Raw genomic sequence first — 56,372 nt, 5'->3', positions numbered from 1 at the left:
AGCACGTCGACCCGGGTGCGTTCGGGCAGCAGCTTCAGCGCTTCGGCGGCCTGGTCGTTTTCCAGGTGCGACATGACGATGGCGATGATCTGCGGGTGTTCGTTGCGCACCAGGTCGGCGACCGCGCGCGGGTCCATCCACTTCAGCGTGTCCAGGCCGGTGGTGTTGCGGCCCAGCAGGATGCGGTCGATCAGGTTGTTGGCCTTCTCGTTGCCCAGCGCCTGCACCAGCATGTTGCGGATGTAGTCGTCCGAGCCGACGCTGAGCGAGGTCTTGTTGCCGAGTTCGCTGCTGAACTCGTCCATGACCTGCTGCACCTGCTCGCGGCTGACGTCGGTCAGGGTGGCCATGGCGATGCCGATCTTCTGCACCTCCTTGGGCTCCATGTGGCGCAGCACCTCGGCCGCGTCGGCTTCGCCCAGCGAGAGCAGCAGCACCGCGGCGCGCTGCACGCCATTCATGGGAACGACGGACTCAGTCATTGGCCACCCATCCCTTCACCACCTGGGCGACGCGCTTGGAATCGGAGCGCACCGCCTCGCGCGCCATGCGCAGGCGTTCCTCGTAGGCGTCCAGCGGCAACGCCAGCGGCGCGGCGCCCCCCAGCTGCAGGTGGTCGTTGGCCAGCCCGGGCAGGCCGTCGGCGTTGTCCACCAGGTGCACGTCGGCGCGCAGCGGATCCTCGTCCGGGCCGGGCAACGCCTTGGGCGGGCCGGCGATCTGGCGCAGCGCCGGGCGCAGCACGCCGAACAGCAGTGCCAGCACCACGACCGCACCCAGCACCAGGCGCAGGCCGTCGCGGACCTGCGGCAGTTCCCACCACTTGATCGGTTCGTCCGGCGTGGTATCGCGCACGAACGGCGCGTTCATCACCGATACCGTGTCGCCGCGCGCGGTGTCGAAGCCGACCGCCTGCTTGACCAGCGCCTCGACCCGGGTCAACTCGGCGGCGCTGAGCGCCTGGTCGCTGATCTTGCCGTTGCTGCCGGCACGCGGCACGTGGTCGACCAGCACCGCTACCGACACCCGCTTGACCCGCCCGGCGGGCTGCCGGGTGTGCTGCAGGGTGCGGTCCAGCTCGTAGTTGCGGGTGGCGTTCTTGCTGCTTTCGCTCGGGGTGGCGGCGGTGGCCGGCGCGGCCTGGGGGCCGGGCGGGGTGTTGCTGGCCGCGCCGGGCACACCCTGCGGGCCCTGGGTGGTGGTGGTGTTCTCGCTGATCTGCTCGCTGCGCACCTTCTGCGGCTCGCCGTTGTACAGCTCGCGCGCTTCCTCGGTGACCGAGAAATCCATGTCCACGCTGACTTCCGGGTTGACCCGGCCGGGGCCGGTCATCGGCTCCAGCAGCTCGCGGATGCGCTGGTTGTAGGAGGTCTCCAGGCGCCGCACCTGGTCGAACTGCGCCGCGTTCAGGGCCGCATCGCTGTTGGGGTCGGCGATGGTCAGCATGCGCCCGCTCTGGTCGACCACGGTGACCCGCTCCGGGGCCAGGTCCGGGATGCTGGAGGCGACCATGTGCACGATCGCATCGACCTGGTTGCGCTCCAGCTGCTGGCCCGGACGCAGTTCCAGCACCACCGAGGCGCTGGCGACGTCGCGCTGGCGGGTGAATGCGCTGGGCTTGGGAATGGCCAGGTGCACGCGCGCGTCGCGCACCGGACGCAGGGTGGTGATGGTGCGCACCAGCTCGGTTTCCAGCGCGTGCTGGTAGCGCGCGTTTTCCATGAACTGGCTGACGCCGAAGCCGGGGTCGCGCTCCATCAGCTCGAAGCCGAGCCGGCCGCTGTCGGTCAGGCCGGAGCCGGCCAGCTTGAGCCGGGCGTCGTGGATGTTCTTTTCCGGCACGCTGATGGCGCCGGTGGCCGCGTCCAGCTCGAACGGGATCTGCGCGGCGCGCAGCAGGTCGGTCGCCTCGGCGGTCGCCTTCTGGTCCAGACCGGTGTACAGCGGCGCCATCGGCGGCTTCTGCGCCCAGAAGAACACGAACAGGCCGGCCGCCACGGCAATGGCGATCATCGCCATCAACCCCAGCCGGCGGGTGATCTGCAGGCTCTGCAGCCGGTCGAACCAGGCCCCGGCCTTTTCCGAATTGAGTGAATCCTTGGACAGCGCGAGTGCCATGGCGACCGGTTCCTTACAGCGGCATGTTCATCACGTCCTGGTAAGCCTGGACGAGACGGTTGCGGACTTCCACGGTGGCGCGGAACGCCAGCTGGGACTGCTGGGAGGCGACCATGACCTTGGCCAGGTCGGCGCCGGGTTCGCCGCGCTCGAACGCAGCGGCCAGCGCGCCGGAGACCTGCTGGGCGCGATTCACGTCGGCCAGCGCACCCTGCAGGGTGTCGGTGAAGCTGGCCACCGGGGCGGTGGCGGGCCGGACCCCGGCCAATCCGTCGATGGCGTTGCTGCGCGCGACGTCGGCGGCCGGCAACGACTGGCTCGCCTGGGTCTGGTAGCTGCGGATCTGGGAAAGGATGGAATTGACGGAGTGGGACATCGACAAGGTTCCGGGACAGGGGAGAACTGCCTGTTCATGTGCAAGTCGCGTGCCGGAACCGGAACGGCGGGAAAACCCGCGGGAAGCCTGTGACGGCGGGGCGGGCCGCGGCCCCGGCGACGGTTTTCCGTCGGTGACGCCGGGAATGGTGACGCTGGGCCAGGGGCCGGGGCGATGGCGGGCCCGGGGCGGCGGATGCCGCCACCGCGGGCCGCCCGTTGGCCGCTGCCGTCGAGGCGCGGGAGAGCCCGCCGGTGTGCCGCCCGGCGGCGGGCATCAGCAGCCGGGAAACCGGCGCCGGGCAGGGGGAATGCAGTTCAGGGCAGCCAGGCCGCCTGCCACTGCGCCAGCCCGGCATCGGCCAGCATCCAGTCGTGGTGCACCACCGCGCGCAGCGCGTCGCCGGCGGCGGCACGCGCGCCGGCGTCGGCCAGCTGCTCGCGGATCGCCCCGACCCAGTCGCGGTGGCGGTTGCGCACCCGGGTCACCGGCAGCGCGTCGTCGCGGTAGGGGCCGACGTCGCTGCACACCACCGGCACCGCGCAGGCGCCGTACTCCAGCAGGCGCAGGTTGCTCTTGCATTCGTTGAAGCGGTTCTGCTCGAGCGGCGCGATCGCCAGGTCCAGGTCGAGACGGGCCAGGTAGCGCGGGTAGGCCTGGATGTCGACGCCGGGATGGAACTCGGCCACGTGCGGACGCAGGCGTTCCGGGCACATGCCGAAGAACACCCAGTCCACCTCGCGTGCCAGTTCGGCCACCACGTCGGCGACCATCTCCAGGTCGCCGGTATGGCCCACGCCACCGGCCCAGCCCACCCGCGGACGCGGGCCGCTGCCGCGGCGCGGCGCCGGCAGTCCCCGCCACCAGCCCGGCGGCAGCCGGTTGCCGGCAATGCGGATGTCCGGGTGCAGGCCGGCCAGGGCCTCGGCCAGCGCCGGGGTGGAGACCACCACCCGGTCGACCCGCGCGAACGCCTGGCGCAGGGTGCGCAGGATGTCGCGCGGCATGTGTTCGCGGTGCGCGCTCTTGGCCGGCAGGTTCGGCAGGTAGTCGTCCAGTTCGTAGATCCTGAGCGCCTTCGAGAAGCGCGGCATGCGCCGCATCCGTTCCAGGTCCTCGTCGGAAATCCGGCGCTGCAGCACCACCACGTCGGGATCGATGCGGGCCTGTTCGACCGGGTCCAGCAACGTGGCGTAGAGCGCGCCCTCGGCATGGCCGGCGGCGCGCAGCGCCTCGAACGGCTGGATCACCCGGTACTGGCCGCTGCCCCAGGGATCGGCCGGGTGCGCGAGCACGCGCGGCATCGGCCGCCACGGCAGCGGTTGCCAGGAGAAGTCCGATTCGCCCAGGCGGAAGCCGCCGGCCACGTCCAGCCGCAGGCTGGGGTTGTAGGCCGGGTCGTGCGCGAGCGCCGGCAGCCAGCGTTCCAGCAGCGCATCGGTGGCGGTAGCCGGCAGCGGTGCGGCCGCCACCGAATGCAGCAGCAGCGCGTGCGGCGTCCATACCGTGAGGTAACCGCGCTGGCGCGCGCGCAGGCACAGGTCGACGTCGGCGCCTTCGTCGGCGAAGGCGGCATGGTCGAAACCGTCGAGTTCGGCGAACAGCGCGGTGCCGACCAGCAGGCAGCTGTCGGCGACCGCCGAATAGTCCTGCGCCACCTGCAGCCGGTGCATGTAGCCGGGTGCGTCCATCGGCGAACCGGCGAAGGCGCGGCCGCCACTGCACAGCAGCCCGGGCACCAGCCCGGCGTGGGTGACCGTGCCATCGGCGGAGATGGTCTTGCCGCCGACGATCCCCACTTCCGGACGCAGCCCGTGGTTGAGCAGCGCGTGCAGCCACTGCGGCTGCAGCGCCGCCACCTGCGGACGCAGGAACAGCAGGAACTCGCCGGCGGCCTGGCTGGCGGCCAGGTTGCAGGCCGCGGCATGGGCCAGTGGCGGATCGAAGGCGAACGCGCGCACCCGGCCGGCGGCCAGCGCCTCCACCTGCTGCATCCACTGGCGGACGTCGGCGCCGGCGCCGTTGTCGACCAGCAGCAGCTCGTAGTTCGGATACGCGGTCTTTTCCAGCAACGACACCACGCAGCGTTCCAGCGTGGCCAGCGCGGTGTCCGCCGCGACCGCCAGCACCATCGAAACCAGCGGTTGCCGGTCGTGGCCGTAGTCGATGTGGTACAGCCCGTCGCCGGCGCTTTCCAGCGTCGCGCCGGGATAGCCGCGCGCGTGCAGGTGGCGGCGGATGGCGCGCTGCTGCGCAAGCCGGTCCAGGCGCGGCGGCGCGCAGGTCAGCAGCGGCTCGGGCAGGTGGGCGATGCCGTCCAGGCCGCCGTGCTCGACCAGGCGCAGGATCAGGTTCAGTTCCGCGGCGTCGCCGGCCCCGGCGTCGAAACCGCCGGCGGCGAGCACCGCCTCGCGACGGAACACCCAGTGCCCGGCCAGCATCGCCGGGTTGCCGAGCAGCAGGTCGAGGTTGAGGTCGGGGCGCAGCGCCGGTGCCAGGTCGCCGCGTGCATCCTGGTGCCACTCGTCGGCGTAGAGGGCGCGCACCACCGCGTCGCTGCGCGCGAGTTCGACCAGCAGCCGGTCCAGTCCAAAGACATGGAACTCGGTGCCGGCATCCACGAACAGGACCCACTGGGCCGGACTGGTCCGCAGCACCTCGTCCACCGCCGTGTCCGCGGCAAGGTAGCGGGTGCCCACGCGACCCGCCGCCGCGGACGGCGGCGCGCCGATCACGCAGCCGCGGATCGCATCGTCGGCGGTGGCGTATCGGGCCACGCTGGCCTGCGTGCGCCGCAGGTCGGCGGCGGACTGGCCGCCGGCGCGGATGGCGATCTCCAGGCAGGGCCGGGGCAGGCTGCGCAGGCTGGCCTGCAGTGCCCGCCACTGCGCGGCGGTGAGCCGGCGCCGTGCCTGCCAGTCCAGCAGCGGCCAGCGCGCCTGGGCGATGGCCAGGGCCTGTTCCAGTGCCTGCGGCAGATCGACCTTCCGCGCGGGCTGGCTGCCGTCCAGCGGTGCCAGGGCCACCTGCCGGGTGTCGCCCCCGCGGTACCAGCCAAGCCGCCGCAGCGCCTGGCGGAACGTTTCGTGCCAGTCGTCGGCGATACCCGGCTGGTCACGCCCGCGCTGGCTGAACTGCTGGCGGGAAATGCGGAAGTCGACCAGCGGCCGGGCGCTGATCGCCACCGCGCCGTGCCGCAGCAGCTTGACGTACAGCGACAGGTCGGCGAGCCAGGCGATGCGGACGCCGTCGAGGACGGCCAGCTGGTCGCCCATCGCCAGCAGGGGCGCGCGCCGGCACAGGGCCACGCTGGGCTCGCCGAGGAAATTGAGGGTGTGGTCGGCGAAGAAATCGATCAGGTCGCGGCCGTCGATGCATACGTCATGGTCGGCCGGGAACGCCGTGGGCAGTTCATCGGGCAGCGGCATCCCGGCCTCGTCGACGAGCCGCCGGCGGGCGGTCGCCAGCGCCAGGCCGGGAACCTGCGCGAACGACTCCAGCAGGGTGGCGATGCAGTCCTCGTGCAGCACGTCGTCGTCGTGCAGGAACTTGATGTACTCACCCTCGGCCAGGCCGATCGCGCGCGCGGTGCTGCGCATTTCCCACAGCCGCTCGGGGTTGCGCGCGTAGCGCACCGGAAAGTCCGCGCGCGCGGCGAAGGCCTCCACCGCGGCCTGCACGTGGCCCGTTGCCGAATCGTCGCAGACCACGACCTCCAGCGGGCGATGGGTCTGCCGGCGCACGCTTTCCAGCGCCTGCGGCAGCCAGCGGGCCTTGTAGGCCGGTATCACCACGCTGACCAGCGGAGCAGTGGAAGGGGGTGGGTTCATGGGCATCAGGCGGGGTGGTTTGCGGCGACCGCGGCGTGGATCCGTTGCACCACGCGCCGCGAGTTGTCGGCGTCCAGGTGCTGGAAGAACAGGCGGCGGGCGGTGAGGTAGCGTTCGTCGGGGTGGTACTGCGGCTGCGCCAGCATGGCATCCAGCGCGGCCAGCAGCGCCGCGAAGCTCGTGGTCATCGGCCCCGGAAATGCCAGGTCAAGGTCATACAGCAGCCCATTCTGGCGGGTGCGGTAGTGCTCCAGGTCGTAGGCGAAGCCGAGTACCGGCAGGCCCAGGTAGAGCGCGTCGATGTAGACCGAGGAGTAGTCGGTGATGACCAGCGCGCTTTCGCGCAGCAGCGGCGCGATCTCCTGGAACTGCGCGTGGCCCAGGTCCAGCAGCACCTCGCCATCGAGGTGGCGCACCGGGTCCAGCGCCGCCGGGCCGTTGACCAGATAGTGGCTGCGCAGCCCCAATACCGCGCCATGGCGCTGCAGGACCTGGCGCAGCTGGACGACCTCGTCATCGCTGAAGCGGTAGCTGCGCTCGGCGGCGACGCTGGCATCGCGGTAAGTGGGAGCGTACAGCACCAGCCGGCGACGGCCGCGCAGCGCCCGCACGCGCGCGAGCTCGTCGCGCAGGCTGGCGGGGAGTGCGTCCTCGGCGATGCGCAGGAAATCGTTGCGCGGCAGCCCGGTAACCCAGACGTTGGTCGGGGGCAGCGGATGGAAGATCGCCGCCATCGCGTGCGCGTCGATGGTCGAGGACGCGACCAGCCCGGTGTAGAAGCGGCGTTCGCGGCGCCGGTGCCGGTCGCGGTCGCCATGCTGGCGCTGGTCCGGGTTGGCCAGCGCGAACAGCCGCTTCAGCGGAATGCCATGCCAGAGGTTGACGGTGACGCGCCGCCGGAGCCACGGCCGTGGCGCGGCGTAGCCGCCGTTGCGCCAGGCCAGCGACATGTCCAGCGCGGTGGAGTTGGTCAGCAGCAGCACGCCGCAGCGGGCGAGCGCCCACAGCCCCCGCGGCGAGTCCAGGCGGAGCACGCGCACGTGCGCGTGCTCGCTCACGTCCAGGGGCCGCTGGCCACCGCGCACGAACACCCGGCAGTGCACCCGCGGGTCGTCCTTTACCTGCTCGAAGACCGCGCGTGCGTTCTCGATGAACTGGCCCGGCTTGAGCGGATGGTCGAAGAACGCCCAATGGTCGCGGCGCTTGGGCACCAGCAGGTCCAGCAGCCGCCACGCCAGCAGCAGCGGCACCCCCAGCCACGCAGGCATCACGGCCGGCCTCGCATCACGCGGCGCGGACCCGCGCATGTGCGGTCAGCAGCTCGCAGATCCGGCCGACTTCGGCATCGGACAGGTCCGGGTGGATCGGCAGGCACAGCACCTGGCGGGCGGCGGCGTGCGCCACCGGCAGGTTGTCCGGCGCCGCGGACGCGAAGCCGCGGTACATCGGGAACTCGCTGATCAGCGGGTAGAAGTAGCGCCGCACTAGGATGTGTTCGGCGCGAAGCAGGTGGTAAAGCTCGTCGCGCTGCAACGGGTAGTCGTCGCCCACCAGCACCGGGAAGTAGGCGTGGTTGTGGCGCACGTCCGCGGGCCGTGCCAGGCACCGGATGCCGGCGATGCCCGCCAGGCGCTGGCGGTACAGCGCGTCGATCGCGGCGCGACGTTCCAGCGCACGGTCGATGTGCTTGAGCTGGAGCAGGCCGAACGCGGCGCTGACCTCGTTCATCTTGCCGTTGATGCCCGGCGCCACCACGGTGGTCTCGTTGACGAAGCCGAAGTTCTTCAGGTGGTCGATGCGCTGCTTGGTACGCGCGTCCGGGCAGATGATGGCGCCACCCTCGAAGGTGTTGAACACCTTGGTGGCATGGAAGCTGAGCACCGACAGGTCGCCGTGCCGCAGCACGCTGCCGCGGGTGTCGCCGACCGCGAAGGCATGCGCGGCGTCGTAGATCACCCGCAGGTTGTAGTTGTCGGCGATGCGGCCGATGGCGTCCACGTCGCAGGGCGTGCCATAGCAGTGCACCGGCATGATGGCCGTGGTCTGGGGCGTGATCGCGGCCTCGATCCGGGCCGGATCGAGGTTGAAGGTGACCGGGTCGACGTCCACGAACACCGGCTTGATGCCGTTCCACAGCAGCGAATGGGCGGTGGCCACGAACGAGTACGGCGTGGTGATCACCTCGCCGGTGATGCGCAGCGACTGCAGGGCGGTGACCAGCGCCAGCGTGCCATTGGCGAACAGCGCGATGTGCTCGACCCCGAGGTAGGCGCACAGCGCCTTCTCCAGCGCCTGGTGCATGCTGCCGCCGTTGGTCAGGATGCGGCTCTCCCAGATCCGCTCCAGGTAGGGCACGAACTCTTCCAGCGGGGGCAGCAGCGGGCTGGTGACCGGGGTCGGCTTCTTGGGGATCATCGCGGGCGGGCCGGGGGCATGGCGTCGGCGGAATGCCGGCGTGCGGGAACATGCAACTCCCGTGCCGGGGGCGGCGCCGGTCAGTTGACGGCCAGGCCCAGGCCGCCGGCCTCCGGCGAGAACATCAGGCTGCCCAGCGATGAGCGCAGCGGCAGCGAGGCGGGCCATCCGGGCGGGACCATCGCCGGACCGATGCGGTAGCGGCCGTGGATGCCGTCGCCTGTGCGATAGTGCAGGACCAGCCCGTACAGGCTGCCTGGCCTGCATTCGCGGCCCCGCAGGTCCAGCCGGTAGCGCCAGCGGTGCTCGCCGATCCGCCCTTCCGGCTGGAACTCCCAGCTGCCTTCGCCCTGGATCGAATGCAGCTCGAACCAGACCGCGCAGCCTTCCATGATGCGGTCATGAAGGTCCAGGGTCAGGTCCAGGCTGTCCTCGCCCAGGCAGATGTCGCGCAGGCGGAAGAAGCCGATGTTGGGGAACTCCAGGCGCATCGCGGCCCGCGGCAGCGGGACCTCCGGGTTGTCCAGGAACGGTTGCTTCCAGTAACAGGCGCCGTCGATTTCCGCGATCCAGCCCCGTTCACTGGTCACGCCGAGCAGGAAGCACAGGGCTTCGACCTCGCCGCGCCTGATCAGCTCCAGGTAAAGGCAGCGCCTGGCCCCCAGCGCCCGGCAGTCCAGCTCGCCATACAGTGCGAGCAGTGCCTGCATCTGCTCGATGAATACCTTGCGAAATGTCGGAGATGCCACGATGCCCGGCGCGGCGTGCAGCGCACGCTGCAGGTTGGCCACGGCGATCGCACGGCGGTAACCGGCCGCTGCGGGAACGTCGTCGAAGTCATGCCACTCCAGCTTCATCGAATGAATGCGATCAATGAAGTTGTCGGCCTGGCGGATGTTCTGCGAAATGGAGGCCGTGGCGCCTTCCGGGCGCCGCCGCCAGTGGTAGACAAGCTCGGGAATGATCACCGTGCGCCGGCTGTACCAGTAGGCGCGGTGCACGAACGGGCGGTCCGCATACAGCAGGCCCGGCACCATGCCGAGTCCGTGCTCCCGCAGGAACGCGGTGCGGAATACCTTGTTCCAGTAGAAGCAGTCGTGGATGACGTCGGGGAACTCGGTCACCGAATCGAAGCGGCGGCGCCGCGACCAGACATACGGCTCATACAGGAAGGCCACCGACGAGAGCCTGCCATCCTGCAGTCGTGCCGCACGGCCGATGACGATGTCGGCGTCGGCCTGCAGCGCATGTTCCATCAGCAGGCGGTAGCCATCGCGGGTGACCACGTCGTCGGAGTCGACCAGCGCCACGTAACGCCCGCGCGCCAGCGACACGCCGAGGTTGCCCGAAGCCGCGCCACCTTCGTTGTGCTTGCCGATGCAGCGGAAGTTCGGGTGGCGCGCCTGGTAGTCGCGGCAGATCGCCAGGCTGTCGTCGCTGCTGCCGTCGTCGATGGCGATGATCTCGATGTCGCGGTAGTCCTGCTGCAGCAGCGAGTCGAAGCACTCGGGCAGGTACGGTGCGGTGTTGTAGACCAGCACCACGATGGAAAGCAGGGGCGCCTGGTCGGCGTCGACGATGCGTTCCAGGCTCATGCGCGAAGCTCCCTCAACTGTTCCAGCGCATCCACATCGAATACCGGGATGCCGCGCGTGGACGCCACGTCGGTGCGTTCGCGGTAGGCATCGTCGATGAAGATGGCCGCTTCGCCGGGCGGGATCACGGCGCTCTTGGGCGAACCGTCGCGCAGGTGCACGATCCGCTCGAACAGGTCGGCGCAGATGCGGTGCCGCGCGAGCGTCTGCTCCGGTGCGGAGGCATGGCGGGTGACCAGTACCACCGGGATGCCGTGGGCGCTCCACTGGTACAGCAGCGCCATCACCTGCGGCTCCGGGGTGCCGCGCACCAGCAGGGTGTCGTCCAGGTCCAGATAGACCCGCTCGTAGGCCAGCTGCGCCCGCCAGCGGTTGCCCAGCGCGCGGTCCATGACCAACGGGTAGTGCTGGGGCAGCACGCTGAAGGGCTTTCCCAGGTAGGCGTAGATGCCCAGCAGGGGGTAGTTGATGCCGCGCATGCGGTTCAATGCCATGGACCCGGCGATGCGGGGGGCGACCTCCAGCAGCTTGGGCACGCCGTGGCGGTCGCGCCGGGCCTGGAAGAACCAGGCCCCCTTCAGGCGCAGTTCGGCGGCGATGGCCCGCGCCATCGCCTCCAGGCCGGGATCGGCCGCCGCCGGTTCGGTGCGTACGCTGATCCCGGACTTCACCCGGCCGCGGACGCGGGCGGCGGCGTGCAGCAGGGTGCCCTCGGCGCTGGAGATGCAGTCCACGGTGTACTCGGTACCGGGCAGGTATTCGCTGAAGACGTACTCGACGCCGCTGCCGGCCAGTTGCCGGTGGCGTGCTTCATCGTCCACCCGCTCGGCGCCCTGGCTGCCCTGGCCGACAGCCGGCTTGGCGAAGATCGGGTAGTCGGCGGTGCCCGGTTCGACGCCGCGCGGCACGATGCCCAGGTGCTGCAGTCGGGCGTAGGTCCGGTTCTTGTTGCGGCAGATGGCGGCGATGGCCGGGTCGGGCACCATCGCCGGGGCGTGCAGCTGCTGCTGGTTGTCGGCGAGTACCGGGATCACGCTGTCGTGCGCCGGCACCACCAGGTCGATGTCCCACGCATCGATCAGCGCGTTGAGCTGGGGCACCAGCTCGGCCGAACCGGCCTGCGCCGCGATCTGGCGGTAACGCGCATAGACGAACTCACCATGGTCCGATACCGAGGACGCGCCATGCAGGCAGATGTCCTTGGCATGGCGCAGGGCGGCATGGATCTCCAGGCCGATCTCCGACCCGCACGGAAACACCAGCACGTTCACCGTCATGGGCCTGCGTCCTCGCACGGCTGGGCCAGCAGGACGGCCTCCCAGCCCTGTGGCAGCTGCACCCATTTGAAGTTGAAGCGGTAGGGGATGCCGAGCCCGGCGATGAAGCGGGGGATGGTCAGCACGTCGTCCCACTTGTGGTACAGGCACAGCGCCAGCTTGGGGCGGAAGCGGCGGATGGTCTGCACGGCCCCGTGCAGGGCCGGGATCTCCGACCCCTCGATGTCCATCTTGATCAGGTCCACCCGCTGCAGCCCGTGCCGGGCGACATAGTCGTCAAGGGTGATGGTTGGAATGCGCTCGCCCGGCCCGTCGCCGGGCTCGACCGACGTCGCGCCCTGCAGCCTGGCCTGCTTGATCACCAGCGAACCCTGGCTGTGGTCGGACAGGGCCAGCTTGTTGAGCACGACGCGGTCGCTGATGCCGTTCAGCGCATTGTTGTAGCGGAACAGGGCGATGCTCTCGTCCAGCAGTTCGAATGCGTGCACCTGGCAGTCGCCGCCGGTCTTGGCGCAGAACAGTGCGGCGGTGTCGCCGATGAAGCCGCCGGCATCGATGATGACGTCGCCCGGCTGCACCCGGAAACCTTCGTCCTGGTACTGGTCGAACAGCACGTCATGGATGCTCAGCGCCCAGGCATAGGTGGCCAGGCGGAAATCATGGCCCTGCGGGCGCATGTCCTGCAGCACGTAGTGGCCGCCGTCGATCTCGACCGGGGGCCGCTCCGCCTGCCGGATGCGCTCCACCTCGGCGTTGTAGAACGCCATCTCGGCCGGGTCGATGCGATCAATGCCGGCCCAGCGCTTGAGGAACCACACCAGGAAACGCTGTTGCTCGGCCGGTTGCAGGCGTTCGTAGAGCAGCGTTGAGATCGCATCCGAATCAGCCAGGTAGCGCTGGATCAGGCGTTGCAGGCGGGCGTCGTCGTCCGCCGCGCCACCGATGCCCAGCGCCACCAGGTCGGTCATGAAGCGGTTTGTCGCAGGGAACGGACCGAAAAACGCTTCGACCACGCGCGCGGCGGCCCTGCCGTCGTTGAGCGCGCAGAAGCGCTGGCGGAACGTGGCATACCGTTCGGCGTGGGCGGCCTGGACCGCGGGCAGGTCGGCCAGCAGGGCGATCAGCGCGTCGGTGCTGCGCGCGATCGGGCCCGGCAGGTCCTGCTCCATGTCCAGGTAGAAGCCGCGGATCCGCTGCGCATATTGGTCGAGGTCGTAGCAGTAGAACAGGATCGGGCGGCCGCTGGTGGCGAAATCGAAGAAGATCGACGAATAGTCGGTCACCAGCACGTCGGCGATGACGCACAGGTCGGTCGCATCATCCACGTGCGACACATCGCGGACGTTGGCCGGCAGTGGCCGGTCCCCGAGGCCGCCGCTCACCAGGTGGTGCGCACGGACGAGCAGCATCTGGTCCGGCGCCAGTGCCGCGGCCACCCGGGCGACGTCCAGCCGCAGGTCGAGGTCGAACTGCCAGTGGCCGACCTGGCGGTCGTCGCGCCAGGTCGGGGCGTACAGCACGTAACGGCGATCGAGCGGGAGATCCAGGCGGCGGAGGACGTCCGTGCGTCCGCCGTCCGCGGCGGCCAGCGGGTCGGTCAGCGGATAGCCGGTTTCCAGCACGCCGCCATCGTAGCGGAAGGCACGGCGCAGCACGGCGCTGGAGTAGCTGTTGGCGCTCAGCAGATGGGTCCAGGCGCGCGACTCGCGGTACAGGTTGTCGCGGGCGTCGACCTCGGGACCGGCGACGTCGATGTCGTATCCCAGCCGCTTGAGCGGGGTGCCGTGCCAGGTCTGGAGGTAGCGGGTGTCCGGCTTGCGGCCATGCGCGGTGAACAGGATGTTGTTGACGCGGTACCTGGCCTGGGCAAGCAGCCGGTGGTAGGCGGCCGAGCCGCGGCGCACGCGCGCGGGATTGCCGGGGATGGGCGTGTCGCCGTTGTAGGCCCAGACGCAGCGCAGGTCCGGACGCATCCGCCGCAGCGCTTCATGGATATAGCGGGGATTGCCCGCGTATGCCTTGCCCAGGAAGCTCTCGAACAGGACCAGGTCCTCCTGCAGCGGCAGCTCCTCCAGCAGCATGGGGAACGCGGCACGCGTGTTCTCGGCGTCCACGGTGTAGGCGTGCTGCTGCGACGGCGCGGTGAACAGCGCCAGCGAACTGACGCTGTCGCTCAGGTAGGCCGAGATCCCGTGCTCACCGATCGCCTGCTGGAAGAAATGGCGGGGGATGGTCGTGCCGGTCGTGCCGATCAACGGCTCGAACACGCCGTTGCCGTCCAGCTCGGCCTGGACATCCCAGCGCAGCGGGCGATCTTCCAGCAGCGGCGCGACCGGCAGCTCCGCCCGGACCGTGTCGCCCTCGCGGTGGAAATGCAGGGGCAGGATCCGAGCACCGTCACGCGAACGCAGGCGCAGCCCGCTCATCCGCGGCGGGCCGGGCTGCAGCGAAAGCAGGAGCCCATGCTCCGCGTCTCCGGCCGCGGGGCGGATGTCGAACACCGGGCGCATCAGCGCGCACCGCCCAGCAGCGGACCGCCGATCCGCGGCGCCCCGGCGACGGCCGCCTCAGCGGGGTCGCGGCGGATCCTGGCCTTCAGCGAGGAACTGGAGATGTCCTCGGTGCGGGGCAGGTAGCGGACCTCGCAGTGGCACGACAGCGCGTCGAAATGCCCGGTCCAGTCCGAGCCCATCACCAGGATCGCCGCGCCATGGCGGCGGATGTCGGCGGCCTTCTGTTCCCAGCTGTCCTCGGGAAACACGTCGTCGACGTAGCGGATGGCGCGAAGCACCGCCTCACGGTCCGCATAGCATTGGGTGGCCGTCTTGTTCTTGATGGCGTTGAACCGGTCCGAGGACAGGCCGACCACGAGCCGGTCGCCCAATGCGCGGGCGCGACGCAGCAGATTGACGTGACCCACGTGCAGAAGGTCGAACGTGCCGTAGGTCAGAACAAGCGTCATGAGCGGGGAATCCAGGCAGCCATGGTCTGCCTGCATCAGGCAAGTTCCGTGCCGTTGCCGCTGCCGACCCGCGCGGACGGCGGCCTCAGTCCGCCGCCTGCTCGCGGTCGATCCCGTACTTGCGCAGTTTCTCCACCAGGGTGGTGCGGCGCAGGCCGAGCAGCTGCGCGGCGTGGGCGACCACGCCCTGGGTGCGCTCGAGGGCTTCGTTGATCAGCTTCAGCTCGATGCCGGCCATGTGGTCGCGCAGGTCCAGGCCGTCGTCGGGCAGTTGCACCGGCACCGGCGCGGCGGCCGCGGCGGGCGGCGATGCCGGCGCCGGGCTGGCGGTCAGGCTGGCCAGCGGCCGCTCGTCGTCCAGCGCCACCGGCGGCGGCGCCGCCTCGCTGCGGTAGCGCGCGGGCAGGTCCTGCACCCGCACCAGCCCGCCCGGGTGCAGCACCGCCAGGCGTTCGACCAGGTTGGTCAGTTCGCGCACGTTGCCCGGCCAGCGGTAGGCGGCCAGCGCCTGCAGCGCTTCGGCGGCGAAGCGGACCTCACCACGGCCGGTGCGCGCCAGCTGCGCGGCGATGGTTTCCACCAGCGCCGGGATGTCGGCGATGCGTTCGCGCAGCGCCGGCACGTCGATCGGGAACACGTTCAGGCGGTAGAACAGGTCCTCGCGGAACTTGCCTTCGGCGATGCGCGTTTCCAGGTTGCGGTGGGTCGCGGCGATCACCCGCACGTTGCAGCGGATGGTCTGGTTGCCGCCGACGCGCTCGAAGCTGCGCTCCTGCAGCACGCGCAGCAGCTTGACCTGCATCGGCAGGCTCATGTCGCCGATCTCGTCCAGCAGCAGGGTGCCGCCCTCGGCCATCTCGAAACGGCCCTTGCGCGCGCTCAGCGCACCGGTGAAGGCGCCCTTTTCGTGGCCGAACAGCTCGCTTTCCAGCAGGTCCGGCGGGATCGCGCCGCAGTTGATGGCCACGAACGGGCCGTCGCGCCGCGGCGAGCGCTGGTGGATGGCGCGCGACACCACTTCCTTGCCGGTGCCCGACTCACCCAGCACCAGCACGGTGGTGTCGAACCCGGCCACCTGCTCGATCAGCTGGCGCAGCTCGGTCACCGCCGGGCTGGTGCCGGTGGGGCCGGTGTCCTCGCCGCCGCCGGCATGGTGCTCGGCGTCCAGCCGCCTGAGGCTGGCGCGGCGCAGCAGCGCCTCCATCTGCGCGTGGCGCATCGGCTGCTCCAGCGGCCAGACGTTGGCCTCGTGCAGGGCGTAGTGGCGCGCGAACGCCAGCGGGTCGCCTTCGGCCAGCAGCACCGGCGGCATGCCGGTGCCGGCCAGCCAGTGGAAGAACGGCATGGCGCGCGCCGGGTCCTCGATGGTGCCCACCACCAGCGCCATCCAGTCGTTGACGCGGTGGCGGCTGGTATCGATGTCGCCCACGTCGGTGACCCAGCGCGGGTTGAGGTCCATGAACTCCAGCAGCGCCACCGTGCGTTCGGCGCGGACGCCCTCGCTGTCGATCACGAGGATGCGCGATTCACTCATGGCCCTGTTCCTGCCTGACGTGCTCCAGGATCGGCATGACCTCCTGGATGTAGGACAGCTTGCTGACGAAGTTGTCGGCGCCGGCACGCTGGGCGTGCTCGCGGTGCTCGGCGTCGTCGAAATGGCTGGCGATCACGATGTAGGGCGGCTCGTCCTGGGTCTTGATCAGGCGCGTGGCCTGCAGCCCGCCCATCTCCGGCATCGCCAGGTCCATCAGCACCACCTGCGGGCGCAGCGCCTCGGAGCGCTCGATCGCCTCCAGGCCATTGGCGGCGCTGCCGACCACCTGCAGCCAGTCGACCTTGCGGAAGTGGCGCATGGCCGCGTTGATGAAGCCTTCGTGGTCGTCGACCAGCAGAACGGTGAGCTTGCTCATGGATTTCCTCGGATCAGCCTGCGCGGGCCAGCAACGGACGCGCATTGTGCCGCTTCCGCTCGCGCGCGGGGGCGATGTCCAGCTGTTCGCGGTATTTGGCCACGGTGCGGCGGGCGATGTTGACCCCCTGCCGCGCCAGCAGTTCGGCGATGGCCTCGTCGGCCAGCGGGCGCGCCGGCGGTTCGGATTCGATCAGCCGCCGCACCATTGCCTTGACCGCCTGCCCGGAGATGCTGGCGCCGTCCAGGCGCACGGCGAAGAAGTGTTTCAGCTCGAAGGTGCCGCGCGGGGTCTGCATGAACTTGCCCGAGGTGATGCGCGAGACGGTGGATTCGTGCATGCCGATGGCGTCGGCCACTTCCTTCAGGGTCAGCGGCGCCATGGCTTCTTCGCCCTCGGCCAGGAACGCGGCCTGGCGCTCGACGATGACCCGCGCGGTGCGCAGCAGGGTGTCGTAGCGCATGGACAGGCCGCGGGTGAACCAGCGCGCCTCCTGCAGCAGTTCGCGCATCGGCTGGGCGGCGCTGCCTTCGCTGGCGCCCAGGGCGCGCTCGTAGACCGTGTTGAGGCTCACCCGCGGCGTGGTGGCCGGGTTCAGCGCCACCCGCCACTGGCCATCGGCGCGCCAGGCCACCACTTCCGGGATGACCGCGTCGTCGGCCTGCGGCTGCAGCGTGTCGCCGGGGCGGGGCTGTAGCGACAGCACCAGCCGGAACGCCTCCAGCACGTCGGCGTGTTCGGCGTCCAGGCCGGTGGCGATGGCGGCGTAGTCGTGGCTGGCGAGCAGGTTCAGGTCGCCGTCCAGCAGCCGCGCGGCCAGGTGCCGGGCAGGCACCGTGCCGGGCAGGGCGGCCAGCTGCGCCTGCAGGCACTCGCGCAGGTCGCGCGCGGCCATGCCGGCCGGCTCGCCCTGCAGCAGGCGCTGGCGGATGCGCTCGACGTGCGCGCCGTCGCGGTCGAAGCGGGCGCTGGCCAGCAGGGTCAGCTGCGCCAGCGGCGCCTGCAGGTAGCCGGCGTCGTCGCAATGCTCCAGCCAGAACCCGGCGATCGCCAGGTCGCCCTCGTCCAGGTCCAGCGACAGCGCCTGCAGGATGCGCAGGTGCGGGTCGCTGGATTCGCCCATCGCCAGGCGCGCGGTGCGGTCCTCGTCGGCGTCGTTCCAGCTGGCGCCGGGCACGTCCCACATCGAACTCTCCGGCAGCTCGTCGAACGCCGCGGTCTCCAGCTGCGGGTCGCCGGCGCCGGCGGTTTCGGCGGCGCTGGCGGAGGCCTCTTCCTCGATCTCCAGCAGCGGGTTGTTCTCCAGCACCTGGCGGATTTCCTGCTCCAGCTGCAGGCCGTTGAGCTGCAGCAGGCGGATGGACTGCAGCAGGGCGGGCGTGAGGTGGAGTTGCTGCCCGAGCTGGGTGGCGAGCGTGGCTTTCATGGCGTCTGGTCCCCGTGACCGCTGCGTGAAGCGACCGTGATGGAACACATCTTGCGTAGGGGGTGTCAGGGAATGAATAGGAGAAAACCCGGCGCCATCCGGGAGTCCCCTGAGTGGGTGTAGGGGTTTTTCCTACATTTCGCCATTAATCCGTCGCCGCGGCGGGGGCGGAGATTGGACTATCAATGACTTACGGAATTCTGACGCGCCACGCGACGGATTTCCGAATCTGTGACGCGTTGCCAACGTCGGTCCGCGGGCGGGGGCTCAGGCGAGCTCCTGCTGGTGGCGCACCGCCAGCAGCAGCAGGTCGTTGGCGCGGCGGCAGCCCAGCGCTTCCATCATGCGCGCGCGATGGGTCTCGACGGTTTTCACGCTGATGCCCAGTTCGGCGGCGATTTCCTTGGTGGTGCGGCCGTTGCCGAGCTGGCGCAGGATCTGCCGCTGGCGCGGCGACAGCGCGGCGATGCCGGTGGGGCGTTCGCGCCCGAGCATCGGCGCCAGCATGCGGGTGGAGATCTGCGGGCTCAGGAACACCTGCCCGGAATGCGCCGCGCGCAGCGCGATCTCCAGCTCCTGCGGGGCGGCATCCTTGACCACGAACCCGACCGCGCCGCGGTCCAGCGCATCGCGCACATGCGCGGTGTCGTCGTGCATGGACATCATCACCACGCGCGCCTGCGGCACCCGCCGGCGGATGTCGGACAATGCCTCCAGGCCGCTGCGGCCGGGCAGGGAAAGATCCATCAGCACCACTTCGGGGCGGTGCAGCACCGCCAGCTCCAGCGCCTGGTCGGCGTTGCTGGCTTCGCCGACCACCATCACCCCGCCGAACGTCTGCAGCAGGCGGCACAGGCCGGCACGCACCAGCGTATGGTCATCGACGATCAGGACACGCACGGGCACGGGCATCGCTTGGGAATGGCCGCACCTTAGCCGAGCGCGCGCGCGCGCGCCAAGCGGCAAAGGTCATGCACGCGCCGCCTCAACGCGGGCGCCGGCTGTCGGCGATCTGGCGCCGGTGCAGGCGGAACAGGTGGCGTTCCAGCGCGGTGTCCAGCGCCTCGCCGGTACTCTGCAGCCGCAGCCACAGGTAGAGCCCGCCGTTGCCCGAGGCGGCTTCGCCCAGCACCTGCACCGGCAGTTCGATATGGTCGGGCAGCCAGTCGGCCGGCTGCAGGCGCACGATGCCGGCGCTGCCTTGGACCGCGCCGCTGCGCTGGCCCAGCTCGAGCCGCAGGCCCCGCCGCGACCAGCGCACCGGGCGCAGCGGCAGCGCCTGGGTGGACTGCCGCAGCAGGCGCCCCAGCAGCACCAGGGCAAGGTCCATGCGCGCCTCCAGCCGTGCCAGCTGCTGGCTGCCGTCGGCGCCGCGTTCGTCACTGTCGTCGGCGCCGCGCGAGTCTTCCACCAGCGCCACGCTGCGCAACAGCATTTCCGCCGCGCCGGCGCGGATCGCGCCGCTGCCCGGCTCGAACACCGCCGGCAGCGAGACATCGCAGGTCAGCGTGTCCTCGAACAGCTCGACCTCCGCCGGGTGGTGCACGATGCTGGCGCCGGGCGTGTTCATGCCAGCGATTCGGCCTGCTGGTAAGCGTGCGCGGCGCGCACCGACTGGCGTCCGGCGCGCAGCCGCGCCGCGGCGATGTCGCGGCGTACCAGCATGTCGGCCATCAGCGACTGCTGCAGCGCCAGCAGGTTGCGCAGGCCGTTGGCCGCGGACTGCGCGCCGCAGGCCTCCACGAACTCGCGCAGGCGGCGGTCGTGGCCGCTGGCGATGCGCTCGGCCTGGGCGTGGTCTTCCTGTTCCACCGCAACGCGCAGCGCTTCCAGGTCGTCGTGCAGGGCTTTGAGGGTGTGATCGGGGTCCATCATGGTCCTCAGGCTCCGGTGACGGCGGGGCGTTGGCGCTGGTCGGGCGGGATCGCGTTCCAGGCCGATTCGATCTCGCCCATCAGCGACAGCGACTCCTGCAGCGCCGCCACGTCGTTGTTGAGGTTGGCCTCGGTCAGGCGCTGGATGACGTAGTCGTACAGCGCCGAGAGGTTGCCGGCGATCTCGCCGCCGGCCTCGTGGTCGAGCGAGCCGTTGAGGTGGCCGATGATGGCGCAGGCCTCGCCGATGGCCTTGCCCTTCATCGCCTGGTCGCCCTGGGCCAGGAACGCCTCGGCGCGACGGATGCGCTCGCCGGCCCCTTCGAACAGCAGGGCCACCAGCTTGTGCGGATCGGCATCCACAACCTTGGTGGACACGCCGACCTTGCGGTACTGCTCGGCGTAGTTGCGGCTGGAACCGTACATGGTGAGAGTCTCCTGGGACCTGTCCGGCGCGCGGTCCGGGCAGCGTCGGCAATGATGGGGTGGTATCCGTGTATCGGCCGTCATGGCCGTTTACTTGAATGTCGGACGGTTATTTCTGCAGTGCGGCAAGCTGCTGCGCCAGGTAGTTGCTGGTGCCCTGCATCTGCGCCACCAGCGAGTCCATGGCGGTGAACTGGCGGGTATAGCGCGCCGACACCTTCTCCATGCGCGCGTCGAGGTCGTCCAGGTCCTTTTCCAGCTTCTTGATCTGCTTGTTGAGCGCGTCGGTACGCAGGGTCAGGGTGCCGGTGCCGGTGTCCAGGTTGCTCTTGAGCAGCTTGGACAGGCCGTCGGACAGGGTGCCGTCCTTGCCCAGCAGGCGCGCGGCCGCGTTCGGGTTCTCGGCCAGGGTCTTGTCGAAGGTGCTGCTGTTCAGCGCCAGGGTGCCGTCGGTGTTGATGGTCAGCCCCAGCGCCTTCATGTCCACCACGTTGGCGCTGAGCTGGCCGCGCAGCTGCTGCTGCAGGCCGCGCACCAGCGAGTCGCCGGTCAGGGTGGAGGCGCGCTTGTTGGTGGCATCGTAGGCGCTGGAGTTCTTGAGCAGGTTGACCGAGGCGTTGTAGGCGCTGACGAAGGCCTGCAGGTTGATCTTCAGCGGCGCGTTGTCCTGGCTGACCGTCAGGGTCTTGGTGGTGCCTTCCTCGGCCTTGTTCAGGGTGAGGGTGATGCCGGGGATGAGGTCGCTGATGCTGTTGCTGCTGGATTCGCGCTCGAAACCGTCCACCCGCACCCGCGCGTTGCTGGCGGCCACGGTCTGGGTGAGGCCGCCGCCGGTGCCGTCCCAGGTCAGGGCGGAAAGCCCTCCGTTGCCGCCGCTGGCCGAGACGGTCAGGGCGCCCTTGGTGCCGGCGTCCACGGCATTGAGCACCAGGTGCTGGCCGTCGCTGGCGGTGATGACGGTGGCATTGACGCCCTTGCCGTTGGCGGTCTTGTTGATCGCCGCGGCGATTTCGGCCAGGGTGCTGCCCGGCTTGATCTCGACGTCGATGGATTTGTCGTCCCAGGCGATCTTCAGGCTGCCGTCACCGACCGCCGCATCGGCGGCGAACGCGCCGGAGCTGAGCTTCTGCGGCTGCGCCAGGCTCAGCACTTCCACGTTGTAGGTGCCGGCCACCGCCAGGGTCTTGCCGGTGGTGGCGTCGGTCACCACGGTCGCGCCGAAGCCGCTGCCTTCCGGCACCGAGGTCTTGTAGGCCTGGTTGCTGGCGCCCTTGACCAGCGCATCGAGCGATGACTGCAGGCCGCTCAGCGAGCTCTTGATGCTGCCCAGCGCCGAAAGTTTGGCGGTGACCGTCGATCCCTGGGTGTTGATGCGGTCGGCGGCCGGCTTGCGCTCGTTGGCGACCAGCTGCGAGACGAGGGTGGGGATGTCCAGGCCGGAGCCGACGACGGAAAGGGAGGACGAGGCCATCTGGATTCCTTGTGCGCAAATGGACGCCCTTGCAGGCATCCCGGATATCGGCACGTTCCCCGGCTTCTTTAGCCACGGGACCGCGCGGGTCACGCCTGGGGTGCAAGTCCCGTGCCGGGATCCCCTGCGCCGCCGGTGCCGGCGACGGCGGCCGCTTTGCATGGCCGCAAATGGATGAAGCCCCCGCCATTGCTGGCGGGGGCTCCGGGTCGTGGCCTGGTCGGGCTGACCCCCGACGGATCAGCGCAGCAGGCTGAGCACGTTCTGGGTCGAGCTGTTGGCCTGGCTCAGCATCGCGGTACCGGCCTGCTGCAGGATCTGCGTGCGGGTCATTTCCGCCGTTTCCTTGGCGTAGTCGGCGTCGCGGATGCGGCTGCGCGAAGCGGACAGGTTTTCCGAGGTGGTGGCCAGGTTGGCGATGGTGGAGCTGAAGCGGTTCTGGATCGCACCCATGTCGGCGCGCGAGCTGTTGACCGCGGTCAGCGCCTTGTCCACCACTTCCAGGGCGCGCTGGGCGCCGACGAAGGAAGAGATGTCCATCTTGCCGGCGACGGTTTCCTGGGCCGGGGCGGTCACCGCGGCGGCGGTCTGCGCGGTGAAGGCGGTGGCGCCGGCGGTGATGCCGGTGGCCTGGCCGGTGACGGCGTCGGTGATGGTGCCGAAGGTGAAGCCGGTGGTGTACTGGTTGCCCTTGACCGCCTGCAGCTTGACCGCGCCGGCGCTGTCCAGGGTGGCGTAGACGCCGGTCTGGTCCATCTTGTCGTTGATGGCGGTGGCGACCTTCTGGTTGATGGTCTTCACGCTGTCGCCGGCGTTGAACTTGACGTCGTCGATGTTGATCGTCTGCGCCGCGCTGGCACCAACCTGCTGCACGCTGATCTTCACGCCCGAGATCTTGCCGGCGGCGGCGGCGACGCCCGAAGCGGTCGCGGCAACCACGTTGACGGCGGTGGTGTCGGAGGCGAAGTTCATCTTGCCCAGGTTGGCGGTGCGCGAATCAACGATGTTGTTGATGCCGATGGTCTGGCCGGCGTCGGCGCCGACCTGGAACAGCGCGCCGGTGAAGCTGCCGTCCAGCAGCTTGGTGCCGTTGAAGCTGGTCTGGTTGGCGACGCGGTCGATTTCCTTCAGCAGCTGGTTGACTTCGGCGTTCAGCGCGTCGCGGTCGGTGCCGGAGTTGGTGGCGTTGGCCGACTGCACGGCCAGTTCGCGGATACGCTGCAGGTTGTTGCCGATTTCGACCATTGCGCCTTCGGCGGTCTGCGCCAGCGAGATGCCGTCGTTGGCATTGCGGGTGGCCACGTCCAGGCCGCGGATCTGGGTGGTGAAGCGCTCGGAGATCGCCAGGCCGGCGGCGTCGTCCTTGGCGCTGTTGATGCGCATGCCCGAGGACAGGCGCTGGATGCTGGTCGCCAGGCTGGTGGCGCTGGTGTTCAGGTTGCGCTGGGCGTTCAGCGACATGATGTTGGTGTTGATGACTTGTGCCATGATTCGGATTCCTTTTTGGCGTTTGATCCGGCAGCTCAACCTGACCGGTACTGAGTGCAGTGGAGTGGCGTAGGGCGCCGCAGTACCGCTGCTGATACCAATAACGGCAGCATCCCGGGCAGCTTTAGGGCCGCCTGGAAAAACGGATCGCACGATCCGCCGATGCGTCCGGATGCATGGCGTCATATGGAAACGGCGCTGGAACCGCAGGGTTCCAGCGCCGTTGTTTTTTACATCGCCGCCGCGGCCGGCCGCCCCGCCAGGCGCGCGTCCCGCAACGACAGAGCCCCGGGCAGGCCGGGGCTCTGGTTCCTGCGCTGCCTGTACCGGCTTACTTGAGCAGGTTGAGCACGTTCTGCGGGACCTGGTTGGCCTGCGCCAGCATCGCGGTACCGGCCTGCTGCAGGATCTGCGTGCGGGTCATTTCCGCCGTTTCCTTGGCGTAGTCGGCGTCGCGGATGCGGCTGCGCGAGGCCGACAGGTTCTCCGAGGTGGTCGACAGGTTGGCGATGGTCGAGGTGAAGCGGTTCTGGATCGCGCCCATCTCCGCACGCGAACCGCTCACCGCGGTCAGCGACTTGTCCACGATCTCCAGGGCGCGCTGGGCGCCGGCGAAATTGGAGATGTCCAGGTTCTCCAGGTGGTTGATGCCGCCGCCGGCCGCCGCGGTGCCGGCCGCGGCCAGCGACGCCGGCAGGTCGGCGGCCAGCGACAGGGTGATGCCGGTGCCGCCGCTGAGGGTGCCGTTGCTCACGCCCTCGAAGTCCTGGCCGGCCTTGAGCGAGGTCAGCTTGATGTTGCCGCCGCTGACCTCGGCGTACAGGCCGGTCTGGTCCAGCTTGTTGTTGAACGCCTGGGCGATCTTCTTCTGCACGGCCGCCGCGTCGTCGCCCACTTCGATCTTGACGTCGTCCAGGGTGATGGTGGTGAGGCCGGCGGCGCCGGCCGGCGCGCCGGCGGCGCGGATCGACACGGCGATGCCCTTGATCGCGCCCGAGGCGGTCGCCGCGGTGCCGCCGACGCCGGCGCCGGCGACGGTGTCGGCGAAGCCGGCGCGGCCCAGCTGGTCGATGTTGGCATCGACGATGCTGTTGACCGCGATGGTCTGGCCGGCGTCGGCGCCGACCTGGAACAGCGCGCCGGTGAAGCTGCCGTCCAGCAGCTTGGTGCCGTTGAAGCTGGTCTGGTTGGCGACGCGGTCGATCTCGCTCAGCAGCTGCTGCACTTCGGCGTTGAGCGCGTCACGGTCGCTGCCGGAGTTGGTGGCGTTGGCCGACTGCACCGCCAGTTCGCGGATGCGCTGCAGGTTGCTGCTAATCTCGACCATCGCGCCTTCGGCGGTCTGCGCCAGCGAGATGCCGTCGTTGGCGTTGCGGGTGGCCACGTCCAGGCCGCGGATCTGGGTGGTGAAGCGCTCGGAAATCGCCAGGCCGGCGGCGTCGTCCTTGGCGCTGTTGATGCGCAGGCCTGAGGACAGGCGCTGGATGCTGGTCGCCAAGCTGCTGCCGCTGGTGTTCAGGTTGCGCTGGGCGTTCAGCGACATGATGTTGGTGTTGATGACTTGTGCCATGGGACTTCTCCGTTGTGCTCGGGTCTTGCGTGATATGGGAAGGCGGTTTGCGTTTGTCTGGATCAGCGGATCATGTTGAACAGCGACATGGACTGCATTTGCGTGAACACGGTCTGTGCGGCCTGCAGAGCGGCGCCTTCGAGCTTGTACTGGCCGATGGCCTCGGCGTAGTCGAGGTCACGCAGCTGCGAAAGCGAATCCTTCAGGGTGATGGCGTTGGCCTCGCGCAGCGAGGCGGCGTTGTCGATGGCGCTGAGCTGCGCGCCGCCGGATGCGCGCGAATCGATCATCTTCTCCGCAGCGCGGGCCACGTCGCGCAGGCTGGACTGCAGCAGGTTCTGCTGCGCGGTGCGGCCGGCGAGGGTGGAGGTGTCCATCTGCAGCGCCTGGGACAGGCGGTCGATGGTGGAGAACACATCGCGGTTGCCGGCCTGGCCGACCGTGAACTCGTCGCCTGCCGCCGGCACGCCGCTCATGCGCACGCGCAGGCCCTGGAAGACGAGGTCGTCGCCCTCGGCATAGGTGCCGCTGCCGACCGTGGCACCGCCACTGTCGAGGATGTCGTAGGCGCCGGGGCCGGTGAAGCGCACCGTGTAGCTGTCGCCGCTCCACGCCGCGCTGCCGTCGCGGCTGGCGCCGGTCAGCACCGCCTGGCCGGTGTTGCCGGCGGCGGCACTGCCGTCGACGGTGCCGTCGCCGGTGCGGATGCGCATGAAGATCTCGCTGCCGGGCAGGGCGTCCTGCACGAAGCTGCCGGGCGCGACCTCGACCTGGCGTTGGGTCTGGTCGCCGTTGTAAAGGATCGTGCCGTTGTTGGTCGCGAACGGCGCTACGCCGTCGGCGGTGCCGCCGAACAGGAAGCGGCCGTTGCCATCGGTGCTGTTGGCCAGCGACAGCAGCGATTCGCGGATCGAGCGCAGCTCGGCCGAAACGCTCTTGCGGTCCTCGGCCGACAGCGCCGCGTTGTTGGCCTGGATGGTGAGGTCGGACACGCGCTGCAGCAGCTCACCGGCCTGCGCCAGCGCGTTTTCCTGCAGGCCCAGCCGGTTCTGCACGTTCGCCGCGTTGGCGCCCAGCTGGTCCAGTTCAGCCAGGATCCGGTCCATGCCCACGGCGGTGCCGGAGGCAACCGGGTCGTCCTTGGCCGAGACCAGCTTCTGCCCGGTGGCCAGCTGGCGCTCCAGGTGGTTGAGCTTGCTCTGCTTGGCGAGCATCAGGTACACCGACTGGTCGTACATCATGCTGCTGGAAATGCGGTTGTTCATCAGCCCACCGCCCGCAGGATCGACTGGAACATGGTGTCGGCGGTGGAGATCAGCTGCGAGGCGGCCTGGTAGGCCTGCTGCAGGCGGAGCATATCCGCCGCTTCCTCGTCCAGGTTCACCCCGGAGATCGAATCGCGGGTGGCCTGCGCGTTCTCGTTGATCACCTGCTGCGCCTGCAGCGAGTAGTCGGCCGCGCGCGCGGCCGCGCCGATCTGCGTGGTCAGCCCGCCCAGCGCGCCGTTGAGGGTGACGGTGCCGCCGTTGAAGGCCTTGGCGTCCTCGACCGCGGCCATGCGCGCAGCGTTGCCGTTGTCGCTGGAGCCGGCCGGGGTGCGCGACACGGTGAAGGTGTCGCCCGCGGCGGGCTTGCCGTCGAGTACCAGGCTCCAGCCGTTGGCGGCGATGGTCTGGCCGGGCGTGTACGGCAGCGGCGGGCCGCCATTGATGGTGTAGTTGTTGGCATCGATGAAGTCGATGCTGACCGGGTCGAGCAAGGCGCCGTTGGCGGCGTCGGTGATGTCGAGCTTGCCGGCCACGCCGGTACCGACGTTGCCCAGATCGGCCTTGGCCCGCACCGGGTTGGCCGCGGCGATGCGCGACGGGTCGGTGATCGCCACCGCCAGCCCGCCGGGGGCGGCCGCGGTGGGCTGCACCAGGAAGCGGTCGTTGAGCGCCGGGGTACCGCCGACCACCAGTTCGATGCCGTTGACCACGAACGGATCGGCGGCGCTGCCGCTGCCGCTCATCGGCACCTGCGCGCCGGTGTCGGTGCGCGTGGCCACCCAGGCGCTGCCGTTGAAGCGCAGCTGCAGGTTCTGCCCGTCGAGCGCGGCGACGTCGCCGTAGCTGGCGCTGACGGTGGCGGTGCTCGCGCTGCTGTTGCCGCTGTGCGCGGCGACCTTGGGCGGGGCGAGGCTGAAGAAGTCCACGCCCATGTCGCCATACAGGTCCATGCCTTCGCGGTGGCTTTCGTTGAACGCCTGCGCCAGGCCGACGGCGATGCGCCCGAGTTCGGCCTGTGCCGGGGTCAGCACGGTGTCGCGGAACTCCAGCAGGCCGCCGATGCTGCCGCCCAGCGCCTTGCCGTCCAGGACGATGGTCTGGCCCTGGGTCTTCAGTGCCAGCTGCAGGCGCTCGGGCTGGTACGGGTCGGCCACGGTGGTGACCTGCGAGGCGGTGCCGCCGACCACCAGCGCATGGCCGCCGGCCGAGTACACGTTCATGATGCCGCCGTCCTGGATCACGGCGGTGCCACCGGTATAGCCCACCAGCTGGGTGATCAGCTGGTCGCGGCGATCGAGCAGGTCCGGTGCGACGCCGGTAGTGTCGGCGCCGATCGCGCTGTTGATCTGCGCGATTTCCCGGGCCAGGCGGTTGATCTCGCCGGTGCCGGCGATCAGGCCGTTGTTGACCTCGTTGCCAAGGGTGTCCAGGTTGCCGTTCAACTGCTTGAAGCGGTTGACCAGGTCGTTGGCGTTGTCGAGCATGCTGCGGCGGTCGGCGGTGCCGGCGGCGTTGGCCGACAGCCCGCTGACCGAGTCGAAGAAGTTGGACCAGATGCCGTTGAGGTTGGTCGCGCTGTCCGAGAACAGCGCATCCACCCGGTCGGCCAGCCCGGAAAGCTGCTTCAGCCGGGCCAGTTCGCCGCTGCTGTCGAGCAGGCGCGAGATCGCCAGCTGGTCGGCCACGCGGCGGATGTCGGTGATGCGGGTGCCGTTGCCGACATCGCCATAGCCCACGTCGGTGGGATTGCGCGTGGCGAAGTCGACCTTCTGCCGGCTGTAGCCGTCGGTCTTGATGTTGGCCACGTTGTGGCTGACGGTGGCCAGCGCCCGCTGGAAGGCGATGAGGGCGCTGCTACCGGTGGAGAGGACACTGGACATCGGGTTCTATCTCAACGGCGGGTGAGGCCGGACAGGCCGGCGGCGTGGGCGAAGGACTGGCCGAGGCGGGCGCCGGCCTGGCCGATGGCGGCCACCGCGCGGTCGATGGTCGGGCCGGCGGCGATGGCGGCGATCTTGGCGGCGTAGCCCGGATCGGTGGCATACCCGGCACGTTGCAAGCCCTGTGCAAAACCGCGCACGTCGCTGCCGGCCTTGAGCGCGGCCTGGTAGCGCGGGCTGTTCTTGAGCATGCGTACGTAGTCGCCGAAGCTCTCGGCCGGCGAGCCGTAGGCGCGGAAGCGCGCGGTCTGGCTCTGGCGCTGGCCGTCGACGTACTCATGGGTGGCGGCGCTGGCGCTTTCGCCCTTCCAGCCGCTGGCCTTGATGCCGAACAGGTTGTGGCTGCTGCCGCCGTTGTCGCGCTTGATGTGGCGGCGGCCCCAGCCGGTCTCCAGCGCGGCCTGCGCGACCAGCGCACGCGGATCGACGCCGAGTTCGCGCGCGGCCTTCTCGGCATGCGGCCAGATGCTGGCGACGAAGCCTTCCGGGGTGTGCTTGCCGAGCTGGTCGGCGGCGGCGTTGGCGGTGGCCATGTCCACGCCATCGGTACGCGGGGCGGCCGGGCCGACGCCACTCCAGCGGTCGTTGGCCAGGGCCCAGTCGGTGGCTGCCGGCGCCGCGTCCGGTGCTGCGCCGCGGCCGCCGATGGCCGCGTGCAGGCTGCCGCTGTCGCGGCCGGCGATCAGGTCCAGCATCTGTTCTTCCGGCATGGCCGGCACATTGCCGCTCAAGGCCTCGTGGCTGCCGGGCATGCCCGGCAGCGGGCTTTCCACCGCGCCGGCCGGCCGCGCCCCCCCGGCCGCTGCGCCAGGCAGGGCTTCACGGTAGGCCTGCGCGGCCTTCGCCGCCGGGACCAGCGCGGTGTCCAGCGGTGGGCTCGCCTGGCCGGCGCCGCCGAGCTGGCGCGCGATCATCGCCGACAGGCCCAGGCCGCGGCCCTGGGTCATGGCCTCGGCAATGCGCTGGTCGTACATCTCGCGGAACATCTGGTTCTCGCCGGGGAACAGCGAATCGCCGAAGCTGGCCGCGCGCATGCTCTTGATCAGCATCTGCGCGAACTGGCCTTCGAGCTGGCGCGCGACCTTGTCGATCTTCGCCGGGTCGTTGCCGGCGACCGGGTTGAGTTCCAGTGACGGGGCGGCGATGCGCATGCTCAGATCACCTCCAGCTCGGCGCTGAGCGCACCGGCCTGCTTGAGGGCTTCCAGGATCGCGATCAGGTCGCCGGGCGCGGCACCGACCTCGTTCACCGCGCGCACGATCTCGTCCAGCGTGGTGCCGCCCTCGAAGCGGAACATGCGGCTGCCTTCGTTGCTGGCGCTGATGGTGGACTGCGGCGCGGCCACGGTCTGGCCGCCGCCGAACGCATTGGGCTGGCTGACCTGGGTGGCCTCGCTGACGGTTACCGTCAACGAACCGTGCGCGATCGCCGCCGGGCTGACCCGGACCTGCGCGCCGATCACCACCGTGCCGGTGCGCGAGTTGACCACCACCCGCGCCGGCGCGGCGCCCGGCGACAGTTCGATGTTCTCGATGCGCGCCAGCAGTCCGATGCGCGCGCCCTGGTCGCTCGGCGCCTGCACCGCGACCGTGACCCCGTCGACCGCGCGCGCGGCACCTTCGCCGAACGCGTTGTTGAGTGCCGCGACCATGCGCGCGACCGTGGTGAAGTCGTTCTGGTGCAGGTTCAGGGTGATCTCGCCGCTGGCGCCGAACACGTCGGGCAGGGCGCGTTCGACGGTCGCGCCGCCGGGGATGCGGCCGACGCTGGGCACGTTCACCGATACCCGCGAACCGTCCTTGCCCTGCACGCCGAAGCCACCGACCACCAGGTTGCCCTGGGCGATGGCGTAGACCTGGCCGTCGGCGCCCTTGAGCGGCGCCATCAGCAGCGAGCCGCCGCGCAGCGAGACCGCGTTGCCGATGGAGGACACGGTGATGTCGATGGTCTGCCCGGGCTTGGCGAACGGCGGCAGCTCGGCGTGGATCGCCACCGCGGCGACGTTCTTGAGCTGCGGGTTGACGTTCGGCGGAACATTGACGCCCAGTTCGCCGAGCATGTTCTTCAGGCTCTGCACGGTGAACGGCGCCTGGCTGGTACGGTCGCCGCTGCCGTCCAGGCCGACCACCAGGCCATAGCCGACCAGCGCGTTGCCGCGCACGCCGCCGACCTGGGCCAGGTCCTTGATGCGTTCGGCGTGCGCCGGCAGGGCGACTGCGAACGCCAGCAGCGCCAGCGCCCACAGGCCGGTGACCCGGGGACGCGGAAGCGCGGCGAAGCGCGCGCGCAGGCAATCGGGCAGGCGCAAGCGCGCTTCACTGGCCGCCGTGGAGTAAGTACCGGTCATCGTTCTTCTCCTCAGTACGGCGCCAGGCGCGAGTTGAAGAACCGGCCCAGCCAACCCATCGCGTTGGACTGGGCCACCGCGCCGCGGCCGCCATAGGCGATGCGCGCGTCGGCGACCTTGCTGGACGGGATGGTGTTGTCGGTGGCGATGTCGGCCGCGCGCACGATGCCCTGGATCTGCACCAGCTCGTCGCCCTGGTTCAGGCGCAGGTTCTTCTGCCCCTGCACCACCAGGTTGCCGTTGGGCAGGCGCTGGATCACGGTCACGGTCACGCTGCCCTGCAGGCGGTTGCTCTGCGCGCTGCTGCCCTTGCCGTTGAAGTCGCGTTCGCCCTTGGCGCTGGCGGCCAGCACGTCCTTGCCGCCCAGGGTGACCGGTGCGCCGAACAGGCTCGGCGAGCCGATGTCCATGCTCGACTTTTTGCCGATGGCGGTGTTGGCGCTGGTGGTGGCCGAGGTGCTCTCGACCAGGGTGATGGTCAGCAGGTCGCCGACGTCGCGGGCGCGGCGGTCGCCGTACAGGTTCAGGCCCGGACCGGCGGCGTAGATCGCGCCGGCCGTGGCCTCGGCCGCGGGCGCGACCACCGGCACCACCGGCGCCATGGCCGGGTAGGGGCGGATGTCGCCGGCGACCACGCAGCCGCCCAGCAGCACCAGGCTGGCCGCGGCGCAGGAAAGACGGAGGACGTTGGACAGGCAGGCCATGGCGGGTTCCGTAAGCGGCACGATCAGACGTTGTTGTTGAGGTAGCCGAGCATCGAATCGGTGGTGGAGATGGCCTTGGCGTTCATCTCGTAGGCGCGCTGGGTCTCGATCATCGCCACCAGCTCCTCGACCACGTTGACGTTGCTGCCTTCCAGCGCGCCCTGGACGATGCCGCCCAGGCCATTGAGGCCCGGGGTACCGTTCTGCGCGGGGCCCGATGCCGTGGTTTCCAGGTACAGGTTCTCGCCCTTGGCCTGCAGGCCGGCGGGGTTGATGAAGTCGGTCAGGGTCAGCGAGCCGATCTCGACCGAAGCCGCGTCACCGGCCATCTTCACGCTGACCGTGCCGTCGGCACCGATGGTCAGCGACTGCGCTCCTTCCGGGATCTGGATGCCCGGCTGCACCGGGTAGCCGCTGTTGGTCACCAGCTCGCCCTGCGGGCTCATCTGGAAGCTGCCGTCGCGGGTGTAGGCCGAGCTGCCGTCGGGCAGCATCACTTCGAAGAAGCCGCGGCCGTTGACCATCACGTCCAGGGCGCGGCCGGTCTGCTGCTGGCCACCCTGCTGGAAATTCTTGGACGTGGCCACCACGCGCACGCCGGTGCCCAGCTGCAGGCCGGTCGGCAACTGCGTCTGCGCCGAGGACGAGCCGCCGGGCTGGCGCACCTGCTGGTACAGCAGGTCCTCGAAGCTGGCGCGATCCTGCTTGAAGCCGGTGGTGTTGGTGTTGGCGAGGTTGTTGGAGACAACGGACATGCGCGTCTGCTGCGCATCCAGGCCGGTCTTGGCGACCCACAGTGCCTGATTCATGAGCGGTTCCTCTGCGACGGGTGCCGGCCCTCAGGGCCGTTGCAGGATGTAATGCATGGCCTGTGCCAGACCCGCGCGCCAATCGGCCGGCGCGGCGGCGTCAGCCGTTCAGGCGCAGCAGCGTGTTGGCGCTGCGCGCGTTCTCGTCGCCGTGCTTGATGACCTTGACCTGCATCTCGAACTGGCGCTGCAGCTGGATCATCTGCACCAGCGCGCCGGCCGCGTCGACGTTGCTGGACTCGAGCATGCCGCTGTCCAGCGCCTTGCCCTGGACCTGGGCGAACGGCTGCTGCGGGTTGCTGTTGCGCATCAGCCCGTCGAGGCCGCGCTGCAGTTGCGCGTCGGGCGCCTGCACCACGCGCAGCCGCCCGATCATGGCCATGGTCTGCGGGCCTTCGCCCAGCGGGATGATCGACAGGGTGCCGTCGTGGCCGATCTCCATGGCCTGGTGCGGCGGCACCGCCACCGGGTTGCCGTTCTCGTCCAGCACCGCATTGCCGTCGGCGGTGACCAGCTGGCCGTTGGGGGTGAGCGTCAACGCACCGGCGCGGGTATAGGCCTCGCTGCCGTCGCGCGACTGCACCGCCAGCCAGTTGCCCGGCTGCAGCGACAGATCCAGCGCGTTGCCGGTGATCTGCTGTGCGCCGGTGCGACGGTTGAAGCCGGCATCGACGTGCAGCGCGTCGATCCGCGAAGCGTAGCCCTGGCCCTGGACCGGGAACGCCTCGGTGTTGGCCAGGGCTTCCTTGAAACCGGGCGTGTCGGAATTGGCCAGGTTGTGGGAAACGGTGGCCTGCGCCTGCAGCGAGGCGCGGGCGCCGGTCATGGCGACGTAGAGGGCTTTGTCCATGGGCAAGGGGGACCGGGAAGCGGGAAGAAAGGAACGACGGAATGCCGGCGGTGCAGGGCGAGGGGCCGGGAGCGGGGAACGGCGCGGGCAGTGCGCGCCGTGTCATTCCCCGCTCCGGTTTGCCCGGGGTGCTGCCTCAGCGGATGTTGATCACGGTCTGGGTGATCTGGTCCTGGGTCGAGAGCATCTGCGCGTTGGCCTGGAAGTTGCGCTGCGCGGTGATCATGTTCACCAGCTGCTGGGTCAGGTCGACGGTGGAGGCCTCCAGCGAACCGGCCTGGATCTGTCCCAGGTCGGAGCTGTCCGGCGCACCGGTGCGCGGCGTGCCCGAGGCATAGGTTTCCGACCACAGGTTGTTGCCTTCGCCCAGCAGTCCCTGCGGGTTGTTGAAGTTGCTCAGCGCGACCTGGCCGAGTGCGACGTCCACGCCGTTGGAGTAGCGCGCATACACCACGCCCTTTTCCGAGATGTTGATCTCGTTGAGCTTGCCCGAGGCATAGCCGTCCTGGCCGGTGTTGTGCTGGTTGAACTTCTCGCCGTACTGGGTGGAGCCGGACACGTCCAGGCTCATCGCCAGCTGGCCGGCGCCGGTGCTCGGGGTGAAGGTGCCCAGGGTGATCTTGCCGTCGGCCGGCGCGGTCAGTGCGCCGCTGTCGGAGAACTGCAGCAGGGTCGGGGTGCCGATGACCGCCGGTACCGGCGGGGTGGCGGTGGGATCACCGGGGACGCTGCCGTTGTTGACCGGCACGCCGTCGACGAAGTTGTACACCGCCCACTCGTTGGGATTGGCGGTCTTGACGAAGTACGAGGTCTGGATGTGGCTGACGCCCAGCGAATCGAACACGGTGATGCCGCCGCTGGAGTGGCTGTAGCTGTTGCTCACCGCCGGATCGAACGGCGTGATCGTCGGTTCCTTGGCGTTGGCCGGCAGGGTGAAGGCCAGCTGCAGCTGGCTGGTCGGGCGCGGCGCGCTGTCGCCGGACAGCAGGCGCAGGTCGGTCAGGGCGCCGTCGAAGCGGGTGCCGTCGGCGCTCGGCGCGTAGACCTGCAGCCGCGCGCCCTGCGGGTTGACCACGTAGCCGTTCTTGTCGGCCTGGAAGTTGCCGGCGCGCGAATACACCCGCGAACCGTTCATGTTCAGGGTGAAGAAGCCTTCGCCGGCGATCGCCAGGTCCAGGCTGCGGCCGGTCTGGTCGATGTTGCCCTGCGAGAACTGCTGGGCCACGTTGGTCAGGCGCGCGCCCGAGCCCATGGCGTTGTTCTGCAGGCCATAGCCGGTCGCGGTCAGGACGTTGGCGAACTCGGCGCGCGATTCCTTGAAGCCGACGGTGTTGACGTTGGCGATGTTGTTGGCGGTGACGCTCAGGTCGGCGTTGGCGGTGCTGATGCCGGACAGGGAGGCGTTGAAGCCCATGGCGATACTCCTGGGAATCCGTGGAAGAGGGGGCTCAGCTGACGCGGAGCACGTAGTCGAGCGGGGCCGCGCCCAGCCCCTTGAGGTTCAGGTAGAGGCCGTCCGAACCGACCGTCACGCTCTCCACCTCGGCCTCGACGTAGGTGCTGAGCTTGGTCTGCTTGCCGCTGGCGTCGGTGTAGGTGGCGGCGATGGTGTAGGCGCCGGCCGGCATGCGCTTGCCATTGGCGTCGGTGCCATCCCACTGGAACGGCACTTCGCCCGAGGCGTCGGCCGCGACGCTGATCTGGTCGACCTTGTTGCCGTTGGCGTCGGTGATGTCGACGACGATGGTGCCCGCGCCCGGCGCGGCCAAAGTGCCGCCGGTCGCCCCCTCGTCGCCGAGCATGAACTTGGTCGACGGCACCAGCACGTCGTGGCCGACCATGGCCGCGCCGCGCAGGATCTGGTCGCCGGCCATCGATTCCTGGAAGCCGGTGACGCTCTTGTTCAGTTCGCTGATGCCCTGCACCGTGGACAGCTGCGCCATCTGCGCGACCATCTGGCTGTTGTCCATCGGCTTGAGCGGATCCTGGTGCTGCAGCTGGGTGGTCATCAGCCGCAGGAAATCGGCCTGGTCCAGCGCGTCCTTCTTCTTGGTGCTCTTCGCCGCCGGGGCGTTGAGCCCGAGCGCGCCGAACAGGTCGGTATTGGTGTTGATGCTGCTCATGACGGGATCCTGTGGCGGCCGGCTCAGCGGCCCATGGTCAGGGTGGCCAGGGTCAGTTCCTTGGCCGTGTTGAGCATTTCCACGCCGGCCTGGTAATTGCGCGAGGTGGAAATGAGATTGACCATCTGCGCCACCGGGTCGATGTCCGGCGAGTAGACGTAGCCGTCGCCGTCGGCCAGCGGATGGTGGGGTTCGTAGCGCTTGATCGGCGGCGCCTCGCTCTGCGTGACCTGCTTGACCTCCACCCGGGTCAGGCGCGGATCCTCGCGGCTGGTGACCGCCTGGAAGATCGGCTCCAGCGGCTTGTAGGCGGCCTCGGCCGAGCCCGCCACGGAGTCGGCGTTGGACAGGTTGGAGGCGATGGTGCTCATGCGCACCGACTGCGCCTGCAGCGCCGAGCCGGCGATGTCGAAGATGGGCAGGTTGCTCATGGCGCTCCCCTTACTGGCCGGTGATGGCGGTGGTCAGGGTGCGCACCTTCGACTCGACGAAGCTCAGCGAGGCGCGGTACTCCAGCGCGGCGCGGCCATACGCGGCGCGTTCGGCATCCGGATCGACGGTGTTGCCGTCCAGGCTCGGCTGCACGCCGGGGCGCAGTACCTGGAACGGGTTCAGGCCGTCGCCGCCGATGCGGTAATGCTGTTCGGCGGTGGTGGCCAGCAGGCCGTTGCCATCGGCGCCACTGGCGTTGCGCAGGGCCGCGTCGAAATCCAGGTCACGGGCCTTGTAGCCCGGGGTGTCGGCGTTGGCCAGGTTGCCGGCGATCAGCTTCATGCGCTGTTCGCGCAACGGCATGGCCTGGGCGTGGATGCCCAGGTAATTGGAAATCAGGTTGGGCATGGCGCGCCTCCCGGGGGAACGATGCCCGGAAGGCTGCAAGCGGTGTGCCAGAACGCGGGGAACGCAGGGGAGGCGCGGGGAGCCCCGGAGGACGGGGGCGGGCGCCGGTCCCCCGGTGGCGGGCTTGCCGCATAGGGATCGGGGCGCCGGCGCGGCGGGCCGCCTCCCCGGCGGGGCGGCCCCCTTGCTTCAGCGCAAGGCGCCCGCCTCCACGCGTCCCGGGGTCAGGCCGCTTCGGCCACCTGGCGCAGCCGCTGCAGCACGAAATCGGCCAGTTCGTGGGCGCTGTACTTGGGCACGAAGGCGTTGGCGCCCACGCGCTCGACCATGGCGTTGTTGAACACGCCCGACAGCGAGGTGTGTAGCAGCACGAACAACCCGGCCAGCCCCGGGTGGCGGCGGATTTCCGTCGTCAGGGTGTAGCCATCCATCGCCGGCATCTCGATGTCGGAGATGACCATGGCATAGCGCTCGGCCGGGTTCTCCCCGGCCGCGTGGATCTGCAGCAGGTGGTCCAGCGCCTGCTTGCCGTCCGACAGCAGGGTGGCGGTGACCCCGAGCTGGTCGAGCACGCTGCGGATCTGCTGGCGGGCCACGCGCGAGTCGTCCACCACCAGCACCTGCATCGGCGGCGCGCCGGGCGGCAGGACCATCGACGGGTCCAGCACCGCATCCTTGCTGATCTGGGCGATGTCGGCCAGTACGCTCTCCACGTCGATCACCTGGATCAACTCGCCCTGGAAGCGGGTGACCGCGGTCAGGTAGCTGGCCTCGGCGCCCAGTTCCGGCGGCGGCTGGATGTCCTCCACCGCGATGTTGACGATCCGTTCCACGCCGCTGACCAGGAACCCCTGCACCGAGCGGTTGAACTCGGTGACCACCAGGTAGCCGGGCGAGGTGTCGGCGTTGGGCTCGCGCTCCGGGTGGCCGATCGCCAGCCCCAGGTCCAGCACCGGTACCGAGCGGCCGCGCACGTCGGCCACCCCGGAGAACTGGGCGGGCAGGCCGGGCACCTGGAACAGGGGCGGGCGCCGCAGCACTTCCTGCACCTTGAAGACGTTGACGCCAAAAAGCTGACGGCCGCCGAGGCGGAACAGCAGCAGGGCCAGTCGGTTGTGGCCGGCCAGCCGGGTGCGCTGGTCGATGCGGTTGAGCAGGTCATGTGACATGCAGCCGGTATCGGCAGGGCGGGGGCGGGACTTGAGGGCCGGCGCGGGCGATGGCCGCACCTTGCGCCATGCATCGTGTCCGGGCGCCGCCCGCGGCCGTTCCGGCACGCCGCTTGCAGGGCAATGGCCATTGTTCCCGTGGCGGAGTTCGCCCATGCGCCTGACGGCCCTGTTATGCCTGCTGCTGGCCCTTCCGGTCCAGGCCGCCGATTTCCAGTCGGTGGCCTCGATCCGTGCGGCCGCGCTGTCCACCCTGGACCCGGCCACCGAGGCCGAGGCCAGTGTCGATGCCGGCCTGCGCCTGCCGGCGTGCCCGGCGCCCCTGCAGGCCCGGGCCACCGGCAACCGGACCGTGGAAGTGGCATGTCCCCAGGCCGGCGGCTGGAAGCTGTTCGTGCCGGTGACGGTGCGGCGCGAGCAGGACGTGCTGGTCCTGGCCCGCGGCATCGCCGCTGGAGAAGTGCTGTCCGCCGCCGATATCGGCAGTGTGCGCCGTGACACCGCGCGCATCGCCGGTGCGGTATTGTCCGACCCGCAGGCGGCCATCGGCCGGGTGGCGCGGCGGGCAATGGGCGCCGGCACCCTGCTGTCGGCCAACGACCTGGTCGCCCCGCGGATCATCCGCCGCGGCGACAGTGTCGCGCTGGTGTCGCGGCGCGGCGGGGTCGAGGTGCGGGTGGCCGGCAAGGCGCTCGCCGATGCCGGCGAGGCCGACCGGGTGCCGGTCGAGAACCTGTCCTCGCGGCGGGTGGTGCAGGGCGTGGCCACGGCCAGCGGCGATGTGCTGGTTTCCCGTTAGATTCCACTAAAGATCAGTGCGCCGTTGCCGTTAACCCTTGTGTACCGAATCAGGACTTCCATCACATGAGCCAGAAAATCGACGGCGGGATCACGGCAAGCGCCCCGTTGCGCCCGGTCGCCACGCCCGCCAAGGCTACCCCCGCCGGCAGCGGCGAGGCACGTCCGGTCGAGGCCGCCGACAGCGTGCGCCTGACCGGCGAGGCCACCAGCCTGCAGGCCATGCAGCGGGAGCTGTCCGCCGCCCCGGCGATCGACAGCGCACGCGTGCAGGCCGTCCGCGAAGCGCTGGAGAACGGCAGCTACCGGATCAACCCGAACGCCATTGCCCAGCGCATGCTGGAGCTGGACGGACAGCTGCAGGCATGAAGCTGGGCGTGGCCGATCCCCTGCAGCAGTTGAGCGACGCGCTCGATGGCGAGCGCCAGGCGCTGGTCGAGCACGACGTGCAGGCGCTGGTGGCGGCCACGAGCCTGAAACTGGAAGCGCTGCGCATCCTCGAGGCGCGCCCGCCGCTGGAACACGCCGAACGCCTGCGCGAACTGGCCGAGCGCAACCGCGCCAACGGCGTGCTGCTGGCCCGCCGCCGCCGCGAGGTCAGCTGGGCGCTGCGCCAGCTGGGCCGCAGCGAGGCTTCGTCGGCCTACGACGCCAAGGGCCAGGCGCACCTGCTGCACACCCGCAAGCCGCTCGCCGTCGCCTGAGCGCAGCCCCCGCCGGGCGCTTGGCGCCTGCGCATCCGCGGTTATAGTGGGCGACCGTTCCGCCGACCCGCAGCCCCGTGGCCGATACCGCCTCTCCCCCGTTCGCGACCTTTCCGTCTCCCGTCGTGCTGCGTGCGCTGAGCGACCGCATGGGCGACGGCATGCTGCTGTTCAACGACCGGGGCGAGGTTGCCCTGGCCAACGCGGTCGTGCGCGAGCTGTTCGGCGTGGCGCCTGGCGAGGTGGCCGGGCTCGCGCGGCGCCTGGCCGACCTGTTGCCCGCGGCGGCGCTGGGCCAGGCGCGCGAAACCGGTTGCTGGAGCGGCAGCCTGCCGCTGGGCGCGCGCGCGGTGATCGTCCACCTCTACCACCACGAGCACGCGGGCGAGCACGCCTGCCTGGCGCTGTTCCGCCACATCGACGGGCAAGAGGATTACGAGCACGAGCTGCAGCGCCGTCATGCCGAGCTGCGCCAGGCCTACCTGCGGCTCAACGGCGCCCAGGAGAAGCTGCTGCAGTCGGAAAAGATGGCCTCGATCGGCCAGCTGGCGGCCGGCGTGGCCCACGAGATCAACAACCCTATCGGTTACGTGCATTCCAACCTGGGCAGCCTGCAGGAATACCTGCGCAGCCTGTTCACCGTGATCGAGGCCTACGAGCGCGCCCTGCGCGCGCCGGATCCGAAGGCATTGATCCCGGAGATCGACGATATCCGCGACCGCCTGGACATCGACTTCATCAGCCGCGACCTGCCGCAGCTGATGGCCGAATCGCGCGAGGGCATCGAGCGGGTGACGCGCATCGTGCGCGACCTGAAGGATTTCTCGTACTCCGGGCGCGACGAGTCGTGGAAGCTGGCCGACCTGCACGCGGGGCTGGAATCGACCATCAACATCATCTGGAACGAGCTCAAGTACAAGGTCACCCTGGAGCGTCGCTACGGCGAGCTGCCGATGGTCGAGTGCCTGCCCTCGGAGTTGAACCAGGTGTACATGAACATGCTGCTCAACGCCGGCCATGCGATCGCCGACCGCGGCCATATCGTGGTCAGCACCGGGGTGGACGGCGACGAGGTCTGGATCGAGTTCCAGGACAACGGCTCGGGCATTTCCCCGGAACTGCGCCAGCGCATCTTCGACCCGTTCTTCACCACCAAGCCGGTGGGCAGCGGTACCGGGCTGGGGCTGTCGATCTCCTACGGCATCGTCAACAAGCACCACGGCCGCATCGACCTGGACAGCACGGTGGGCGAGGGCTCGCGCTTCCGCATCGTGCTGCCGATCCGCCAGCCGAAAGGCTGAGCGCCGGCCACCGCCGGCGCCGCCGTGCGGGCGCGCCGACGGGCCTCACTCCAGGCCGTTGATCGCCCGGCCCTGGCTGCCGCCGCGCTTCTCGTCGTGGGTGCGGAACGCCTGGCGGATGTGCTCGCGCAGCTCGTCGTCGTTCCACGGCTTGGTCAGGAAGCGGTAGATCGCGCCGCGGTTGATCGCGTCGGTGACCGTATTGAGGTCGGTGTAGCCGGACAGCACCAGCCGGATGGTGTCCGGGTAGAGCATCTTCACCCGCCCCAGGAACTCGGTGCCGCTCATGTCGCTCATGCGCTGGTCGGACAGGATCACCTGCACGTCGTTGATCGCCAGCAGGTCGAAGGCATCGCGCACGTTGCCGGCGGCGAGGATGCGGTAGCCGTCGCGGCGGAACAGGCGCACCAGCGAGCGCAGCACGTTCTCCTCGTCGTCCAGCAGCAGCAGGGTGCGGTCCGGGCGGGTCTCGGCGAACGCCTCCGGGCGCAGGTAGCGACGGCGCAGGGTCATGCCGGCGGCTTCGGCCGACATCGGCTCGCCGAACAGATAGCCCTGGAACACGTCGCAGTCGTTGCGGCGCAGGAAGCCCAGCTGCGCCTGCGACTCGACCCCGTTGGCGATCACCGTCATGCCCAGCTGGTGGCCCATGGCGATGATCGCGCGGGAGATGGCCGCCTCGCGGTTGGCCGCCGGTGCGCTCTTGATGAAGCTGCGGTCGATCTTGAGCTTGTCCACCGGGTAGCGCACCAGCGCGCTGAGGCTGGAGTCGCCGGTGCCGAAATTGTCCAGGCTCAGGCTGATGCCTTCGTTGCGCAGGTTGGCCAGGGTCTCGTAGACGAAGTTGACGTTGTTGGTCAGCGCGCTTTCGTTGATTTCCAGGGTCAGCATGCGTGCCGGCACCCCGGTGGACTGCAGCATCGCCATGGTCTCGGCGAAGAAGCTCGGCCGCAGCAGCTGCAGCGTGGACACGTTGACCGCGATGTTGAAATCGTCGAAGCCCTGGTCGCGCCAGATGCGCGCCTGGCGCAGGGTCATCTCCAGCACCCAGGCGCCGATCTGGACGATGATGCCGAGCCGTTCGGCGGTACGCATGAAGCGTTCCGGCACCAGCATGCCCAGCGTCGGCGACTGCCAGCGCAACAGCGCCTCCATGCCCACGACATGGCCGTCGCGGGCACTGACCAGCGGCTGGTAGCGCAGGCGCAGCTCGCCATTGTCGATGGCGTCCACCAGCTGCCGCGAAATGATGCTCTCGCTGTGCGCGCTGAGCGGCTTGTGCAGCATGTGCACCTGTACGACGTTGCCGCCCTCGCGGCCGGCCTGGTGCAGCGCATCCTCGGCCAGGTCGAGCAGCCGGCTCGGGTCGGTGGCGTGCTCCGGGCTCAGCGACACCCCGATCTTGGCGGTCAGGAACAGGGTGTAGGGCAGCACCGAAAGGGGCAGCTCCATCTGCTGGCGCAGCTGTTCGGCCATGTCCTCCGGCAACGGCACCCCGTCCGCGCGCGGGATCGCCAGCACGAACTCGTCGCTGCCGTGCCGCCACAGCCGGCCGCGGCCGCGCAGGTGGTCGGCCAGGCGCTGCGCGACCAGCACCAGTGCCTGGTCGCCGACCTCCGCGCTCATGTTCTCGTTGACCGACGCGAAGTGGTCGATGTCCAAGTGCAGCAGCATCAACGGCGTGCCACCGGCGGCGGCCTCGGCGACCATCGCCGCCAGTTCCGGGTTGCCGGCGCCCAGGCGCGGCGGGGCGGGCATCGCGGCGGCCGCTGGCGGGGCGGGGTTCCACATCCTCAGGCTCCCTGGCAGGCGCTCGCCTGCGGCATGCGGTAGGGCAGGTGCAGCTCGACCTGGGTGCCTTCACCCGGCGCGGTATGGATGCGCAGCCAGCCGCCGGCGCTCTGCGCGCGCTCGCGCATCACCACCAGCCCGAGGCCGCGCGGACCATCGGGGTCGAAGCCTTCGCCGTCGTCGCTCACGCGCAACCGCAGCCGGCCATCGCCAGCGTCCTCCAGGCACAGCCGGACCTGGCTGGCCAGCGCATGCCGCAGGGCATTGGTCAGGCTCTCCTGGGCGATGCGGAAACAGGCCTGCTCGACGTCGTTGTCCGGGCGCTGCGGCAGCTCTTCGACCTCCATCCGCAACTCCACCGCCGAGGAGCGGAACAGCTGCCCGGCCTGCCAGCGCAGCGCCGCCTCGAGCCCGAGCGCATCGAGCTGCGGCGGGCGCAGCAGCATCGACAGGTTGCGCAGCCGCACCACGGTGCTGTCGACCAGCTCCACGATCTGCCCCAGGTCCTCGCGGCGGCGCCGGGCATCGTCCTCGTCCATCGCCGCATGCGCGGCCAGCTTGATCGCGGTGACCGCCTGGCCGATATCGTCGTGCAGGTCGCGGGAAATCGCCCGGCGCTCGTCCTCCTGCACCGAGAACAGGCGTCCGGCCAGGGCCTGCAATTCGCGGTTGCCGGTCTCCAGCGCCTTGCGGCTGGCCTCCAGCTCGGCCACGTCGCGCGTGGCCAGGCGCCGCACCCGGGCCAGCCGCGGCAGCAGCAGGAGCAGGGCGATGCCCACGTAGGCGGCCACCAGGATGACGGAGGTCACACTCCAGGCCAGCGCATGGGCCGGGATCGCCGTCCAGGCCCAGGGCAGCAGGCCGCACAGCAGGATCAGGCCGCCGCCTGCGACCACCACACCATAGGTAGTGCGTTGCAGGCTGGCCATTGCCGACTTGGTGGGGGCCGGGTGCGGCGAAGGGGGGGAGCCGTTGTGCATGTGCCGTGGCGGGGGGCCGTGTTCGATCCGTCGACATCTTAACGGGCCATCGCAAACCGTGATGACGCAGTACTCAATTTCCGTGAAGGCCGGCCGTTATCCATAGAGTTCCCGGACCTCGGGTGTTTGACTGGAGCGGTAGCGCGTGGATCAGGGCGTCATTGCGAGCATGATGGGCCACCCGCTGGAGGGGGCGATCGTGCTGCTCGATCCGGAGGGCCAGCCGCTGGCCGCCAATGCCACGGCCCGTACCCTCGACCTGCCGCGCGGCCTGCAGGCGCACCGCCAGGCGCTGCAGGGGGTGCGCGACCGGGTTGCCGGCCAGGGGCAGGGGCTGCTGCCATGCTCGGTGCCCACCGGGGAGCAGCGCGTGGATGGTTTCCTGAGCGCCGCGCGCACCCGGGACGGCGCCGTCTGCGCCTATATCTACAGCGCCACCCCGGCCGCGCCACTGGCGGACGGGCGCTGGCCGCGGCTGCTGCACGACGCCGGGCACGAGGTCTGGGAGTGGGACGTGCCGGCACACCTGCTGGCGCAGTCGGGGCCGAGCGCAGGCGGGACCACCAGCGGCAGCGTGCAGGCATGGCTGGGGCACACCCATCCCGATGACCGCGCCGCGCAGCAGGCCGCCCTGCGCGCGCACCTGGGCGATGCCACCAGCGCCTATGACTGCCGGCTGCGCGTGCGCCGCGCCGATGGCGGATGGCAGACGGTGCACGATCATGGCCAGGTGGTGGCGCGGACGGCGGACGGCCAGCCGCTGCGCATGGCCGGCATCCGCATCGCCACCGCCGCGGCGGACACCGCCGATACCGAAGCGCAGGAACAACAGGCGCAGCTGCGCCACCTGCAGCGCATCGCCGGGCTGGGGACCTGGTCGTGGGAACGCGACGGCGGCTTTTCCTGGTCCGACGAACTGCACGCCGCCATCGGCCTGCCCGCGGGCAGCCTGCCGCCGGGCCGGCGCTGGCTGGACCGGCTCGACGCCGACGCCCGCGCCCAGGTACTGGCGGCATGGCGGCGGCTGCACCGCGAAGGCCAGCCGCATGCATTCGAGCTGGTACTGGCGGCCGGACCGATGGACGCCCCCGGCATCCACGTGCGGGTCTGGATGCATCCCCGGCACGATGCCAGCGGGCGCGTACGGCGCGTGGCCGGGCAACTGCAGAACGTGACCGAGCAGCGCCAGACCGACGCATTGATCCGCTGGCGCACCGAACTGCTCAACCGGGTCTCGGCGCTCGGCCGCATCGGCGGCTGCGAGATCGAGGTGGCCACCCGCGGCATGCTGTGGACCGACGAGTGCTACCGCATCCACGGCCTGCGCAAGGAACCGGTGACGCTGGAACAGGCGCTGGCGCTGTACACCCCCGATTCGCGCGACGGCTTCGAGGCCGCGCTCACCCGCATCGCCGAAGGCGGCCTGCCGGAACAGCTGGACCTGTGCTTCTACCGGCATTCCGGGCAGCGGGTGTGGGTGCAGGTACAGGTCGAACTGGACCGCCGCGAAGGCCTGCCGGAACGCTTCGTGGTGCTGTTCCGCGACATCACCCGCGAGCGCGAGGCCAACGAGCGCATCGAGCTGCTGGCCCATTACGACCTGCTGACCGGGCTGCCCAACCGCATCCTGCTGCGCGAACAGACCGAGGACGCCCTGGCCGAATCGCGCCGCAACGGCAAGATCCTGGCGATGCTGTTCGTCGACCTGGACGGTTTCAAGTCGATCAACGACACCTTCGGCCACGCCACCGGCGACATGCTGCTCAAGGCCGCCGCGGCGCGGCTGCACCAGAACCTGCGCAACGCCGACCTGTTCGGCCGCTTCAACGGCGACGAGTTCGTGGTGGTGCTGCGCGACCTCGCCGACCCGGCCGATGCCGGCCATGTCGCGCGCAAGCTGATCGCTTCGCTGGCCTCGCCGCTGCACCGCGGCGACACCACCTTGAAGGTGGGGGCGAGTGTCGGCATCGCGCTGGCCGACGACAGCCATCGCGATTTCGACACCCTGCTGCGCGCGGCCGACGCCGCCATGCACGCGGCCAAGGAAGCCGGGCGCAACACATACCAGTACTACAGCCAGGACGTACTGGCCGGCATCCAGCGGCGCCTGCAGATCGAGCACGCGCTGCACGGCGCGCTCGAACGCGAGGAGTTCCAGCTGGTCTACCAGCCGCTGGTCAATGTCGACGCCACCCGGCCGCCGGCGATCGAGGCGCTGCTGCGCTGGACCTGCCCGGAGCTCGGGCCCTGCAGCCCGGCCGAGTTCATCCCGGTGGCGGAGAAATGCGGCGAGATCGCGCGCATCGGCGAGTGGGTGCTGAACGAGGCCTGCCGCCAGGCGGCCGCCTGGCATGCCGCGGGGCTGATGTTCGAGCGGGTGGCGGTCAACGTGTCGGCCATGCAGTTGCGCGAGCGTGGCTTCGCCGAACAGGTGATCGCCATCTGCGAACGCCACCGCTGGCCACCGCAACGGCTGGAGCTGGAGCTGACCGAATCGGCCCTGATCCGCGACAGCGACGCGCTGCGGCAGTGCTTTGACACCTTCGAGCGCAACGGCGTGCTGCTGGCCGTTGACGATTTCGGCACCGGCTTCTCCAACCTGCATTACCTCAACCGCTTCCCGGTGCAGCGGCTGAAGATCGACCGCAGCTTCGTCCAGCGCATGCTGCACGATGCCGGCACCGCCGAGGTGACCCAGGCCATCGTCCACCTCGGCCATGCGCTGGGGATGCAGGTGGTGGCCGAAGGCGTGGAGACGCGCCAGGAGGAGGCGATGCTGTTGCGCCAGGGCTGCGACGAAATCCAGGGCTATCTGTACTCGCGGCCGCTGCCGTCGCGGGACATGGCGCAGTGGCTGCGCCGCTGCGACGAACGCGGCGGCCCCGGCGCGGCGGCCGCTGCCGCCGCGGACATCCCGGCCGCGGTCACCTGAGCCCCGGCGCTCTCCACGCGCGTCGCTCCCGCTCGTCTGCGGCGTGAGCGCCGGGCGCCGGCCCGCGGATCGCCGGCACCGGGCACGCGCTTCACGCCTCCTCGCCCCCACACCTGAACCCCGTGCCCGCTTGTCGACGGCGACCGTCGGCGACGGGCGCAGTGGCTGTCGCCGATGGCGCGTCCTGCGGCAACCTCCGGTACCGGCGGCCAGAATCCTGCTGTCAGTACCGCCGCAGTGGCGCCGGGCGTAAACCGATACGAAGTTTGTCAGCGCCGCGGGCCGCAGGGCGCGCTGCGCGCGCAGCGGCACGCCATCGTCTGGCGGGCAGGGCAGTCCGGCCCGTGCGGGCTGCGGAATGCGCTGCAATGCAAGCGGTGGCGCATGCCTCCGCGGCCGCTTCCGGCCGCTGTCGCCGGCACCGGTGCCCGCCGATCGCGCGCGCCGCTGCGCCGGGTTGGCGTTGCGGTCGGCGTGGCCCATCGCCCATCGCCGGCACCCGCTGGCCGGGCGTCAGCGGGGCCGGCAGAAGGCCAGGTCCCAGGCCACCAGGATCGCCGCCGGATCATCGTGCGCGGGCAGGTCCGGCATCGGCAGCAGCGGGGTGCGTGCCAGCTCCTGCTGCGCCAGCGCCTCGAGCGCCAGCAGGCGGTCGCGGACGTGGGGGCTGCCGGACGCCGGCTCCGCGGCCTGCGGGCCCACCATTGCGGCAGCCTCGGCCCAGCCGGCCGGCAACGACAAAACCCCGGCCGTGGCCGGGGTCGTTGTCGCCTCGTGGCGGGAATCAGAACAGCTCAACCGTTCCCGCGCCCATGCTCTGCTGCGCCACCGGCTTGTGCGGCGGGCGCTCCCACTCGCTGCGCATCTCGCGCAGGCGGCTGCCGGTACGCTGCAGCGCCAGCACCAGTTCGCCGTCGAGCGCGCCGCCACTGCGGTGCAGCAGTTCCTGCAGCGCCACCGCCTCGCGGTTGATCGCGGTCAGGCGGTCCAGGTGGGTGTGCACGCCGCCCAGGGCCTGGGTGGCGATGTCCTCGAACTGCAGGGCGCGCACGGCTTCGGCGACGCTGCTGTCGATCGCGCGGCCGCACTCGGAAATCTCGCGCATGCCTTCGCCCAGCGAGTTGTTGATCGCCGCCACGTTCTCCAGCATGGCGGCCGCTTCGTGGCGCGCCTCGCGGGAGCGGTCCATGTCGCGCGAGGCCATGTGCGAGACGGTCTCGCGGACCTTGGCGATGGCGTCCTTGGAGCTGTGCGCGAGCTTGCGGATCTGCTCGTTGAAGGTGGTGGAGCGTTCGGACAGGTTGCGCACCTCGTCGGCGACCACCGCGAAGCCGCGCCCGGCCTCGCCGGCACGGGCGGCCTCGATGGCGGCATTCAGCGCCAGCAGGTTGGTCTGGTCGGCGATCGACTTGACGTCTTCCAGCAGGGCGAAGATGCCGTCCAGGTGCTGCGCCATCTGGTCGATGTGCTGCACGGTGTTGCTGCTCTGGCCGCTGACCTGCTCCAGCGCCTCGACCAGCTGCTCCATCTGGTGGCTGGCATGCTGGGCGAACCGCGCCACGTCCACGCCGCCGCCGCCATCCTCGCCGGCACGGTCGACGATGCGGGCCAGCGCCTGGCTCTGCTGGCGCGACTTGCGGTTCATCGCATCGAAGCTGCTGCCCAGCCCGGCGACCGCCTGGCGGATCAGTTCGCGGGCGCGTTCGATCTCGCCACGCGAGCCATCGATCTCGTTGCTGACGAAGCTGCGCAGCTCGTTGAGCAGCTGGTCCTGCTCCTTGAGCACGCGGGCGTGTTCTGGCGAACGCTGCGACTGGCTGTACGCGCTCCAGTAGGCGAACACCAGCCAGCTCAGCGCCATCGTGGTCAGGATCGCCCATACCACGGCCGCGGGCCAGGCGAACGCCAGCGCCAATGCCAGCAGGAAGGTCAGGGCCAGCGGGGCGGCCAGGCGGATTGCAATGCGTGAATACATGGACGTTCTCGGGAGAGTCACGATTGCAGTATCGGCCGTGCCGGTCCGGTCTTTAGCCGCCGCCGCGCAACCTGCGCGAGATCGCTTCGAGCATGGCCCGGCGCGAGAACAGGAAGTCCCAGTAACTGCCGCCGAGCTGGCGCCACAGCACCGCCGAGCGCACCGCCGCCAGCAGCAGCGCACGGATCTCGGCGACCACTCCGGCCTGTCCCAGGTAGTGCGGGTTGCCCTGGACCATGATCCGCGGCTTGAGCTGGCTGATGGTGTCCGCGTACAGGCCGCCCATCGCGCCCAGCACCTCCGGATGCGCCGGGTCGCCCAGCTCGCGGGCCTGGACGGCGGCACGCGCGATGCCGGCCTGGACCTTGTCCACGGTGGCGCGTTCGCGCACGAAGCGGCGTTCCAGCTGCATCACCGACAGCGCCAGGCGCGGCAGCAGCTCGTCCTTGCCCTGGTTGCCGAAATAGTCGCGCAGCAGGCGCAGCCCCGGTTCCAGCTGGTGGTTGTCGCCGTACACCGCGGCGGGGGAGGGGGCGTCGATGCGCATCACGCTGTCCATCGCGGTGCGGACCACGGCGCCATCGGAATGGCCGGTTTCGGCGATGCGCCGCACCTGCTGCAGGGCCTGGGCGATGCCGGCCAGCGCCAGGACACGGTCGTCGAAGGAAAAACTCATGCTTGCCTCTCAGGGAAAACGGGCCAGGGCGCACGCTGCTCCAGCGGCGCGTCGGTGGCGGCGATCACCGCACCGCCCAGGCATTCGGGGCCGTCATACAGCACCAGCGACTGCCCGGGCGTGACCGCCCGCTGCGGGCGCTCGAAGCGTACCTGCACGGTGCCGTCGCCGCCCACGCGCACCTGGCAGGGCTCGTCCGGCTGCCGGTAGCGGGTCTGCGCGGTACAGCTGAAGGCGCTGGCGGGTGCGCTGCCGCCGATCCAGTGCATGGCTTCGGTGCGCAGGTGCCGGGACTGCAGCCACGGGCTGTCGTGGCCCTGGTCGACATACAGGATGTTGGCCGCCACGTCCTTGCCGACCACGTACCAGGGCGCCGCCGGCCGGCCGCGCACGCCGCCGATGTTCAGGCCCTCGCGCTGGCCCAGGGTGAAATAGAACACGCCGGGATGGCGGCCGATGGGCTGCCCGTGCGGATCGCGGATCTCGCCTTCGCGGGCGGGCAGGTACTGGCCCAGGAACTGGCGGAAATCGCGTTCGCCGATGAAGCAGATGCCGGTCGAATCCTTCTTGGCATGGGTCGGCAGTGCCGCTTCCTGGGCGATGCGGCGCAGCTGGCTCTTTTCCAGGTGGCCGATCGGGAACACGGTGGCGGCCAGCTGCGCCTGGCCCAGCTGGTGCAGGAAGTAACTCTGGTCCTTGCCGCGGTCGGCGCCACGCAGCAGCCGCCAGCGTCCGCCCGCCTGCTCCACCCGCGCATAGTGGCCGGTGGCGATGCGCCCGGCGCCCAGCTCGCGGGCGGCGTCCAGGAAGTGCTTGAACTTGACCTCGCGGTTGCACAGCACGTCCGGGTTCGGGGTACGCCCGGCCGCGTACTCGGCCAGGAAGTGCTCGAACACGCCCTGCCAGTACTCGGCGGAGAAATCGCGGAAATGGAACGGGATGCCCAGGCGGCCGCAGACGGCCACGGCGTCGCGGCGATCCTCCTCGGCGCGGCAATGACCTTTGGCCGCTTTCGGCATCCTGCCTTCAGCGGCACTCGCGCTGTCCTGCGCATCGCCATCGTCGGCCCAGTTCTGCATGAACAGGCCGGCGACATCCAGCCCCTGCCGCACCAGCAGCAGCGCCGCGACGGACGAGTCCACGCCGCCGGACACGCCCACCACCACGTCCGGGCGGCTCATGGCACCTGCCTCAGGATCGACAGCGGGTGGCGCTGCCCGGCCAGCCAATCCGACACCGTCTGCCAGACCAGCGGGCTGCGCAGCCGGGCCATGTCCGCCTGCAACGCGGCCGGGGTCAGCCACAGCGCCTGTACGATGCCGCTGTCCAATACCTGGTCCGGGTGATGCCGCAGCGGCTCGGCGGCGAAAGCGAAGCGCAGGAACGGGGTGCCGTCGGGCGCGTTCCACTGGTAGGCGCCGATGAACGCGGTCGGCCGCACTTCCCAGCCGGTTTCCTCGCGGGTTTCGCGCACGGCCGCCTCGACCAGGCTCTCGCCGGGGTCGAGGTGGCCGGCCGGCTGGTTCAGCACCCGCCGTCCGTCCTTCTCCTCTTCCACCAGCAGCACCTGCCCGGCACGGCACACCACGGTGGCCACGGTGACGTGGGGTGCCCAGCGCCGGGAGCTCAATGCATCCACCCTCAGTACTCGTCCTTCGCGGTCAGTTCCAGTTCCATCGCGTCGGCACTCTTGATCGCCGCGTCGATGGCGTCGCTGAGCACATCGGCCTTGGCGTTCGCATCGATCTTGACCACGAACATGGCCATGTCGCCCTGCTTGACCCAGCCGCCGAGCTTGGAGTCGTTGGCATCCTCGAGCAGGCGGTTGGCGACCAGCGCCGGCAACTGCGGGCCCGGGGCCTTGTAGGCCGGCGACCAGATTTCGCGGACGCGATGCGCGCCGTAGGTCTCCACCGTCGAGCGCACGAACACCAGCTGGGTGCGGTCATCGTCCATGTCGAACACCAGGCGGTAATCGCCGTCCTCGTCGATCTCATACTTGTATTCCAGCGAATCGAGCAGCCGGCCGACCGCCGCATCGGGCTCGCCGGCCCGCGCGTTGCCAGCCATGCCGGCCCACAGGCCCGCCACCATCATTGCCGCCACGTACTTCTTCATGCGTTCCCTGCGGGGAGTGGTTGAACAGGTGCAAATTGTGCGGCGGCGGGGGTGTTCACGTCCAATTCGGCGCAGCGGCGCCGGGCCAGCCGCTATAATTCCGGGCATGCCCCGCAAGCTCCAACACGACAACGACCATGGCCTGCTGGTGGAACCCGGCAAGCCCGAGATCGCGCCGCCGCCGCTGTACCAGGTGATGCTGCTGAACGACGACTACACCCCGATGGATTTCGTGGTGGCCGTGCTGCAGAACTTCTTCTCCATGGACCTGGACAAGGCCACCCAGGTGATGCTGCATGTCCATACCCGCGGCCGCGGCATCTGCGGGGTCTACAGCCGCGAAGTCGCCGAGACCAAGGTCGCCCAGGTCAACGAGTACTCGCGCATGAACCAGCACCCGCTGCTGTGCACGATGGAGCGGGCCTGATCCACGCCGCGCCGGCGCGACCGGCACCGCGCGCCGGTCGCGCCACCGGCGGCCCGCACTGTTCCGGGCATGGCGATGTCGGCCGTATTGGCTGGCGCCCACCGCGCATCCATTGTTTGCGAGGTCGCCCCGGCGGCTGGCATCCACCCCGGTGGCTGCCGCTTTCCGGCGTGGCAACCGGCCGCTGCCGCCGCCGTCCGGCCACTGCTAACGCCGTCTGAACACCGGCATCCGGTAGGGTGATGGAAAACGTGCAGTCAGGCCGCATATTGTCTCCAACCGCAGTCGGAGTCCCCCATGTTCAGCAAAGACCTCGAACAGACGATTGGCCAGTGCTACAAGCGCGCCCGCGAGGCACGTCATGAATTCATGACGGTCGAACACCTGCTGCTCGCCCTGCTCGAAAACCCCTCCGCCCAGGCCGTGCTCAAGGCCTGTGGCGCCGACCTGGACCGCCTGCGCCGGGATCTGGAACAGGCCGTGGAGACCTCGGTCTCGCGGCTGGCCGACGATGATGGCCGCGACACCCAGCCCACCCTGGGTTTCCAGCGGGTGCTGCAGCGCGCCGTCTACCACGTGCAGTCCTCCGGCAAGAAGGAGGTCACCGGCGCCAACGTGCTGGTGGCGATCTTCGGCGAGAAGGATTCGCACGCGGTCTACTACCTCAACCAGCAGGACGTGACCCGGCTGGACATCGTCAACTACCTGTCCCATGGCATCGCCAAGTCCGGCGAGGAGGGCGACGCCTCGCCGTCGATCGACGGCGAGGGCCGCGCCGAGGGCGGCGAGGGCGAGGCCAGGGGCGACGCGCTGGCCGAGTACGCCAGCAATCTCAACGAACAGGCGCGCGCCGGCCGCATCGACCCGCTGGTGGGCCGCCGCGACGAGATCGAGCGCACCATCCAGGTGCTGTGCCGCCGCCGCAAGAACAACCCGCTGTACGTAGGCGAGGCCGGGGTCGGCAAGACCGCGATCGCCGAGGGCCTGGCCAAGCGCATCGTCGACGGCGAGGTGCCGGAGGTGCTGGCCGATGCGGTCATCTATTCGCTCGACCTCGGTGCGCTGGTCGCCGGCACCAAGTACCGCGGCGACTTCGAGAAGCGCCTGAAGGGCGTGATCGGCGCGTTGAAGAAGGTGCCCAACGCGGTGCTGTTCATCGACGAGATCCACACCATCATCGGCGCCGGTTCCGCCTCCGGCGGCACCATGGACGCCAGCAACCTGATCAAGCCGGCCCTGGCGTCCGGCGAGCTGCGCTGCATCGGCTCGACCACGTTCCAGGAATACCGCGGCATCTTCGAGAAGGACCGGGCGCTGGCGCGGCGCTTCCAGAAGATCGACATCGTCGAGCCCACCGTGGGCGAAGCCTACGAGATCCTCAAGGGCCTGCGCCCGAAGTACGAGGCGCACCACAGCGTCACCTACGCCGACGACGCGCTGCAGGCGGCGGTGGACCTGTCGGTGAAGCACATCGGCGACCGCCTGCTGCCGGACAAGGCCATCGACGTCATCGACGAGGCCGGCGCGCGCCAGCGGCTGCTGCCCGAGGGCCAGCGCAAGGCGACCATCGACGTCGAGGAGGTCGAGGCCATCGTCGCCAAGATGGCGCGCATTCCCGCCAAGCAGGTCACCGCCACCGACAAGGACGTGCTGCGGCACCTGGAGCGCAACCTGAAGATGGTGATCTTCGGCCAGGACCCGGCGATCGAATCGCTGGCTTCGGCGATCAAGCTGTCGCGTTCGGGGCTGGGCAACCCGGAGAAGCCGATCGGCAACTTCCTGTTCGCCGGCCCCACCGGCGTCGGCAAGACCGAGGTCACCCGCCAGCTGGCGCTGCAGCTGGGTATCGAGCTGGTGCGCTTTGACATGAGCGAGTACATGGAGCCGCATTCGGTCAGCCGCCTGATCGGCGCGCCCCCGGGCTATGTCGGCTTCGACCAGGGCGGGCTGCTGACCGAGAAGATCGTCAAGACGCCGCACTGCGTGCTGCTGCTGGACGAAGTCGAGAAGGCGCACCCGGACATCTTCAACATCCTGCTGCAGGTCATGGATCGCGGCATCCTCACCGACACCAACGGCCGCGAAGCCAATTTCAAGAACGTGATCCTGGTGATGACCACCAACGCCGGCGCGGCGCAGGCGTCGCGGCGCTCGATCGGCTTCACCCGCCAGGACCACGCCACCGACGCGATGGAAGTGATCCGCAAGAGCTTCACCCCGGAGTTCCGCAACCGCCTCGACGCGGTGGTGCAGTTCCAGGCGCTGGGGCTGGACCACATCCTGCGGGTGGTGGACAAGTTCCTGATCGAACTGGAAATGCTGCTGCAGGACAAGCACGTCTCGCTGTCGGCGACCCCGGCCGCACGCGACTGGCTGGCCCGCCACGGCTTCGACCCGCAGATGGGTGCGCGGCCGATGGCACGCGTCATCCAGGACCAGATCAAGCGCCCGCTGGCCGACGAACTGCTGTTCGGCAAGCTGGTGGGCGGCGGCCGGGTCAGCATCGACGTGCGCGACGGCGAACTGGTGGTCGAAACCGAAGCCGAACCGGAGCACCTGTTGCCGGCCACGGTCTGAGGTGGCGACGGCCAGACGCGGGCAGGCGTGCGGAAGCGGGCACAGGGCGGGCAGGGCATGGAGCGGCTCTGCCAGGAGGCGGCGGGGTCGCGCCCGCCGCCGGTCACGGGTGCGCTCCGCTTCCCCGATACCACTGTCACGGACACGCAAAAAAGCCAGCCCAGGGCTGGCTTTCGGGGTGCCCGGCTACCGCGCTTACTTCATGCGGTAGGTGATGCGGCCCTTGGTCAGGTCGTACGGCGTCATTTCAACCTTGACGCGGTCGCCGGTAAGGATGCGGATGTAGTTCTTGCGCATGCGGCCGGAAATGTGGGCGATGATCTCATGCCCGTTTTCCAGTCGAACGCGGAAAGTGGTGTTCGGCAGCGTCTCGCTGACGGTGCCCTCGAACTCGATGGAGTCGTCTTTCGACATGTAATCCTGTGCGGTTCTGCGGATGGCCTTTTCAGGCCCGGAAGCCAGGCATTTTACCCCGCGCCGCGGAATCATGCAAAGTTTGCGTTAAGCCGCGCCCGTGCTGCCCAGCCGGGCGGCCGGCCAGTGGCCGAAACGGCGGGTCCAGCTTCCCGGCGGCGGGTCACCCGGCTCCCGCACCAGCGCCCGCACCTGGGCCAGGAACAGGGCGCGCGGCAGCTGCACGGCACCCATGCGCAGCAGGTGGGGGTTCTCGACCTGGGCATCGATCAGCGGCCAGCCCCAGCCGTGCAGGACGTGCGCCAGTGCCGCCAGCGCGACCTTGGAACCACCGCTGCGCCCGCTGAACATGCTTTCGCCGAAGAACATGCGGCCGATGGCCACGCCATAGATACCGCCGACCAGGTGCGGCCCGTCGAACACCTCCACCGAATGCGCATGCCCGAGCCGGTGCAGTTCCACGTAGGCGCGGAGCATCCCGGCGGTGATCCAGGTGCCATCCTGGCCCGGCCGCGGCGCGCTGGCGCAGGCCTGCATCACCTCGGCGAACGCGGTGTCAGCGGTGACCCTCCAGGGGCTGGAGCGCAGTGCCCGGCGGAAGCGCGAGGACAGGTGCACGCCATCGGTGCGGAACACCATGCGCGGGTCCGGCGACCACCACAGGATCGGCTGGCCTTCGGAAAACCACGGGAAGATGCCGCCGGCATAGGCGTTGAGCAGGCGCACCGGCGACAGATCGCCGCCGACGGCCAGCAGGCCATCGGGCTCGGCCAGCGCAAGCTCCGCCGGCGGGAACGCCGCGTCCGCTGACTCGGCAAGCAGAAACGGATGCGCTGCGCGGCTCATGTGCCGTCGCCGTCAAGGAATCGGGGATGCTGCCGCGGCACCGGCCGGCAGCGCCTGGAGCGCAGCGCCATACGCGGGTACGGCAGCAACGCCGTGCACGGGGCCTTGGCGGCCAGCACGACACGGTTCACCGGATGATCGCCGCATGGCCGGGGCGACCCTGTCCGGCCCGCTGGTCGGGATGACCCCGCCGCGGCCGACGCTGCAGGGCCCGGCGAAGCCGTCGCCTGCGTGGCAGACGCCGGACACGAAGTAGGCGGAGTGCGCATCCTGAGTGGCTTGACCTGTACCTGTTCGCGCAATCCCGGGCACGCAGTCGCCCCGGTGCGGATCGGCATCATAAATGGCTTTCCGGCGTGCTGCGGCATGCCGATGCCCGATTGGACGGTTGGCGCCGGGACACGGCCATGCACACATCATCCCAAGCCGGCAGTCGATCGGCCCGGAACGCGTCCGCGGATGCCTTGCCGGCCATCTTCCATCCGCGCGTCGGGCCGGCCTGGGCCTGCGGCGCCAGCCTGCCGATACCGGCCGGCGTTTGAGCGATGCCCGGGCATCATCGAACAGCGCGCCCCCTCCGGCCGGTGGACGATGCGCGCCGCAGGTGGCCAGATCGACGCGACGGCCGGTCGTGTCCGGGAATGAAGCCGGACGCCCGCGGCCCGGGCTTGCCACCTGTGTGCCGCGTCCGGCGATCCGCCGGCCCGGAGGCCGCCCGGAAGGCGTGCCGCCGGGGCACTATTCCGCTCCCGGGTTGGGTCCGGCGTCCACGTTCACTGTGCGGGCGATGCGCGCGACGCCGACAGCCAGACGGTCGGCGAGACCCCGGCATGCCGCGCGGCGAAGGCGCGCGCGAACGCCGATGCGCTTGCATAGCCGATCTCCAGCGCCACCTGTTTTGGCGGCTGCCCCCGCTTGAGCAGCGTCTTCGCCACGCTCAGCCGCCACTCGGCCAGGTACTCGCCCGGCGGCATGCCCACGACATGGTGGAAGTGCGCGGCGAACCGCGCGCGCGACATGCCGCTGACCCGCGCCAGGCCGTCCAGGCTCCAGGCCTCGCCCGGGGCGCCATGCAGCGCGTTGAGGGCCTTGGCCAGGCGCGGGTCGGCGAGGCCCGCGAGCACACCCTGCGCGACCACGCCTGCGGTCATGCAGTGGCGCAGCAGTTGCAGGATCATCAGTTCGCTGAGCCGGTCCAGCGCCGCCTGTCGTCCGCAGTGTTCGGCGAACGCCTCCTCGAACAGCAGCGTCAGCGTGCCGTGCAGCAGCGGGTGGTCGCGCAGCGGCAGCACCAGCCGCGCCGGCAGACTGCGGGTCAGTGGATTGCCGGCATCGGCGCCGAGTTCGATCGACGAGCAGACCAGCTCCGCGCCCCTCGCCCCCTCGCCACGGATCCAGTGCGGCGCCGGTCGCGGATAGAAGATCAGGCTGGGCGCGTCGACCACGGTTTCGCCGGCGACCGCATCGCCGATCCGCAGCGCCCCCCCGCGCAGCACGTGCAGGTGGCCGACGCCGTCGCGGGCGTCGAAATCGGCGGTGTCACACAGGCTGCCGGTGTGGAAGACCCGGGCCCGCAGGCGGAAGCAATCGAGCAGTGCGCTGAGTCGGTCCTGCATGTCGAGACGATTCGTGCATTATTCTGGACGAAATGATACCAATCGTATCGACCGGGCGGGCAACGTGGCGGCTCCCAACCACGGCTTCCAAGGAGCCCGCCATGTCTGCCGCATCCCCCCGTATCGCCCCCCTCGACCCGGCCTCGGCCACCCCGGCCGTCGCCGCTACGCTCGCCGCGGTCAAGGCCAAGCTCGGCGTGGTCCCCAACCTGATCCGCACCTTCGCCCGGGCGCCGGTCGCGCTCGACGGCTACCTGGCCTTGTCCGATGCCCTCGCCAATGGCGGCCTGAGCGCCGGCCAGCGCGAAATCGTCGCGCTGTCGGTCGGGCAGGCCAACCAGTGTGGCTATTGCCTGGCCGCGCACACCTTGATCGGCAAGGGCGCCGGCCTGTCCGAAGCGGATATCCGTGCGGCGCGCACCGGCGGCG

50 protein-coding genes and 1 pseudogene (2 of these 51 cut by a window edge) are annotated in these 56,372 nt (G+C 70.0%); 8 read left to right on the top strand and 43 right to left on the bottom strand.

Going from position 1 to position 56,372, the window contains the following annotated elements; translation table 11 throughout:
• The 32 genes from fliG to MKP15_RS11445 all read right to left on the bottom strand — a co-directional run.
• On the bottom strand, positions 1–461 hold the 5' end (the start) of the coding sequence (gene fliG, locus MKP15_RS11600) for a flagellar motor switch protein FliG (RefSeq protein ID WP_104938850.1). 526 nt of this gene lie to the left of the window's left edge; 461 of the gene's 987 nt are visible here — the first part of the coding sequence; the start codon lies at positions 459–461; the stop codon falls past the left edge of the window.
• Between the two features lie 13 nt (positions 462–474).
• On the bottom strand, positions 475–2,118 hold the full coding sequence (gene fliF, locus MKP15_RS11595; RefSeq protein WP_161614453.1) for a flagellar basal-body MS-ring/collar protein FliF: 1,644 nt from the start codon (positions 2,116–2,118) through the stop codon (positions 475–477).
• 13 nt (positions 2,119–2,131) lie between these two features.
• Complete coding sequence (gene fliE, locus MKP15_RS11590; protein WP_104938849.1) at positions 2,132–2,494, bottom strand: flagellar hook-basal body complex protein FliE; 363 nt, start codon at positions 2,492–2,494, stop codon at positions 2,132–2,134.
• Positions 2,495–2,811: 317 nt separating this feature from the next.
• Complete coding sequence (locus tag MKP15_RS11585) at positions 2,812–6,282, bottom strand: glycosyltransferase (RefSeq protein WP_240212805.1); 3,471 nt, start codon at positions 6,280–6,282, stop codon at positions 2,812–2,814.
• A gap of 47 nt (positions 6,283–6,329) precedes the next feature.
• Positions 6,330–7,592: a CDP-glycerol glycerophosphotransferase family protein gene (locus tag MKP15_RS11580; protein WP_240212792.1), complete on the bottom strand. Its 1,263-nt coding sequence runs from the start codon at positions 7,590–7,592 to the stop codon at positions 6,330–6,332.
• A gap of 16 nt (positions 7,593–7,608) precedes the next feature.
• Complete coding sequence (locus MKP15_RS11575; RefSeq protein WP_161614450.1) at positions 7,609–8,739, bottom strand: DegT/DnrJ/EryC1/StrS family aminotransferase; 1,131 nt, start codon at positions 8,737–8,739, stop codon at positions 7,609–7,611.
• An 80-nt stretch (positions 8,740–8,819) separates the two neighbouring features.
• Complete coding sequence (locus MKP15_RS11570) at positions 8,820–10,334, bottom strand: glycosyltransferase (protein ID WP_240212791.1); 1,515 nt, start codon at positions 10,332–10,334, stop codon at positions 8,820–8,822.
• Positions 10,331–11,611: an ATP-grasp domain-containing protein gene (locus tag MKP15_RS11565; protein ID WP_240212790.1), complete on the bottom strand. Its 1,281-nt coding sequence runs from the start codon at positions 11,609–11,611 to the stop codon at positions 10,331–10,333. The genes MKP15_RS11570 and MKP15_RS11565 overlap by 4 nt, the downstream gene beginning before the upstream one ends.
• Positions 11,608–14,121, bottom strand: coding sequence for an FkbM family methyltransferase (locus MKP15_RS11560; protein ID WP_240212789.1), 2,514 nt, complete (start codon positions 14,119–14,121; stop codon positions 11,608–11,610). The genes MKP15_RS11565 and MKP15_RS11560 overlap by 4 nt, the downstream gene beginning before the upstream one ends.
• Complete coding sequence (locus MKP15_RS11555; protein WP_104940195.1) at positions 14,121–14,573, bottom strand: adenylyltransferase/cytidyltransferase family protein; 453 nt, start codon at positions 14,571–14,573, stop codon at positions 14,121–14,123. Before MKP15_RS11555 ends, MKP15_RS11560 begins: the two co-directional genes overlap by 1 nt.
• 85 nt (positions 14,574–14,658) lie before the next feature.
• A complete protein-coding gene (locus MKP15_RS11550; protein ID WP_240212788.1) occupies positions 14,659–16,107 on the bottom strand; it encodes a sigma-54-dependent Fis family transcriptional regulator in 1,449 nt (482 codons plus the stop codon).
• Positions 16,100–16,483, bottom strand: a complete 384-nt coding sequence (locus MKP15_RS11545) for a response regulator transcription factor (RefSeq protein WP_104938842.1) — start codon at positions 16,481–16,483, stop codon at positions 16,100–16,102. The genes MKP15_RS11550 and MKP15_RS11545 overlap by 8 nt, the downstream gene beginning before the upstream one ends.
• A gap of 13 nt (positions 16,484–16,496) precedes the next feature.
• Entirely contained in the window at positions 16,497–17,909 is a 1,413-nt protein-coding gene (gene rpoN / locus MKP15_RS11540; RefSeq protein WP_240212787.1) for an RNA polymerase factor sigma-54, read from the bottom strand.
• 267 nt (positions 17,910–18,176) lie between these two features.
• A complete protein-coding gene (locus tag MKP15_RS11535; RefSeq protein WP_240212804.1) occupies positions 18,177–18,809 on the bottom strand; it encodes a response regulator transcription factor in 633 nt (210 codons plus the stop codon).
• Positions 18,810–18,894: 85 nt separating this feature from the next.
• Entirely contained in the window at positions 18,895–19,479 is a 585-nt protein-coding gene (locus MKP15_RS11530; RefSeq protein WP_104938841.1) for a PilZ domain-containing protein, read from the bottom strand.
• The gene (locus MKP15_RS11525) at positions 19,476–19,784 is read right to left on the bottom strand and encodes a hypothetical protein (protein WP_104938840.1); all 309 of its coding nucleotides are present in this window, start codon (positions 19,782–19,784) and stop codon (positions 19,476–19,478) included. The genes MKP15_RS11530 and MKP15_RS11525 overlap by 4 nt, the downstream gene beginning before the upstream one ends.
• 5 nt (positions 19,785–19,789) lie before the next feature.
• Positions 19,790–20,209 carry a flagellar export chaperone FliS gene (fliS, locus tag MKP15_RS11520; protein WP_104938839.1) on the bottom strand — a complete coding sequence of 140 codons (420 nt, stop codon included), beginning with the start codon at positions 20,207–20,209 and terminating at the stop codon, positions 19,790–19,792.
• Between the two features lie 109 nt (positions 20,210–20,318).
• A complete protein-coding gene (fliD, locus tag MKP15_RS11515; protein WP_240212786.1) occupies positions 20,319–21,680 on the bottom strand; it encodes a flagellar filament capping protein FliD in 1,362 nt (453 codons plus the stop codon).
• A 240-nt stretch (positions 21,681–21,920) separates the two neighbouring features.
• Positions 21,921–23,168: a flagellin gene (locus MKP15_RS11510; protein WP_104938837.1), complete on the bottom strand. Its 1,248-nt coding sequence runs from the start codon at positions 23,166–23,168 to the stop codon at positions 21,921–21,923.
• Between the two features lie 331 nt (positions 23,169–23,499).
• Positions 23,500–24,738 carry a flagellin gene (locus tag MKP15_RS11505; RefSeq protein ID WP_161614439.1) on the bottom strand — a complete coding sequence of 413 codons (1,239 nt, stop codon included), beginning with the start codon at positions 24,736–24,738 and terminating at the stop codon, positions 23,500–23,502.
• A gap of 62 nt (positions 24,739–24,800) precedes the next feature.
• On the bottom strand, positions 24,801–26,003 hold the full coding sequence (flgL, locus tag MKP15_RS11500) for a flagellar hook-associated protein FlgL (RefSeq protein ID WP_240212785.1): 1,203 nt from the start codon (positions 26,001–26,003) through the stop codon (positions 24,801–24,803).
• Positions 26,003–27,886 (bottom strand): flagellar hook-associated protein FlgK, encoded by a 1,884-nt coding sequence (flgK, locus tag MKP15_RS11495; protein ID WP_240212784.1) that lies wholly within the window; start codon positions 27,884–27,886, stop codon positions 26,003–26,005. The genes flgL and flgK overlap by 1 nt, the downstream gene beginning before the upstream one ends.
• An 11-nt stretch (positions 27,887–27,897) precedes the next feature.
• Positions 27,898–29,097, bottom strand: a complete 1,200-nt coding sequence (flgJ, locus tag MKP15_RS11490) for a flagellar assembly peptidoglycan hydrolase FlgJ (RefSeq protein WP_240212783.1) — start codon at positions 29,095–29,097, stop codon at positions 27,898–27,900.
• A 2-nt stretch (positions 29,098–29,099) separates the two neighbouring features.
• Complete coding sequence (locus MKP15_RS11485; RefSeq protein WP_240212782.1) at positions 29,100–30,293, bottom strand: flagellar basal body P-ring protein FlgI; 1,194 nt, start codon at positions 30,291–30,293, stop codon at positions 29,100–29,102.
• An 11-nt stretch (positions 30,294–30,304) separates the two neighbouring features.
• Complete coding sequence (flgH, locus tag MKP15_RS11480) at positions 30,305–30,997, bottom strand: flagellar basal body L-ring protein FlgH (RefSeq protein ID WP_240212781.1); 693 nt, start codon at positions 30,995–30,997, stop codon at positions 30,305–30,307.
• A gap of 23 nt (positions 30,998–31,020) precedes the next feature.
• The gene (gene flgG / locus MKP15_RS11475; RefSeq protein WP_104938831.1) at positions 31,021–31,806 is read right to left on the bottom strand and encodes a flagellar basal-body rod protein FlgG; all 786 of its coding nucleotides are present in this window, start codon (positions 31,804–31,806) and stop codon (positions 31,021–31,023) included.
• Positions 31,807–31,906: 100 nt separating this feature from the next.
• Positions 31,907–32,656, bottom strand: coding sequence for a flagellar basal body rod protein FlgF (locus MKP15_RS11470; RefSeq protein ID WP_240212780.1), 750 nt, complete (start codon positions 32,654–32,656; stop codon positions 31,907–31,909).
• 136 nt (positions 32,657–32,792) lie between these two features.
• Positions 32,793–34,070: a flagellar hook protein FlgE gene (gene flgE / locus MKP15_RS11465; RefSeq protein WP_161614432.1), complete on the bottom strand. Its 1,278-nt coding sequence runs from the start codon at positions 34,068–34,070 to the stop codon at positions 32,793–32,795.
• Between the two features lie 34 nt (positions 34,071–34,104).
• Positions 34,105–34,779, bottom strand: a complete 675-nt coding sequence (locus MKP15_RS11460; RefSeq protein ID WP_104938828.1) for a flagellar hook capping FlgD N-terminal domain-containing protein — start codon at positions 34,777–34,779, stop codon at positions 34,105–34,107.
• Between the two features lie 23 nt (positions 34,780–34,802).
• Positions 34,803–35,210 (bottom strand): flagellar basal body rod protein FlgC, encoded by a 408-nt coding sequence (flgC, locus tag MKP15_RS11455; RefSeq protein ID WP_104938827.1) that lies wholly within the window; start codon positions 35,208–35,210, stop codon positions 34,803–34,805.
• Between the two features lie 10 nt (positions 35,211–35,220).
• Positions 35,221–35,619 (bottom strand): flagellar basal body rod protein FlgB, encoded by a 399-nt coding sequence (flgB, locus tag MKP15_RS11450; RefSeq protein WP_161614430.1) that lies wholly within the window; start codon positions 35,617–35,619, stop codon positions 35,221–35,223.
• Between the two features lie 224 nt (positions 35,620–35,843).
• Positions 35,844–36,788 carry a chemotaxis protein gene (locus MKP15_RS11445; RefSeq protein WP_240212779.1) on the bottom strand — a complete coding sequence of 315 codons (945 nt, stop codon included), beginning with the start codon at positions 36,786–36,788 and terminating at the stop codon, positions 35,844–35,846.
• A gap of 154 nt (positions 36,789–36,942) precedes the next feature.
• On the opposite strand from MKP15_RS11445, the gene flgA reads away from it, so the two are divergent.
• The 4 genes from flgA (at position 36,943) to MKP15_RS11425 (ending at position 39,591) form a co-directional block, all read left to right on the top strand.
• The gene (gene flgA / locus MKP15_RS11440; protein ID WP_104938825.1) at positions 36,943–37,587 is read left to right on the top strand and encodes a flagellar basal body P-ring formation chaperone FlgA; all 645 of its coding nucleotides are present in this window, start codon (positions 36,943–36,945) and stop codon (positions 37,585–37,587) included.
• Positions 37,588–37,652: 65 nt separating this feature from the next.
• The gene (flgM, locus tag MKP15_RS11435; protein ID WP_240212778.1) at positions 37,653–37,955 is read left to right on the top strand and encodes a flagellar biosynthesis anti-sigma factor FlgM; all 303 of its coding nucleotides are present in this window, start codon (positions 37,653–37,655) and stop codon (positions 37,953–37,955) included.
• Positions 37,956–37,957: 2 nt separating this feature from the next.
• Positions 37,958–38,290, top strand: a complete 333-nt coding sequence (locus MKP15_RS11430) for a flagellar protein FlgN (protein ID WP_199776821.1) — start codon at positions 37,958–37,960, stop codon at positions 38,288–38,290.
• A 149-nt stretch (positions 38,291–38,439) separates the two neighbouring features.
• Positions 38,440–39,591 carry an ATP-binding protein gene (locus tag MKP15_RS11425; protein WP_104940192.1) on the top strand — a complete coding sequence of 384 codons (1,152 nt, stop codon included), beginning with the start codon at positions 38,440–38,442 and terminating at the stop codon, positions 39,589–39,591.
• Positions 39,592–39,636: 45 nt separating this feature from the next.
• On the opposite strand, the gene MKP15_RS11420 is transcribed toward MKP15_RS11425, so the two are convergent.
• Both MKP15_RS11420 and MKP15_RS11415 read right to left on the bottom strand, forming a co-directional pair.
• The gene (locus tag MKP15_RS11420) at positions 39,637–41,382 is read right to left on the bottom strand and encodes an EAL domain-containing protein (RefSeq protein ID WP_104938822.1); all 1,746 of its coding nucleotides are present in this window, start codon (positions 41,380–41,382) and stop codon (positions 39,637–39,639) included.
• Positions 41,383–41,384: 2 nt separating this feature from the next.
• Positions 41,385–42,101, bottom strand: a pseudogene (locus MKP15_RS11415) (sensor histidine kinase); the annotation flags it as partial.
• A gap of 406 nt (positions 42,102–42,507) precedes the next feature.
• Here MKP15_RS11415 and MKP15_RS11410 point away from each other — a divergent pair.
• The gene (locus MKP15_RS11410; protein ID WP_240212777.1) at positions 42,508–45,294 is read left to right on the top strand and encodes an EAL domain-containing protein; all 2,787 of its coding nucleotides are present in this window, start codon (positions 42,508–42,510) and stop codon (positions 45,292–45,294) included.
• Between the two features lie 513 nt (positions 45,295–45,807).
• On the opposite strand, the gene MKP15_RS11405 is transcribed toward MKP15_RS11410, so the two are convergent.
• The 6 genes from MKP15_RS11405 to MKP15_RS11380 form a co-directional block, all read right to left on the bottom strand.
• On the bottom strand, positions 45,808–45,999 hold the full coding sequence (locus MKP15_RS11405; protein WP_240212776.1) for a hypothetical protein: 192 nt from the start codon (positions 45,997–45,999) through the stop codon (positions 45,808–45,810).
• A 79-nt stretch (positions 46,000–46,078) separates the two neighbouring features.
• On the bottom strand, positions 46,079–47,269 hold the full coding sequence (locus MKP15_RS11400; RefSeq protein ID WP_104938818.1) for a methyl-accepting chemotaxis protein: 1,191 nt from the start codon (positions 47,267–47,269) through the stop codon (positions 46,079–46,081).
• Between the two features lie 52 nt (positions 47,270–47,321).
• Positions 47,322–47,945, bottom strand: a complete 624-nt coding sequence (hflD, locus tag MKP15_RS11395; protein ID WP_240212775.1) for a high frequency lysogenization protein HflD — start codon at positions 47,943–47,945, stop codon at positions 47,322–47,324.
• Entirely contained in the window at positions 47,942–49,126 is a 1,185-nt protein-coding gene (mnmA, locus tag MKP15_RS11390; RefSeq protein WP_240212774.1) for a tRNA 2-thiouridine(34) synthase MnmA, read from the bottom strand. Before mnmA ends, hflD begins: the two co-directional genes overlap by 4 nt.
• Positions 49,123–49,584, bottom strand: a complete 462-nt coding sequence (locus MKP15_RS11385; RefSeq protein ID WP_240212773.1) for an NUDIX hydrolase — start codon at positions 49,582–49,584, stop codon at positions 49,123–49,125. Before MKP15_RS11385 ends, mnmA begins: the two co-directional genes overlap by 4 nt.
• A gap of 2 nt (positions 49,585–49,586) precedes the next feature.
• Complete coding sequence (locus tag MKP15_RS11380) at positions 49,587–50,063, bottom strand: YbjN domain-containing protein (protein WP_240212772.1); 477 nt, start codon at positions 50,061–50,063, stop codon at positions 49,587–49,589.
• A gap of 106 nt (positions 50,064–50,169) precedes the next feature.
• Here MKP15_RS11380 and clpS point away from each other — a divergent pair, with 106 nt between their 5' ends.
• Together clpS and clpA are read left to right on the top strand one after the other, a co-directional pair.
• Positions 50,170–50,490, top strand: a complete 321-nt coding sequence (clpS, locus tag MKP15_RS11375) for an ATP-dependent Clp protease adapter ClpS (RefSeq protein ID WP_240212771.1) — start codon at positions 50,170–50,172, stop codon at positions 50,488–50,490.
• Positions 50,491–50,787: 297 nt separating this feature from the next.
• The gene (gene clpA / locus MKP15_RS11370; RefSeq protein ID WP_104938812.1) at positions 50,788–53,067 is read left to right on the top strand and encodes an ATP-dependent Clp protease ATP-binding subunit ClpA; all 2,280 of its coding nucleotides are present in this window, start codon (positions 50,788–50,790) and stop codon (positions 53,065–53,067) included.
• 195 nt (positions 53,068–53,262) lie between these two features.
• Here the strand turns inward: clpA and infA are convergent, their stop codons facing one another.
• From infA to MKP15_RS11355, 3 genes are all read right to left on the bottom strand, one after another.
• Complete coding sequence (infA, locus tag MKP15_RS11365; protein WP_005409596.1) at positions 53,263–53,481, bottom strand: translation initiation factor IF-1; 219 nt, start codon at positions 53,479–53,481, stop codon at positions 53,263–53,265.
• 87 nt (positions 53,482–53,568) lie between these two features.
• Complete coding sequence (aat, locus tag MKP15_RS11360; protein WP_240212770.1) at positions 53,569–54,327, bottom strand: leucyl/phenylalanyl-tRNA--protein transferase; 759 nt, start codon at positions 54,325–54,327, stop codon at positions 53,569–53,571.
• A 773-nt stretch (positions 54,328–55,100) separates the two neighbouring features.
• Positions 55,101–55,943 (bottom strand): AraC family transcriptional regulator, encoded by an 843-nt coding sequence (locus tag MKP15_RS11355; RefSeq protein WP_240212769.1) that lies wholly within the window; start codon positions 55,941–55,943, stop codon positions 55,101–55,103.
• Between the two features lie 101 nt (positions 55,944–56,044).
• On the opposite strand from MKP15_RS11355, the gene MKP15_RS11350 reads away from it, so the two are divergent.
• Positions 56,045–56,372, top strand: the 5' portion of a protein-coding gene (locus MKP15_RS11350) for a peroxidase-related enzyme (protein WP_104938810.1). Its footprint extends 230 nt past the window's final position; the window shows 328 of its 558 coding nt (coding positions 1–328); it begins with the start codon at positions 56,045–56,047; the stop codon falls past the right edge of the window.

Origin of the sequence: Stenotrophomonas sp. Y6 (assembly GCF_022436665.1) — a bacterium.
Lineage (GTDB): Bacteria > Pseudomonadota > Gammaproteobacteria > Xanthomonadales > Xanthomonadaceae > Stenotrophomonas > Stenotrophomonas acidaminiphila_A.
Note: the sequence above shows the minus strand (reverse complement) of the source record. Positions and strands in the feature narration are given on the sequence as shown.

Bases quoted from the DNA above. Each gene is read 5' to 3' on its own strand.
- MKP15_RS11555 (WP_104940195.1), bottom strand. From the start codon at position 14,573: ATGACGCTTGTTCTGACCTACGGCACGTTCGACCTTCTGCACGTGGGT.
- MKP15_RS11420 (WP_104938822.1), bottom strand. From the start codon at position 41,382: ATGTGGAACCCCGCCCCGCCAGCGGCCGCCGCGATGCCCGCCCCGCCG.
- MKP15_RS11570 (WP_240212791.1), bottom strand. From the start codon at position 10,334: ATGAGCCTGGAACGCATCGTCGACGCCGACCAGGCGCCCCTGCTTTCC.
- rpoN (WP_240212787.1), bottom strand. From the start codon at position 17,909: ATGAAAGCCACGCTCGCCACCCAGCTCGGGCAGCAACTCCACCTCACG.
- fliS (WP_104938839.1), bottom strand. From the start codon at position 20,209: ATGTACGGTTCCAGCCGCAACTACGCCGAGCAGTACCGCAAGGTCGGC.
- MKP15_RS11460 (WP_104938828.1), bottom strand. From the start codon at position 34,779: ATGAGCAGCATCAACACCAATACCGACCTGTTCGGCGCGCTCGGGCTC.
- MKP15_RS11580 (WP_240212792.1), bottom strand. From the start codon at position 7,592: ATGCCTGCGTGGCTGGGGGTGCCGCTGCTGCTGGCGTGGCGGCTGCTG.
- MKP15_RS11355 (WP_240212769.1), bottom strand. From the start codon at position 55,943: ATGCAGGACCGACTCAGCGCACTGCTCGATTGCTTCCGCCTGCGGGCC.
- flgJ (WP_240212783.1), bottom strand. From the start codon at position 29,097: ATGCGCATCGCCGCCCCGTCACTGGAACTCAACCCGGTCGCCGGCAAC.
- MKP15_RS11510 (WP_104938837.1), bottom strand. From the start codon at position 23,168: ATGGCACAAGTCATCAACACCAACATCATGTCGCTGAACGCCCAGCGC.
- flgG (WP_104938831.1), bottom strand. From the start codon at position 31,806: ATGAATCAGGCACTGTGGGTCGCCAAGACCGGCCTGGATGCGCAGCAG.
- MKP15_RS11505 (WP_161614439.1), bottom strand. From the start codon at position 24,738: ATGGCACAAGTCATCAACACCAACATCATGTCGCTGAACGCCCAGCGC.
- flgK (WP_240212784.1), bottom strand. From the start codon at position 27,886: ATGTCCAGTGTCCTCTCCACCGGTAGCAGCGCCCTCATCGCCTTCCAG.
- MKP15_RS11525 (WP_104938840.1), bottom strand. From the start codon at position 19,784: ATGATGGACCCCGATCACACCCTCAAAGCCCTGCACGACGACCTGGAA.
- flgL (WP_240212785.1), bottom strand. From the start codon at position 26,003: ATGAACAACCGCATTTCCAGCAGCATGATGTACGACCAGTCGGTGTAC.
- MKP15_RS11445 (WP_240212779.1), bottom strand. From the start codon at position 36,788: ATGTCACATGACCTGCTCAACCGCATCGACCAGCGCACCCGGCTGGCC.
- fliF (WP_161614453.1), bottom strand. From the start codon at position 2,118: ATGGCACTCGCGCTGTCCAAGGATTCACTCAATTCGGAAAAGGCCGGG.
- MKP15_RS11545 (WP_104938842.1), bottom strand. From the start codon at position 16,483: ATGAGCAAGCTCACCGTTCTGCTGGTCGACGACCACGAAGGCTTCATC.
- MKP15_RS11470 (WP_240212780.1), bottom strand. From the start codon at position 32,656: ATGGACAAAGCCCTCTACGTCGCCATGACCGGCGCCCGCGCCTCGCTG.
- flgC (WP_104938827.1), bottom strand. From the start codon at position 35,210: ATGAGCAACCTGCCCATCTTCGACATCGCCGGCTCGGCGCTGCAGGCG.
- MKP15_RS11565 (WP_240212790.1), bottom strand. From the start codon at position 11,611: ATGACGGTGAACGTGCTGGTGTTTCCGTGCGGGTCGGAGATCGGCCTG.
- fliE (WP_104938849.1), bottom strand. From the start codon at position 2,494: ATGTCCCACTCCGTCAATTCCATCCTTTCCCAGATCCGCAGCTACCAG.
- flgA (WP_104938825.1), top strand. From the start codon at position 36,943: ATGCGCCTGACGGCCCTGTTATGCCTGCTGCTGGCCCTTCCGGTCCAG.
- flgM (WP_240212778.1), top strand. From the start codon at position 37,653: ATGAGCCAGAAAATCGACGGCGGGATCACGGCAAGCGCCCCGTTGCGC.
- MKP15_RS11560 (WP_240212789.1), bottom strand. From the start codon at position 14,121: ATGCGCCCGGTGTTCGACATCCGCCCCGCGGCCGGAGACGCGGAGCAT.
- flgH (WP_240212781.1), bottom strand. From the start codon at position 30,997: ATGGCCTGCCTGTCCAACGTCCTCCGTCTTTCCTGCGCCGCGGCCAGC.
- aat (WP_240212770.1), bottom strand. From the start codon at position 54,327: ATGAGCCGCGCAGCGCATCCGTTTCTGCTTGCCGAGTCAGCGGACGCG.
- MKP15_RS11380 (WP_240212772.1), bottom strand. From the start codon at position 50,063: ATGAAGAAGTACGTGGCGGCAATGATGGTGGCGGGCCTGTGGGCCGGC.
- MKP15_RS11405 (WP_240212776.1), bottom strand. From the start codon at position 45,999: ATGGTGGGCCCGCAGGCCGCGGAGCCGGCGTCCGGCAGCCCCCACGTC.
- fliD (WP_240212786.1), bottom strand. From the start codon at position 21,680: ATGGCCTCGTCCTCCCTTTCCGTCGTCGGCTCCGGCCTGGACATCCCC.
- MKP15_RS11400 (WP_104938818.1), bottom strand. From the start codon at position 47,269: ATGTATTCACGCATTGCAATCCGCCTGGCCGCCCCGCTGGCCCTGACC.
- clpS (WP_240212771.1), top strand. From the start codon at position 50,170: ATGCCCCGCAAGCTCCAACACGACAACGACCATGGCCTGCTGGTGGAA.
- flgB (WP_161614430.1), bottom strand. From the start codon at position 35,619: ATGCCCAACCTGATTTCCAATTACCTGGGCATCCACGCCCAGGCCATG.
- hflD (WP_240212775.1), bottom strand. From the start codon at position 47,945: ATGAGTTTTTCCTTCGACGACCGTGTCCTGGCGCTGGCCGGCATCGCC.
- flgE (WP_161614432.1), bottom strand. From the start codon at position 34,070: ATGGGCTTCAACGCCTCCCTGTCCGGCATCAGCACCGCCAACGCCGAC.
- clpA (WP_104938812.1), top strand. From the start codon at position 50,788: ATGTTCAGCAAAGACCTCGAACAGACGATTGGCCAGTGCTACAAGCGC.
- MKP15_RS11550 (WP_240212788.1), bottom strand. From the start codon at position 16,107: ATGAGTGAATCGCGCATCCTCGTGATCGACAGCGAGGGCGTCCGCGCC.
- MKP15_RS11485 (WP_240212782.1), bottom strand. From the start codon at position 30,293: ATGACCGGTACTTACTCCACGGCGGCCAGTGAAGCGCGCTTGCGCCTG.
- MKP15_RS11530 (WP_104938841.1), bottom strand. From the start codon at position 19,479: ATGAACACGCCCGGCGCCAGCATCGTGCACCACCCGGCGGAGGTCGAG.
- MKP15_RS11575 (WP_161614450.1), bottom strand. From the start codon at position 8,739: ATGATCCCCAAGAAGCCGACCCCGGTCACCAGCCCGCTGCTGCCCCCG.
- infA (WP_005409596.1), bottom strand. From the start codon at position 53,481: ATGTCGAAAGACGACTCCATCGAGTTCGAGGGCACCGTCAGCGAGACG.
- MKP15_RS11425 (WP_104940192.1), top strand. From the start codon at position 38,440: ATGGGCGACGGCATGCTGCTGTTCAACGACCGGGGCGAGGTTGCCCTG.
- mnmA (WP_240212774.1), bottom strand. From the start codon at position 49,126: ATGAGCCGCCCGGACGTGGTGGTGGGCGTGTCCGGCGGCGTGGACTCG.